The organism is Nocardia sp. NPDC055053, from assembly GCF_053608285.1.
The window spans coordinates 151014-207224 of the sequence record NZ_JBSGVD010000007.1; the positions used below are offsets into that span (position 1 = coordinate 151014).

General features: G+C 67.5%; 57 protein-coding genes (1 of these 57 cut by a window edge). 25 read left to right on the plus strand and 32 right to left on the minus strand.

Going from position 1 to position 56211, the window contains the following annotated elements:
- Positions 1-56: 56 nt before the first annotated feature.
- The gene (gene ptsP / locus ACWF82_RS10115) at positions 57-2093 is read left to right on the plus strand and encodes a phosphoenolpyruvate--protein phosphotransferase (protein ID WP_452499865.1); all 2037 of its coding nucleotides are present in this window, start codon (positions 57-59) and stop codon (positions 2091-2093) included.
- A 149-nt stretch (positions 2094-2242) separates the two neighbouring features.
- Here the strand turns inward: ptsP and ACWF82_RS10120 are convergent, their stop codons facing one another.
- Positions 2243-2416: a hypothetical protein gene (locus ACWF82_RS10120; RefSeq protein WP_452500060.1), complete on the minus strand. Its 174-nt coding sequence runs from the start codon at positions 2414-2416 to the stop codon at positions 2243-2245.
- An 84-nt stretch (positions 2417-2500) separates the two neighbouring features.
- Here ACWF82_RS10120 and rnhA point away from each other — a divergent pair, with 84 nt between their 5' ends.
- Together rnhA and ACWF82_RS10130 are read left to right on the plus strand one after the other, a co-directional pair.
- Positions 2501-3388 (plus strand): ribonuclease HI, encoded by an 888-nt coding sequence (gene rnhA / locus ACWF82_RS10125; protein WP_452500054.1) that lies wholly within the window; start codon positions 2501-2503, stop codon positions 3386-3388.
- 133 nt (positions 3389-3521) lie between these two features.
- Positions 3522-3827, plus strand: coding sequence for a replication-relaxation family protein (locus tag ACWF82_RS10130; RefSeq protein WP_452499867.1), 306 nt, complete (start codon positions 3522-3524; stop codon positions 3825-3827).
- Here ACWF82_RS10130 and ACWF82_RS10135 read toward each other — a convergent pair.
- Complete coding sequence (locus tag ACWF82_RS10135) at positions 3766-4056, minus strand: hypothetical protein (RefSeq protein WP_452499869.1); 291 nt, start codon at positions 4054-4056, stop codon at positions 3766-3768. The genes ACWF82_RS10130 and ACWF82_RS10135 overlap by 62 nt on opposite strands.
- A gap of 893 nt (positions 4057-4949) precedes the next feature.
- On the opposite strand from ACWF82_RS10135, the gene ACWF82_RS10140 reads away from it, so the two are divergent.
- The 3 genes from ACWF82_RS10140 to ACWF82_RS10150 are packed head-to-tail and all read left to right on the plus strand — an operon-like array spanning position 4950 to position 8598.
- Positions 4950-5222: a hypothetical protein gene (locus tag ACWF82_RS10140; protein WP_452499871.1), complete on the plus strand. Its 273-nt coding sequence runs from the start codon at positions 4950-4952 to the stop codon at positions 5220-5222.
- Complete coding sequence (locus ACWF82_RS10145; RefSeq protein ID WP_452499873.1) at positions 5219-5566, plus strand: hypothetical protein; 348 nt, start codon at positions 5219-5221, stop codon at positions 5564-5566. The genes ACWF82_RS10140 and ACWF82_RS10145 overlap by 4 nt, the downstream gene beginning before the upstream one ends.
- A 50-nt stretch (positions 5567-5616) precedes the next feature.
- Positions 5617-8598: an NACHT domain-containing protein gene (locus tag ACWF82_RS10150; protein ID WP_452499875.1), complete on the plus strand. Its 2982-nt coding sequence runs from the start codon at positions 5617-5619 to the stop codon at positions 8596-8598.
- A gap of 57 nt (positions 8599-8655) precedes the next feature.
- Here the strand turns inward: ACWF82_RS10150 and ACWF82_RS10155 are convergent, their stop codons facing one another.
- The 4 genes from ACWF82_RS10155 to ACWF82_RS10170 all read right to left on the minus strand — a co-directional run bounded on the left by ACWF82_RS10155 (position 8656) and on the right by ACWF82_RS10170 (position 10327).
- On the minus strand, positions 8656-8910 hold the full coding sequence (locus ACWF82_RS10155; RefSeq protein ID WP_452499877.1) for a hypothetical protein: 255 nt from the start codon (positions 8908-8910) through the stop codon (positions 8656-8658).
- 143 nt (positions 8911-9053) lie between these two features.
- On the minus strand, positions 9054-9419 hold the full coding sequence (locus ACWF82_RS10160) for a hypothetical protein (RefSeq protein WP_452499879.1): 366 nt from the start codon (positions 9417-9419) through the stop codon (positions 9054-9056).
- Positions 9404-10042 carry a hypothetical protein gene (locus ACWF82_RS10165; RefSeq protein WP_452499881.1) on the minus strand — a complete coding sequence of 213 codons (639 nt, stop codon included), beginning with the start codon at positions 10040-10042 and terminating at the stop codon, positions 9404-9406. Before ACWF82_RS10165 ends, ACWF82_RS10160 begins: the two co-directional genes overlap by 16 nt.
- 6 nt (positions 10043-10048) lie before the next feature.
- Positions 10049-10327 carry a hypothetical protein gene (locus ACWF82_RS10170; protein WP_452499882.1) on the minus strand — a complete coding sequence of 93 codons (279 nt, stop codon included), beginning with the start codon at positions 10325-10327 and terminating at the stop codon, positions 10049-10051.
- A gap of 259 nt (positions 10328-10586) precedes the next feature.
- On the opposite strand from ACWF82_RS10170, the gene ACWF82_RS10175 reads away from it, so the two are divergent.
- Entirely contained in the window at positions 10587-11792 is a 1206-nt protein-coding gene (locus ACWF82_RS10175) for a helix-turn-helix domain-containing protein (RefSeq protein ID WP_452499884.1), read from the plus strand.
- Between the two features lie 3 nt (positions 11793-11795).
- Here the strand turns inward: ACWF82_RS10175 and ACWF82_RS10180 are convergent, their stop codons facing one another.
- The gene (locus ACWF82_RS10180; protein ID WP_452499886.1) at positions 11796-12188 is read right to left on the minus strand and encodes a YunG family protein; all 393 of its coding nucleotides are present in this window, start codon (positions 12186-12188) and stop codon (positions 11796-11798) included.
- Between the two features lie 392 nt (positions 12189-12580).
- Between ACWF82_RS10180 and ACWF82_RS10185 the strand changes: the two genes are divergently transcribed.
- Together ACWF82_RS10185 and ACWF82_RS10190 are read left to right on the plus strand one after the other, a co-directional pair.
- Positions 12581-13267: a recombinase family protein gene (locus ACWF82_RS10185; RefSeq protein WP_452499887.1), complete on the plus strand. Its 687-nt coding sequence runs from the start codon at positions 12581-12583 to the stop codon at positions 13265-13267.
- A 13-nt stretch (positions 13268-13280) separates the two neighbouring features.
- The gene (locus tag ACWF82_RS10190) at positions 13281-14006 is read left to right on the plus strand and encodes a recombinase family protein (RefSeq protein ID WP_452499889.1); all 726 of its coding nucleotides are present in this window, start codon (positions 13281-13283) and stop codon (positions 14004-14006) included.
- A gap of 635 nt (positions 14007-14641) precedes the next feature.
- Here ACWF82_RS10190 and ACWF82_RS10195 read toward each other — a convergent pair.
- The 7 genes from ACWF82_RS10195 to ACWF82_RS10225 all read right to left on the minus strand — a co-directional run bounded on the left by ACWF82_RS10195 (position 14642) and on the right by ACWF82_RS10225 (position 22524).
- On the minus strand, positions 14642-16024 hold the full coding sequence (locus tag ACWF82_RS10195) for a hypothetical protein (RefSeq protein ID WP_452499890.1): 1383 nt from the start codon (positions 16022-16024) through the stop codon (positions 14642-14644).
- A gap of 10 nt (positions 16025-16034) precedes the next feature.
- On the minus strand, positions 16035-16859 hold the full coding sequence (locus tag ACWF82_RS10200; protein WP_452499892.1) for an ABC transporter permease: 825 nt from the start codon (positions 16857-16859) through the stop codon (positions 16035-16037).
- Positions 16860-16888: 29 nt separating this feature from the next.
- The gene (locus tag ACWF82_RS10205; RefSeq protein ID WP_452499894.1) at positions 16889-17854 is read right to left on the minus strand and encodes an ATP-binding cassette domain-containing protein; all 966 of its coding nucleotides are present in this window, start codon (positions 17852-17854) and stop codon (positions 16889-16891) included.
- Complete coding sequence (locus ACWF82_RS10210) at positions 17851-19107, minus strand: glycosyltransferase (protein ID WP_452499895.1); 1257 nt, start codon at positions 19105-19107, stop codon at positions 17851-17853. Before ACWF82_RS10210 ends, ACWF82_RS10205 begins: the two co-directional genes overlap by 4 nt.
- Positions 19108-19109: 2 nt before the next feature.
- The gene (locus ACWF82_RS10215; RefSeq protein ID WP_452499896.1) at positions 19110-20537 is read right to left on the minus strand and encodes a condensation domain-containing protein; all 1428 of its coding nucleotides are present in this window, start codon (positions 20535-20537) and stop codon (positions 19110-19112) included.
- 302 nt (positions 20538-20839) lie between these two features.
- Entirely contained in the window at positions 20840-21784 is a 945-nt protein-coding gene (locus ACWF82_RS10220) for a hypothetical protein (protein ID WP_452499898.1), read from the minus strand.
- Positions 21785-21834: 50 nt separating this feature from the next.
- Positions 21835-22524 (minus strand): TVP38/TMEM64 family protein, encoded by a 690-nt coding sequence (locus ACWF82_RS10225; RefSeq protein WP_452499900.1) that lies wholly within the window; start codon positions 22522-22524, stop codon positions 21835-21837.
- Positions 22525-22702: 178 nt separating this feature from the next.
- Between ACWF82_RS10225 and ACWF82_RS10230 the strand changes: the two genes are divergently transcribed.
- From ACWF82_RS10230 to ACWF82_RS10250, 5 genes are read left to right on the plus strand one after another with little or no spacing between them, the layout of a single operon-like run.
- The gene (locus ACWF82_RS10230; RefSeq protein ID WP_452499902.1) at positions 22703-24574 is read left to right on the plus strand and encodes a methylmalonyl-CoA mutase family protein; all 1872 of its coding nucleotides are present in this window, start codon (positions 22703-22705) and stop codon (positions 24572-24574) included.
- Entirely contained in the window at positions 24574-26838 is a 2265-nt protein-coding gene (scpA, locus tag ACWF82_RS10235; protein WP_452499903.1) for a methylmalonyl-CoA mutase, read from the plus strand. Before ACWF82_RS10230 ends, scpA begins: the two co-directional genes overlap by 1 nt.
- On the plus strand, positions 26835-27929 hold the full coding sequence (gene meaB / locus ACWF82_RS10240; protein ID WP_452499905.1) for a methylmalonyl Co-A mutase-associated GTPase MeaB: 1095 nt from the start codon (positions 26835-26837) through the stop codon (positions 27927-27929). The genes scpA and meaB overlap by 4 nt, the downstream gene beginning before the upstream one ends.
- A gap of 58 nt (positions 27930-27987) precedes the next feature.
- Positions 27988-28353 carry an ArsR/SmtB family transcription factor gene (locus ACWF82_RS10245; protein WP_452499907.1) on the plus strand — a complete coding sequence of 122 codons (366 nt, stop codon included), beginning with the start codon at positions 27988-27990 and terminating at the stop codon, positions 28351-28353.
- Positions 28350-28823: an SRPBCC domain-containing protein gene (locus tag ACWF82_RS10250; protein WP_452499909.1), complete on the plus strand. Its 474-nt coding sequence runs from the start codon at positions 28350-28352 to the stop codon at positions 28821-28823. The genes ACWF82_RS10245 and ACWF82_RS10250 overlap by 4 nt, the downstream gene beginning before the upstream one ends.
- Positions 28824-28829: 6 nt before the next feature.
- Here ACWF82_RS10250 and ACWF82_RS10255 read toward each other — a convergent pair whose 3' ends face one another.
- Positions 28830-30314 carry a multicopper oxidase family protein gene (locus ACWF82_RS10255; protein WP_452499910.1) on the minus strand — a complete coding sequence of 495 codons (1485 nt, stop codon included), beginning with the start codon at positions 30312-30314 and terminating at the stop codon, positions 28830-28832.
- Positions 30315-30471: 157 nt separating this feature from the next.
- On the opposite strand from ACWF82_RS10255, the gene ACWF82_RS10260 reads away from it, so the two are divergent.
- The 4 genes from ACWF82_RS10260 (at position 30472) to ACWF82_RS10275 (ending at position 34146) form a co-directional block, all read left to right on the plus strand.
- On the plus strand, positions 30472-31617 hold the full coding sequence (locus ACWF82_RS10260; RefSeq protein ID WP_452499912.1) for a sensor histidine kinase: 1146 nt from the start codon (positions 30472-30474) through the stop codon (positions 31615-31617).
- Positions 31614-32252 carry a response regulator gene (locus ACWF82_RS10265; protein ID WP_452499913.1) on the plus strand — a complete coding sequence of 213 codons (639 nt, stop codon included), beginning with the start codon at positions 31614-31616 and terminating at the stop codon, positions 32250-32252. Before ACWF82_RS10260 ends, ACWF82_RS10265 begins: the two co-directional genes overlap by 4 nt.
- A gap of 95 nt (positions 32253-32347) precedes the next feature.
- Complete coding sequence (locus ACWF82_RS10270) at positions 32348-32977, plus strand: NAD(P)-dependent oxidoreductase (protein ID WP_452499915.1); 630 nt, start codon at positions 32348-32350, stop codon at positions 32975-32977.
- 122 nt (positions 32978-33099) lie between these two features.
- Entirely contained in the window at positions 33100-34146 is a 1047-nt protein-coding gene (locus tag ACWF82_RS10275; RefSeq protein ID WP_452499916.1) for an alpha/beta hydrolase, read from the plus strand.
- Here the strand turns inward: ACWF82_RS10275 and ACWF82_RS10280 are convergent, their stop codons facing one another.
- From ACWF82_RS10280 to ACWF82_RS10290, 3 genes are read right to left on the minus strand one after another with little or no spacing between them, the layout of a single operon-like run.
- Positions 34147-35028: an amidohydrolase family protein gene (locus ACWF82_RS10280; protein ID WP_452499918.1), complete on the minus strand. Its 882-nt coding sequence runs from the start codon at positions 35026-35028 to the stop codon at positions 34147-34149. It lies immediately after the preceding gene.
- Positions 35025-36068 (minus strand): nucleoside hydrolase, encoded by a 1044-nt coding sequence (locus ACWF82_RS10285; protein ID WP_452499920.1) that lies wholly within the window; start codon positions 36066-36068, stop codon positions 35025-35027. Before ACWF82_RS10285 ends, ACWF82_RS10280 begins: the two co-directional genes overlap by 4 nt.
- A gap of 58 nt (positions 36069-36126) precedes the next feature.
- Positions 36127-37341 carry an FAD-dependent monooxygenase gene (locus tag ACWF82_RS10290; RefSeq protein WP_452499921.1) on the minus strand — a complete coding sequence of 405 codons (1215 nt, stop codon included), beginning with the start codon at positions 37339-37341 and terminating at the stop codon, positions 36127-36129.
- A gap of 103 nt (positions 37342-37444) precedes the next feature.
- Here ACWF82_RS10290 and ACWF82_RS10295 point away from each other — a divergent pair, with 103 nt between their 5' ends.
- Positions 37445-38014, plus strand: a complete 570-nt coding sequence (locus ACWF82_RS10295) for a TetR family transcriptional regulator (protein WP_452499923.1) — start codon at positions 37445-37447, stop codon at positions 38012-38014.
- Positions 38015-38048: 34 nt separating this feature from the next.
- On the opposite strand, the gene ACWF82_RS10300 is transcribed toward ACWF82_RS10295, so the two are convergent.
- On the minus strand, positions 38049-39446 hold the full coding sequence (locus ACWF82_RS10300) for a CoA transferase (protein ID WP_452499925.1): 1398 nt from the start codon (positions 39444-39446) through the stop codon (positions 38049-38051).
- A 16-nt stretch (positions 39447-39462) separates the two neighbouring features.
- Here ACWF82_RS10300 and ACWF82_RS10305 point away from each other — a divergent pair, with 16 nt between their 5' ends.
- On the plus strand, positions 39463-40215 hold the full coding sequence (locus ACWF82_RS10305; protein WP_452499927.1) for a thioesterase II family protein: 753 nt from the start codon (positions 39463-39465) through the stop codon (positions 40213-40215).
- On the opposite strand, the gene ACWF82_RS10310 is transcribed toward ACWF82_RS10305, so the two are convergent.
- Together ACWF82_RS10310 and ACWF82_RS10315 are read right to left on the minus strand one after the other, a co-directional pair.
- Complete coding sequence (locus tag ACWF82_RS10310) at positions 40196-40579, minus strand: DUF2784 domain-containing protein (protein ID WP_452499929.1); 384 nt, start codon at positions 40577-40579, stop codon at positions 40196-40198. The two genes, ACWF82_RS10305 and ACWF82_RS10310, sit on opposite strands and share 20 nt — an antisense overlap.
- A gap of 74 nt (positions 40580-40653) precedes the next feature.
- Positions 40654-42084, minus strand: a complete 1431-nt coding sequence (locus tag ACWF82_RS10315; RefSeq protein WP_452499930.1) for an SDR family NAD(P)-dependent oxidoreductase — start codon at positions 42082-42084, stop codon at positions 40654-40656.
- A 46-nt stretch (positions 42085-42130) separates the two neighbouring features.
- Between ACWF82_RS10315 and ACWF82_RS10320 the strand changes: the two genes are divergently transcribed.
- Positions 42131-42871: a TetR/AcrR family transcriptional regulator gene (locus ACWF82_RS10320; RefSeq protein ID WP_452499932.1), complete on the plus strand. Its 741-nt coding sequence runs from the start codon at positions 42131-42133 to the stop codon at positions 42869-42871.
- Here ACWF82_RS10320 and ACWF82_RS10325 read toward each other — a convergent pair.
- Positions 42822-43226 (minus strand): hypothetical protein, encoded by a 405-nt coding sequence (locus tag ACWF82_RS10325; RefSeq protein WP_452499934.1) that lies wholly within the window; start codon positions 43224-43226, stop codon positions 42822-42824. The genes ACWF82_RS10320 and ACWF82_RS10325 overlap by 50 nt on opposite strands.
- Before the next feature lie 256 nt (positions 43227-43482).
- Here ACWF82_RS10325 and ACWF82_RS10330 point away from each other — a divergent pair, with 256 nt between their 5' ends.
- Positions 43483-44187 carry a hypothetical protein gene (locus tag ACWF82_RS10330; RefSeq protein ID WP_452499936.1) on the plus strand — a complete coding sequence of 235 codons (705 nt, stop codon included), beginning with the start codon at positions 43483-43485 and terminating at the stop codon, positions 44185-44187.
- A 3-nt stretch (positions 44188-44190) separates the two neighbouring features.
- Here the strand turns inward: ACWF82_RS10330 and ligD are convergent, their stop codons facing one another.
- The 3 genes from ligD to ACWF82_RS10345 form a co-directional block, all read right to left on the minus strand.
- Entirely contained in the window at positions 44191-45192 is a 1002-nt protein-coding gene (gene ligD, locus ACWF82_RS10335) for a non-homologous end-joining DNA ligase (protein WP_452499938.1), read from the minus strand.
- Positions 45189-46262: an ATP-dependent DNA ligase gene (locus ACWF82_RS10340; RefSeq protein WP_452499939.1), complete on the minus strand. Its 1074-nt coding sequence runs from the start codon at positions 46260-46262 to the stop codon at positions 45189-45191. Before ACWF82_RS10340 ends, ligD begins: the two co-directional genes overlap by 4 nt.
- A gap of 125 nt (positions 46263-46387) precedes the next feature.
- Positions 46388-46780, minus strand: coding sequence for a cold shock domain-containing protein (locus tag ACWF82_RS10345; protein WP_452499941.1), 393 nt, complete (start codon positions 46778-46780; stop codon positions 46388-46390).
- A 219-nt stretch (positions 46781-46999) separates the two neighbouring features.
- On the opposite strand from ACWF82_RS10345, the gene ACWF82_RS10350 reads away from it, so the two are divergent.
- Entirely contained in the window at positions 47000-48523 is a 1524-nt protein-coding gene (locus tag ACWF82_RS10350) for a condensation domain-containing protein (protein WP_452499943.1), read from the plus strand.
- Here the strand turns inward: ACWF82_RS10350 and ACWF82_RS10355 are convergent, their stop codons facing one another.
- The 6 genes from ACWF82_RS10355 to ACWF82_RS10380 form a co-directional block, all read right to left on the minus strand.
- The gene (locus tag ACWF82_RS10355; protein WP_452499945.1) at positions 48524-49843 is read right to left on the minus strand and encodes a pyridoxal-phosphate dependent enzyme; all 1320 of its coding nucleotides are present in this window, start codon (positions 49841-49843) and stop codon (positions 48524-48526) included.
- Positions 49843-51255, minus strand: coding sequence for a decarboxylase (locus ACWF82_RS10360; protein WP_452499947.1), 1413 nt, complete (start codon positions 51253-51255; stop codon positions 49843-49845). The genes ACWF82_RS10355 and ACWF82_RS10360 overlap by 1 nt, the downstream gene beginning before the upstream one ends.
- Positions 51252-52505, minus strand: coding sequence for a heavy-metal-associated domain-containing protein (locus ACWF82_RS10365; RefSeq protein ID WP_452499949.1), 1254 nt, complete (start codon positions 52503-52505; stop codon positions 51252-51254). Before ACWF82_RS10365 ends, ACWF82_RS10360 begins: the two co-directional genes overlap by 4 nt.
- A 31-nt stretch (positions 52506-52536) precedes the next feature.
- Entirely contained in the window at positions 52537-53814 is a 1278-nt protein-coding gene (locus ACWF82_RS10370; RefSeq protein WP_452499950.1) for an aminotransferase class V-fold PLP-dependent enzyme, read from the minus strand.
- Positions 53815-53887: 73 nt separating this feature from the next.
- Positions 53888-54322, minus strand: a complete 435-nt coding sequence (locus ACWF82_RS10375; protein ID WP_452499952.1) for a CBS domain-containing protein — start codon at positions 54320-54322, stop codon at positions 53888-53890.
- 87 nt (positions 54323-54409) lie between these two features.
- Positions 54410-54643: a hypothetical protein gene (locus tag ACWF82_RS10380; protein ID WP_452499954.1), complete on the minus strand. Its 234-nt coding sequence runs from the start codon at positions 54641-54643 to the stop codon at positions 54410-54412.
- 364 nt (positions 54644-55007) lie between these two features.
- On the opposite strand from ACWF82_RS10380, the gene ACWF82_RS10385 reads away from it, so the two are divergent.
- Both ACWF82_RS10385 and ACWF82_RS10390 read left to right on the plus strand, forming a co-directional pair.
- Positions 55008-55232, plus strand: coding sequence for a DUF397 domain-containing protein (locus ACWF82_RS10385; RefSeq protein WP_452500056.1), 225 nt, complete (start codon positions 55008-55010; stop codon positions 55230-55232).
- Between the two features lie 18 nt (positions 55233-55250).
- Positions 55251-56135, plus strand: a complete 885-nt coding sequence (locus ACWF82_RS10390; RefSeq protein ID WP_452499956.1) for a helix-turn-helix domain-containing protein — start codon at positions 55251-55253, stop codon at positions 56133-56135.
- A gap of 12 nt (positions 56136-56147) precedes the next feature.
- Here ACWF82_RS10390 and ACWF82_RS10395 read toward each other — a convergent pair whose 3' ends face one another.
- Positions 56148-56211: the 3' end of a hypothetical protein gene (locus ACWF82_RS10395; protein WP_189028143.1), read on the minus strand. 194 nt of this gene lie beyond the right edge of the window; 64 of the gene's 258 nt are visible here — the last part of the coding sequence; its start codon lies beyond the right edge, outside the window; it ends in the stop codon at positions 56148-56150.

Genomic DNA, 56211 nt, shown 5'->3' on the forward strand with positions numbered 1-56211 from the left:
CCGGTCCTGGTGATGGTGCTGGGAGTGCCCCGCCCCGGACTTCGGAGAGCGAAAAGGTGCAGCGAGCCACCGAAATCGCCCGCGAGATCGAGTGGAACGGCCGGGGGTTCGCAGTCACCGAGTCCGGCCCGGTGTCACGGGCCGAGTTCATAGTCGACAATCCGCACGGGCTGCATGCCAGGCCCGCCGCCCGGCTGGTCGGTGTGGTGCGCGGACTCGACAGTTCCGTGCTGCTGGGCAATCTCACCACCGGCGCCGGTCCGGCGCCCGCCTCGAGTCTGAGCCGCATCGCCGCGCTGGGTGCACTCGCCGGTCATCGCCTCGAAGTCGCGGCGACCGGCGCCGATGCGGCGGAGGCCGTGGACCGGGTACTCGCCCTCGCCGCACGGCATTTCGACGAAAAGCCCGGCATCGTCGCCGAGGTCGCGCCCGTAGCGCGCGGGACCGGCCCGCTGCCCGCCTCACCTGGCATCGGAATCGGACCGAGCTGGCAGTTCGCCGCCGCGCGGTTCGACACCACCAACCTCGACGATCCCGGCCGAGCCGAGTCGCCGGCGGGCGAGCGGCGCAGGCTCGATGCCGCCATCGATAGGGTGCGCGCCGAAATCGACCGGCTACGGATCACCGCCGGGACGGACGCGGGCATCTTCGCGGCGCATCAGGTGCTGCTGGACGACACGGAAGTGCTCGACACCGTCCATTCCCGGATCGCCGCGGGGACGGGCGCGGCCCTCGCCTGGGCGAGCGTCCTCGATGCTGGTGCGGCGGAACTGGATCGGCTGCCCGACGAGTACCAGCGAGCGCGGGCCGGTGATCTGCGGGCCGTCCGTGACCAGGTACTCGCCGAACTGACGGGGCGTGCGACGCGAGTGGTCAGCCGCGCAGGCGTTCTCGTCGCCGCGGATCTCACCCCAGCCCAGGCCGCCGCGCTGGATCCGGCACAGGTCACCGGTATCGTGCTGGCCAACGGCAGCCCGACCGCGCACAGCACGATTCTGGTCCGCGCACACGGCATTCCGGCGGTTGTCGGCGCAGGCCCGCGCGTGCTGGAGACCGCGGCGGGGACCACCGTCGCGCTGGACGGGCAAACCGGTGCACTGGTCATCGATCCGGACCCTGAGGTCCAGGCCGAGTTTACCGAACGTGCTGTGAAGCAACAGCATCAGCGCGACGCTGCCCTCGTAGCCGCAGGCAAGCCCGCCGTCACCCGCGACGGCGTGACCGTGCACGTCGCGGCGAATATCAGCGACCTCGCGGACGCGGCCGCGGCCGTGCGCAACGGCGCCGACCTCGCCGGGCTGGTCCGCACCGAATTGCTGTTCCTCGGTCGGGCGGACGCGCCATCGATCGACGAACAGGAACAGGCCTACCGCGCCCTGGCCGAAGCTCTCGACGGCCGCAAACTGATCCTGCGCACCCTCGACGTCGGCGGCGACAAACCGCTGCCCTACATCGAGCAGGCACCCGAAGCGAATCCGTTTCTGGGCATGCGCGGTATCCGCCTCACCCTCGCACGGCCCGAACTACTGCGCGATCAGCTGACCGCGATCGGCCGGGTCGCCGCCGACCATCCCGTCGGGGTGATGTTCCCGATGGTGACCCAGCTGGCGGAACTCCTGGAGGCCCGCCGCATTCTGAGTGATGTTGTCCCACCGAACATTCCGCTGGACATCGGCATCATGGTGGAGGTCCCCGCGACCGCGGCCAAGACCGCCGCTTTCGCCGGCCACGTCGACTTCCTCAGCATCGGCACCAACGACCTCACCCAATACGCCATGGCCGCCGAACGAGGCAACGAATCCCTCGGCTCTCTCGCCGACCCCCTCGACCCCGGCGTCCTGCATCTGATCGACACCGTGAGCCGGGCAGCCACGGGCCGGGCCCGAGTCGCGGTCTGCGGCGAGGCGGCCGCCGACCCGGCCGCGGCCCCTGTCCTGCTCGGTCTCGGCGTCCACGAACTCAGCGTCGGCCCGCCATCGATCCCACTGGTGAAAGCCGCCGTCCGGGCACTGGATTCGACCTCCTGTCGCGCCCTCGCCACCCGCGCGCTGACCTGCTCGTCAGCGGAGGAGGTCAGAGCACTGATTCCCTGAACGACGGCCGCCTGGACCTTGCACACGGGCAGCCGCGTGATTCACTTTCGCCGAGCGAATCGCGCTCGGGCCGGCAACCAGTCCGGCGGCGTAGCGGGCCGAGGCGGGCACTCCGGCCACCACGGTCGAGGCAGTGTCGACCGGCAAGGTCAACGGTCGTCTGACTCCCGCGGCGGGACCGGCAACGGGCCGGGACCCGACAGGCGGACCACGCCCGCGTCGAGGTCGATCGCCAGCGCGGGGTGGTGGTCCTGGCCGTCGCTGTCACCGCTGCCCTCGTTCTGCAGCTTCTTACCCGGAAACAGTTCGCCCATGATGCCCACGACTCCACGATAGCGAGTCGCGAGCGGTTGAGATGTCACCAGAAGCGCGAGATCGGCCTCCGGCCCGACGCGTACCGTTGTGTCATGGCGGAAAGTGGGGAACGCATCGTCGAGATCTATACCGACGGTGCATGTTTGGGGAATCCCGGACCGGGTGGATGGGGCGCGATCCTTCGATACGGTGATCGAGAGAAACAGCTCTACGGGGGCATACCGGCGACGACCAACAACAGGATGGAATTGATGGCGGCGATTCGAGCCCTCGAAGCGCTCACCCGTCCATCTACCGTACGGTTGTATTCGGACAGTCAGTACGTGGTGCTGGGCGTGACGAACTCGCTGCGTCGATGGCAGGCCAATGGATGGCTCACCAAGAGCAAGCGAGCCGTCAAGAACATCGACCTGTGGGAACAGCTGGCCGAGGTGCTGGGGCGGCATACCGTCGAATGGGTGTGGGTTCGCGGTCACGCCGGTCACGTCGACAATGAGCGCGCAGATCGGTTGGCGGTGAAGGGTGCGGAGGAAGCGCGTAGCATGGCGTCGGCCGAACCGGCGCCGGGTCTGTTGCCTTACCACCCGTCGGATCTGTTCGGTACCGCAGACTCTGCGGCCGCCGCGGTCGTCGGCAGCGCGTCGACACCCGAGCAGGTGCTGGAGGAGGAACTGTGCCGACATGAACTCGGCCCGGGGCAGTGCGACTACTGCCGTGCGCTCCCGCCTGGAGTGTTGGCCCGTGGCTACCGGACGGCGGGCGGACGGGCCTATCACAACGACCGGCGATGCCAGTGGCTCCACGAGGGGCAGCTGAGGTCCGCGCGCAGTGGTCGCGAGGTCCACGATATCGTCGCGGTGTCCTGGTACGCGGTCGGTCCAGCCGAACTGGCGCCCTGCGAGTGGTGTTGTACTCCGCAGTGGATCGCCCGGAACCGGCATCTCCACGCCCAAGCTCTGCCAACAGTACGACCTGTCTAAATGGAGAATCCTCAAGATCCTCGACGACCATAACGTCCCTACGCGGCAGCCACGGCACCTGACCGAGGTTCAGATCGACCAGGCCGTCGAGCAGTACGAAGCCGGAGACTCTCTCTCCACCATCGCCAAACAGATGGGTAGCGCCGCGGGTGATGGCCGAACCTACATCGGTACCGGCGGCGCTCGGCTAACCCTCAAACCGGATCTGTATGCCGAAACCGCTTCGCCACCAGGTAGCGAGTATGTCGACGGAGCGTTCATCGAGATCGACATGGGTACTGAGAGCATTCCCACCCTGATCCGGAAGTGCCGCGAGTACGAGTCATACCGCAGACAAGGCATCGAACAGGATCGCAGCGACGGAGCGTTTCCGGTTGTCATCTGGAGCAGTGCGGGCAGCCGTGGTGCGGGCTGGACAGATCGGGCATGCTGTCGATGACGCTGGCGGGGTTGGTGTTCCAACCAACGACCCGGTAATCCATCGGAGCCTCCGTGCTGATGCCCGACGACAGCACATGAATGTCCGCGTTCGGGATCTGCGCTGCCCGATCGAGTAGCGGCAACACGTTCAGGCCCGGCGTGGTGGAAGTGGCCTCACTCAGCGTGACGCCGAGCTTGTCGATGGCGGCGTTGATCTGACGATCGGCGTCGGCCGTGGCGTGCTGCACCTGACCGTTCGGGCGTACTGGGGTGAGGTCGGTCGTGATGACCTCGCCGCTGGTGGATGTGATCAGGCGTACGGTGGCGTCACCCTTGCGCTTCGAGTGCTAGGCCATGTTGGTCAGGTCGGTCGCGAGCGAATCCGGCAGGGCCGGGCGGGGTTCCGCACTGGTGGCCGTAAGTACCAAGGTGGCGGAACGAGCAGACAACGACCGGGTTGAAGAACCACACGCGGTCACCAAGCCGGTTATGAGGATGAAGAATACGAGGAACAGGACGAGGCGGGGTGAGACATTCGGAGAAAGCGGGTGGCAGAACCACCGCGGGGATTGCGCTTTCGGGAGGTGGCGCATGTGAGCCTCCTTGCTGTGGGTGGATAAGGAGCAGAATCGAAGGGTTGGTTGGGAATAAGTCGTTTCGGCACCAGCCGGACTGGTGCCGAAACGCCTGCGAGAGTTAGGTATCACCACCGTTCAGGCCGTGACCGCAGCCGGGGCACAGGTTGCCCGTTGGTCGCCTATGTCGCCCGTGTCGTGGCTGTGAAAGTCGCACCTTGATGGTCGCTTCCAGCGACACAAGCAAATACGAGACCATGAACAGAACCCACGCAGTGAGGGTGGATTGCATTGAATTCCTTTGGATGGGTTTGCGGATCAATCAGGGATTGTCCCGGCTTCCGGGATGGAAGCAATTCGACTGTGGCATGTGGAATCGGGGAGCGGAACCGAAGTTGGCCGCAAGTTGGGTGTGACCTGCGACGACGCCCAACTTGCGGCCAAGTTGTCAGTGAACTCCCTTGACAGCGGGATGGCATCCAAGTATTGGCCCAGAAATGGATCATCGATGGCAGGTCTCGTAATTTTGCGCCTTATATGCTTATATATTTATAGAAGAATTAAATATGACAGACCCCAACCGTTACTCCTCGTCGCAACCTCAACCTGAACGGAAGTACCCGGAATTTCCGGCGGACCCTCTTCCGCTTGGACAATTTGATCCGGCTGCCATCGCATATCTGTTTGAGCTGACTGGAAAGCATTGGCTTACCGGTCGATATAGAGACGAAGGCAATGAGGCGACCGATGCGGGTGGCGTCTATTCCGCCGTGGAACAAGGCGTGCGCCAACTGGTAGAACAGAACACCGGTTTTGAAGGGATGTCCTGTATCTCATGACCAATAGCGATGACTGGCAAAAGGAGTTGTCGGCAACAATGCTGGGCTCGCTATTGCGACGCGAGCATGAAACTAACGATATAGATCATATGGTGACGACTGCGGCGCATTTAGTGCGACTCATGCATGAGGAAGAAGCGGGTCAATTATCTGGCGAGGTTCTATCGGAGCAGACGCCGTTGAGCTTCTTTGCTGCCGCAACTACTGCGATGAAAGATTTGGTCAGAAATCACGATCTGTCCCCGGACGATCCTTCTTCAACAAGCTGGCTCCGGCCGGATTTTCATAAATGGTTTGAGGCGGAGCTGCTGAATTACCTCGAGCCCGAGGAAATTCATGGCTGATTGAGGCCTAATGGGATCATGATACCTTCGTGTAAGCTATAATGTTGGCCGTGACAGATAGGGATGCGGGCCGTTCCAAGGCGATGGTGCATGAACTGGCGGCGCTGTACCTATACAGGGTCCGGGTAGAAGCTGGGCTACGAGCCGGTTCTTATCGGGATAGCGAGCCGGTCAAGCTAGGCGACCGGAAGTACAGTCATGCGAAATATCACGTAGACTTGTATTATATTGCGCGCCTTGTCGAAAGGCTCTGTCCGGAACTGTTGGCGCTCGACCCTGTGGTGGCATTGGAGAATCTCTTCGGCCATGCCATGCAGGACAAGAGATTTGATCGGTCAATAGATCAGCAAAGTAAAATCACAAAGCGTGGCCTACTAAGAACCATGTACATCCTAGGTGACATGGAACGCGAGGCAGACGAGGGGAAGTTCGCATCGGAGTTGATGAAGCAAATTTTTGCTTCTGAACCAGACCGGGCCAGTAAAATCTGGGCGGGTCGACGAAGGCGCTGGATCGACGACGCCCGAGAAAGATTGGTGGATGCACTCCTCAAGTTGGAAGAGGAATTCGAAGCCAAATCTGCCCCACAGGAACCCGCGCTCGATAGCACGCAGTCGGTTGACCAATTTGCAGGGAATAGATCGACCGAATTCGTGTTGGATGCTGCTCGCATGGCCTCCAGTCAAACCGAAACCAGCGAAGAGGATGCGGGTACGAAATCAACCGGCGCCCCCGCTGTTTCAAGTGCCTTCGTTGGTAGCCCGCTGGTTCACATAGACACTGTCAATGTGAACCCTCCGCAATCGCGGCGTCTACTTGATCCTACTAATGCACAGTTCGAAGCCGCCAAAATGCTCACGCAGACTGTGCTTAAGCGCTGTAAAGAAGAGCGAAGGGCGCTCCGGCTCGAATCAACCCACCCCATGCCCGTCCGATGGTCATTGACCAAGCAACAGCGGGCAGATCGTCGCGTCAACGCTTTCGGCGGCTCGGGGCCGTTTGCGTTCGACGCAACCTCCAAAGACCACCTCGATGCTGCTGCCCAGTTTCGGAAGCTTGCGCGAAGTCGTCTAGTAATACTAGGCGAGTCCGGGGCTGGTAAGACGGTTTTTGCTGAGACGCTCCAATGGGGCCTACTTGAGCAGAAAGAATGGGAGATCGTTCCGATCTTTCTCCGCGCCAATAGCTGGAATGTCGCCGAGCAGAAGTCGCTGAGAGACTGGATTGTCCATCGTTTGACAATCGACTATCCCGAAGTGTGGGGAAGAAGTCAGAAAACCTTGCCCGGCGAGTTGTATGACGCCCACCTGATACTCCCTGTCATTGACGGCCTCGATGAAGTCGTCAGCGGTATCCGATCGGATATCGTGAAGGCTCTCAATCAACACCTTACCCAGCACGATGGACTGGTGGTGAGTTGCAGGACCGAAACGTACAGAGAAATTGTCGAAGAGTCCGGCATAATTGCTCGTGCCGCTGTCATTGAGGCACATCCGCTGAAAGGCGAGGAAGCGGCGAAGTACCTGGTCGACCTTGCGCCGGAGGGAGACCCGACATGGCTGGAAATGAAGAATGCTCTTGTGAGCGAGCGGTCGCAGCCATTGTCCAAGGTCTGTTCCAGCCCGCTCGGCCTCTGGCTTGTGCGAACAATTTATATAGACAAGGATTACCAGCGCGATCAAGGGGCTGTCGCAACAACTCCGCTAGAACTGCTCGACACAGACCGTTTTGGTGACCCTGAAACAATCCAAAACTATCTCTTCGACTGCCTGGTACCGGCAGTGCTTGATCGGCGCACTGTATCGGAGGAAGATAAAGCAGACCTGCGGCGTCCTCGAACGAAATGGAGGATCCGGGAGTCCGAACAGTGGCTGTCACATGTTGCACGCACGGTTGATCCTGGCGGCACTATCGAATGGTGGCATCTCTCTGGCAAACCACAAGTAAAATGGCGAACTGTAAATCAGCTTATTGATTGGCTATTTGAGGGCCGCCAATCGCGAATTACATTTTCGATTATCGCCTTGGTAGTTGCGCTAGGTTTCCTCGCCTATGAGGAAGTGTGGTACCTGCATATTCTGGTATCCGCCGTCATGTTGCTGTCTCCATTCGCTGCTGTGCCAATCGTCCTGGTGTGGCGAATACGCCGGATTGAGGAACCTCCGATGCCGACCGGATCGAAGAGTCTGAAAGACTTTGTCGGATACGAAATTCGGCACGAGGCTAAAGGTTTCCTTTGGGCTCCGCTCGTTGGCGGTGCCTTCCTAGGATTCTTCGCTTGGTACGGAAACCTGCCCTTCTCGAAGATGGATATGCTATGCGGTTGGATGGTCGACATGTTGCCCGCCGGTCTGTCTATGTCGGCAGTGGCGGCGATTTGGGCAGTGATTGGTGTACTGGTCGCGCCCGTGCTCGTTTTTCTGGCGAGCGTCCAGCACGGAATTTCCCGATGGCTTCGCCCCAAGGAGCACGATTCGGGATGTCCCAAACACAGTCCGCGGCTCAAACATGACGCCTATCAGCGGGAGCAGTGGGACAGCGTGGAACAATGCTGCATTACTTGCGGTTGGAGTTGCAACTGTCCGAATTGCGAGAGTATTCGTGGTGCATGGCGAAACCCGGAGTCGACCTACCGAGTTAGTAGGATTCGGGCGCTGGCTGGTATTCCCGTCAATATTCTGTACATGGTGGTCGTAGTTGGATTCATCATTTGGTTCTATTCGATGCCGGATGGCTCGACGCCGTCGGATTCATCTCATTGGGTTGCGATGGCTCCGCTTATGCTGATTATCGCGATCCCGTTCGCTATTCCTATCGGGGTGGCTTTGACTATCGCGCGGGAGCCTTCGTGGTACTCCTACTTTTTCGTATCACGCTGGTCCGCCCGCCGAGGGAAGCTCCCCAAGAAGACCATCGATTTCCTGGAGGACATGCACCGCGTTGGCCTATTCCGGATCGACGGTGCAGCTTATCGCTTCCGCCACATTGAGCTACAACGCCACATGTTGAACAAGATGTCAGATGGCGGGTAGCGATGTCACTCCGGCAGCGTGCACCTGAGGCCGGATTCTGAATCCTTCACCGTGCGTTCAATCCCAGGCTATAGCTAACAGCTTGGCCGCCGCTTGCAAGTGCACCCAGCAGTCATCCGGTCGGTGCATCCCGTGACTCTCGCGCAATTGGCTTGCCCGGCTGACCGTCAATTCCATCAGGTATGCGTCACACAGGATCTCGGCCAACGGTCCGTCCGCGTGCACGAAGGTCTGATCTGGCAGATCTCGATACCGCCGCGGCATTGGCTGCGGCAGATCACCTCTCGCGTCCTGTGGATCTTCGATCGTCACGACGGTGCCTGTCCACGTACGTCACCCATCCGCGTGCCGCTTCTGCGCCGGGACTGCTCATCACTTTGTGCCGAGGCTTCTTCGGTCATATGAGTTCGCTTTCTGCATCGAGATTTTGTCTGTGGATGTTGCACAGTGCCAGTTCAATACGGCTGGCGCGAGGAATCCGGTGTCACCCGTCCGGCGTCGATGAGCGTCCGGAAGGCGACAGCCTTCCGGACGCACCCATCCAGGCGGCAGTTGCGATGCACCTGCATCTCGCGGTGGGCTTCGTCGGCGGTAAAGGGCCGATCGGGTGCATCGTGCGTCCACGAGTACGGCCAGATGCTCAATGCGGCACCGCTTGTCGATGGCGTTGACCCAGCATCACCGCCCGATGCCGGCTTGGCGGCGCTCGAACCACTTTGATCGTCGGGCCGCCTCAGGGCCATAGCGACCACGGAGGCGAGCAGTGCGATTGCTGCGATGCCTGCGACTGCGGCAAAGAGAAGGTTCATCCAGATCGGCATGGGTCACAGCCCGCTGGAATACGTCGTCCGGTTTCAATCTCGGCTGCCAAGGCGTCGTATCCGTCGCACAGTTCCATCAGCAACACCGCTTCGGGGCGATCGCTGACATTGGGTGCATAGGCGTTGAGCAGTTCCCACAGCTGTGCCATCCGGGCGGCGATATCCCCGACAGATTCGGTATGCGCCACCACGTCGAGTTGCGTGTTGTCCGGGGCGAAGGGCAGAACCGGCACGCTCTGGTCGTGGCGACGACGCATCTTCAGCCGATCACGGACGGCATCGTCGATGATCGTGACCAACATGACGATGTCCGTCCGGGCTGAAACAAGGGTTCTACCAGCTGTTCTCAGCTCTTCAAGAGAGGCGGTTTCGTCGGTGAGGATTTCCTCCGCCAACCGTTCTTCGCGCTGGCAGGCCACCAGGTCGAAGGAAGGTTCGAGGATGTCACGACCAGCGACCGGCCGGAGCCTCGCGAACGAGGCAAGGAACATCTCCGATGACGGCAGCGGTTCGAGCAGTGCTTGGCCGCGAGCCGCATCGACCGGGTCCAGGTCGTTGGCGCGATGCGAATGATCGTGCGGTAGGCCGGGTTCGGGTGGATCGCTATGCGAGATGGCAGTCACCACCGATCACCGCGGCTTGCTGGCTGAGGGCACCACGCGTCCGGCCTCGACAAGCGCATCGAGCTCGGCTGCTTTCCTCAAGCAGCGGGTAGCGCGGCAGGCCACATGGACCTGCATCACCAAGTGGGACTGTTCGATGGTGAACGGCAGCCTCGGGGCAGCGTGGGCGGCAGCATCGTAAAGGGCAGCCAGTTGGTAGATGGCAAGCGAATTGGTAACGGCCATGAGCGGCATCTCCGGTTTCCGAACGGGCGAACAGGCCAGCAGGCGGTTGGTGCCCGGCACCGGGGGCTTTCGCCACCGGTCTGCCACCCACGGGTAAACCGGTGCGCCGCTGAAGGGTACGGCGTCGGCCCGGTGCCGGGTACCGCGTTGGACCGTAAGCCCGGAAAACCGCCGCTTTCGCCCAGAAATAGCTAGTCCGTGCGCCGTTATACGGAAATCGGTATATGGTGCGGACGGGGCCGCAACCGTACGGCGAAGGCGGCCTACCCGGCACAACCCAAGTAGGCTCGGCCACGCAAGGGGGTATCCGAGAATGTCTATGACAACGGGCGAGACCATCCGGCGGATTCGGCAGTCCAGCGGGATGACTCAGGCGGATCTGGGTGCGCTCCTTCATTTCACTCAACCGGCAATTTCACAGCTGGAGCACGACGGCCCCGCCAGCTACGATCTCCGCGTGTTGCGCCGTGTGGCCATCGCACTCCAAGTGCCATTGGCCATACTGGCGGCCGAGTCGGACGAGGAGGCGGACGTGCGGCGTCGCCAGTTCTTCAAGACGGGTGCGGTTGGGGTTGCTACGACTGTCGGTGGGAACAAGCGCCAGGAGATCGCTCCGTCGGCAGCTTCTGGACCGAAGGTTGGTGCCACGGATGTCGAGCGAATCACCAAGAGCATCGACAAAATTCACGAATTGCAGCTGATGGCTGGCGGTGATCGGCTGTGTGAGATCGCCTCCAATGAAGTTCGCTACGTTGAGCAACTCCTCGATGGTGGCAGCTACACCGACAGGGTCGGCAAAGCTCTGACCAGCGCCGGTGCCGAGATGATGACCGCCGCCGGTTGGGTGCATTACGACGCCGGCCGTTGGAAGGACGCCAAGCGCTACTACGCGGATGCGGCCCAGGCGGCCACCGTGAGTGGCGACGGCATCGCCGCCGCACATACCTGGATCAACGCCTGCCTGCTGTCGTACCGCGAAGGTTCACGGCCGAAAGAGGGCGTGCAGCTCGCCCAAGCAGCGCAACTCGCCGCTAGGCGAGAGGGAGGCCCAAAGCTGCGGGCACTAGCCGCGATTCGCGAGGCCGAGGCGCTCAGCGTGATCGGTGATCGTTCCGCGATGGTTGGTGCGGTCAATCGGGCGCACCGGGCCTATGAATCGACCAGAGGTCACGATCCGGCTTACCTTGCCCATCTGCCGGAAGCACAGCTCAGCGGATTGACCGGCCTGGCATTCATGCGCTTGGGCGACCACAGCGAAGCGGCCACATATCTGCGATCTGCTATCGACGGCACCGCGGCCTACCCGCGCGAGCAGACTGCCTGGCAGGTTCGCCTGGCTGAGAACTATGTTCAGGCCGGGGCGATTGCCGATGGCTGCGGGGTACTCATTGAGAACTTCGCGGGGATCAGCAAGGTGGCCTCGACCCGCCTGCAAACAACGCTCACCGAGATCGCAGATGAGCTGCGTCGGCATACGGCGGTGGCGGAAGTACGCGAGTTTTTCGGGCTCTGGACTGCCCGATGATCCCTAGCCACTGAGGCATTCGGCGACCCGCGTACGCAGTAGTTCGTAGCGCTGTTTGGTGTGCTCGTACGAGAGACAGAACTCGCGCGTTGAGGCGAAGCCCTTGGTTTTCGGTGCCGGTTCGGAGAACTGAGTGTGTTCCGGGAACTGCTCGGAGGTGAGATCAACCGGCCTGCCGTCGATGAGATTGAAGTAGTGGGAGACGGTGTCCCCGTTGGGCAAGGTGGCGGTCGTGTGGAGGATATCGCCGCCTAGATGATCGTTGACGACGCAGGCGGTAACGGCGCACTGGCCCTTGGAGGGGTTGCCGTCGGACCAGGCCACCGCAGCGCTCGTGTCGGCCGACCAGGCAGATCGGATCGCTTGGCGGAGTGCTTCGAGCGGGACGGCAACCATGAGGGCGAGGGTATCAGCGCTAGCTGAACAGGATGTGGGCCAACCGAATAGGCGTTTATCAGGTCGAGAGATGCAAATGCATACTCATGAGTCAGCTAACGGGATCAGATTGTGCCGTTTACCGCAATAATTCGGCCATTTCACACTGCACCTGCTTGGCTCGGTAGGGCGATACGCCAAATAGCCGAAAAAGCCGAACTGCCTTGAGAATAGCCACTTTGGGGGTACAGTTAACTTATGGCGACCGCGCATTTGAGACGTTGGTGATCTTATATCACGCATCCACGAGGGACGTCATTTGTGGCGTCCCTCGTGCTGTTTACGGGCAACAAGATCCTGACCCCTCGTTGCTGTGGCCACGTCACTGTAGTCACAGCAAAAGGAGGCAGCTTATGGACGAAAGCAATTCTCGCAACATTCCGGCATACATTGAGGATCTGGTCACAGCCAGGCATGGTCGCGCGAACCGGGGCGAGGCCGACCCCCTGGGAACCACTCCGCTTCTCGCTCCGTCAGCGCCGACCCTGATCTACCTTCGAGTGTCCACGAAAGGGCAGCTCGACACCGCCCTCGACATCGACCCCAACGGGCTGTCCATCGCCACTCAGCAGGATGAATGCGTCACCAAGGTCAATGCCGTCGGCGGCGAACTGGTGCATCCGCCGTTCATCGAGGGCGGCGTCTCCGCCAAGGACGTCGAGCACCGACCGGCGTTCAAGGAGATGCTCGCCTACATCCACGCCCACCCCGGCATCAAGTACGTCATCACCTACAACCGGGCGCGCGCCTTCCGCAATCATTTTGACGCCGCTATCCACATCGCCCAGCTCCAGAAACTCGGCATCCGCCTGATCACCGTCAAGGACGACTTCGGCGAAGGCCCCGCGGCGACCGCGATGGAAGGCATGCTCGACGTCATGAACGGCCTCATGAACACCATGAACGGCCTCGACGTCGCCGCCAAGATGGCTTACAAAGCCCACCCACGGCGGCACCATCGGCCGCGCCAAACTCGGCTACCTCAACACCAAAACCGACATCGGCGGCAAGAAGATCGCCACCGTCATCCTCGACTCTGACCGCTCCGATCTCGTGCGTAAAGCCTGGGAACTGTACGCCACCGGCGAGTACAGCATCGAACGCCTCGAAGCCACCATGGCCGACTTCGGCCTGACCGCGCGCCCAGCCGCCCGCAACCCCCACATCCATCCCGTGTCCGCCAACAAGCTGGACCAGATGCTCGGTGACTCGTACTACCTGGGATACGTCATCTACAAGGGCGACATCTATCCCGGCAACCACGAACCCCTCGTCGATGAAGAACTGTTCCAGAAAGTCCAGGAAGTCCGTGACCTCAGAAGCGCCAGAGGCCAACGCGATCGCGTCCACCAGCACTACCTCAAAGGAGGCATCTTCTGCCAGCGTTGCCACACCCAGGGGCGCACCTCGCGCCTGATCTTTACGCAGCCCACCGGCAGGGCAGGCAAGAAGTACGGCTACTTCGTTTGCCGGGGCCGTCAAGAGGGCTTGTGCGATCTGCCGCACCTTCGGATCGAGGATGTCGAAGACGCAGTAGTCGAGCATTACCGCAGCTTCGCGCTGCCGATTGGGTTCATCACCGACGTGCGCCGTGTCCTCGATCACACCCTGAGCAACGAGCACGCCGCCACCAAAGAACTTCACGCAAGCCTGACCCGGCGCATCCGCGACCTCGATACCCAGGAAACCGGCTCGTTGACGCCCTCGCCGATGGCACCCTGCCCGGTGACAAGATCCGCGCCAAGCTACGAGACATCACGATCAAGAAAGACCGCCTAAAACTCGGCTTGGCCGACGCCAGTGCAGAACTCGCCACTGGAGCCGACGTCCTGCGCCGCAGCCTCGACCTCCTGTTGGACCCGTACGCGATGTACCAGGGCGGTGCCGACAAAACATCCGCCGCCTGCTCAACCAAACCTTCTTCGAGCGCCTCTATGTCGATGAAACCACCGCCACCGTCGTCCCGGCCGATGAGAAGACGCCGCTGTTTGCGGAGCTGCACGAGGCCAACTGGATTCACCAACGCCGAACGGCGGGGCAGGGCATCACTGCGGTCTCCCGCGCCGCCCACGGCCGGATAGACGGCATAACCAGCCAGCAGGGCACGCAAACCGACGCCAACGCTCAGCGGACCGCACACGGCCAAGACTCCAGATACGACAAGAGCCCCCGCGATGCGGAGGCTCTGCCGAGCATGGGAACGAACAATTTGTCTTCTTCTGGTGTCCCGCTTGAACCATCGCTTGCCGACGTTTTGTCGGTCGGTGATTCGAGTACGGCACTTATGGTGGTGAACAGGGGACTCGAATCTCGGCGTTCGGGTCATGGACAGGCGGATGACGCCGGCATCCAGATCGACCAGCTCAGTTGCAGAGCCGCCTCCACGATAGCGAGTCCCGGGCCTGCCGGGTCCGCTACCAGAAGCGCGGGGTCAGCCCCCACCCCGCGAATTCGGCCGCGAGGAGTTCCTGGAGGGCGGTGCGGGTGGGGAAGCGGTCGGGGTCGCCGCCGGTGACGACGAGGGTGACGGTGTCGTCGTCGCAGGAGAATGCCAGGTTGACGCCGACTTCGACCTGCCGGAACAGGTCGACCGGGCCGGGGTTGACGACGGGGCGCATGATGACGTCGCGGGCTCGGTGGGGGCCGAGGACGGCGATGTTCTGGGCGGTGCGGCCCATGTTGGTGCACAGGCATTCGGGGGCCTTGGCGGTGCGGGCGAACTTGTGCAGCACCACCTTCGGCAGCAGCATCTGCACCGGTTGCAGGTGCTGGATCGGGGGGATGGTCTCGGGGTCGCGGTAGGCCAGGCCCGCTGCTTTGAGTGCGGCGCGGACCGCGGGGAGGTCGGCGCGTTGGCCTGACCGGTAGGTGACGCTGATCGGCAGGCCGGTGGTGGCGTTGGCGCGGGGATCGTCGGGGACGCGCATCGAATGGGGGATATCGACGCGGACGTCGGCGCCGTCGGCGATGCGGCCGCTGCGTCCGAGCAGACCCACGGCGACGCCGATCAGCAGGCCGTTGGTGGTGCCGCCGTTGGCGGCGGCGACCGCGTCCCAGTCGGCGAGGTCGACCTGGACGATCGTCTCGGCGGCCTGCCAGGTCTCGGCGTGCGGCAGGCGGGGCTCGGCCGGGCGCGGATTGCGGGCCGGCTCGCTGACCCCGCGGGCGCGGCGCGCGGCGCGCACGCCGCGGGCGACGGCGCGCAACTGTCCCCTGGCATCGGCGAGGTCGGCGGCGAAGCGGCCCGAGCCCGCCACCGGGCCGACCAGACTGCCCGCACTGGCGGCGCGGTCGGGGGTTTCGCCGCGATTGAGCCGGTCGAGGGAATCGACGATCGCGTGCATCATGCCGCCACCGTCACAGGCGACATGCGAGGCGACCAGGGTGACGACGGTGCCACCGGACTCCGTGTGCGCGCCCGCGAGTTGCCAGACCAGGCCGCGCTCGGGGTCGAACTCCACCGCGGCCTGCTCGAGGAACCACTCCAGCACCGCGTCGTCGGGCAGCGGCGTGGCCGACCAGACCAGGGGCAGGGACTCCTCGGCGGGCTCCCAGTGGGCCCGCGCGATCGGGAACCGGGTGGTGCGGACCCGGCGGGCGATGAACCCGGTCGCCAGATGCGCGTGCCAGCGCCGCAGCAACTCGGGGTCGAGGCGCTCGTCGAACCGGTAGGCCAGCTGGTTGACCAGGGCGTTCGGGTAGAGGCTGTGCAGTTTGAAGAACAGGTCGTCGTCGGCGGTGATCCGGTTGAGGCCTGCCGGTGCGGTGGCGAGGGCCGCGGGGGAGGTGACGGTCATCGGAAACTCCTCATCGGGAACGGAGAGTGCGCACGGTCAGCGGCGCGAAGACGGCGACAACGACCACCGAGGCCACCAGTGACCAGCAGGCGTCGGCGCCGACGGTGCCGTGGGCGGCCAGCTCGCGCACCGCGGAGACCAGGTAGGACACCGGATTCACATTCGACACGTGTTGCATCCAGGTCGGCATGGATTCCTCGGGCACGAGGGCATTGGAGGCGAAGCCGAGGAAGGTGAGCACGAGCATGCACATGCCCTGCACCGCGGCGGGCCGGGCGACGGTGGCGCCGATGAACGCGAACAGCCAGCTGATCGCGGTCGTGGCGAAGACGACCAGGACGGCGCCCGCCAGGAAGCCTGCGGTGTGCTCGGGCCGGTAGCCCATGCAGAAGCCGACGATCACCACCGTCGTCGCGGCGATGAGATAGCGCACCGTGCCAGCCAGCAACGCCCCGGCAACCGGTGCGGAGCGGGCGATCGGCATGGCGACGAACCGGTCGAACACGCCCGAATGGATGTCCTCGGACAGCTGCACACCGGTGGCGACCGAGGAAGTCAGCACGATCTGCACCAGCACGCCGGGAATCATGATCGGCAGATACGCCTCCATGCTGCCTGCGATGGCGGTGCCGAAGATGCTGCCGAACAACACCGGTCCCACGATAGGCAGCAGGATGGCGTCGTAGAGCAACTGCGGACTGTGCCGGAAGGTGAGCAACCCGCGCCAGGCCATCATCAGCGAATGCTGCAGGGCGGCAGACGCACTGACACGGGTGACCCGCGGAGCGCGCACAACCTGGGTGGGCTCGGCGGCGGTCTCGGTGGTGAGAGTCATGGCGGTTCTCGAACTTTCCCGGAGGGTGGTCACGTCACGCCGACGTTGTCGGTGGCCTTCGCGTGCCCGGTCAGCGACAGGAACACCTCGTTGAGGTCGGGCCGGTCGACCGCGAAACCACGCAGGGTGATGTCGGCGGCGCGGCAGGCGGCGACGATGTCGGCGCCGAGCGCGACATCACGCAGGGCGACGGTCAGCATGCCCGTCGAGGAACCTTCGGGGATGTCGCCGGTGAGGTCCTGGATCAGCGTCTCGGCGCGGCGCAGGTCCGCGGTGTCGGGGATGTCCAGGCGCAGAACCTGTTCTCCGATGGACGCTTTCAGCTCGGCGGCGGTGCCCTCGGCGACCAGCGTTCCTCGATCGATCACCGCGATCCGGTCGGCGAGCGCGTCGGCTTCCTCGAGGTACTGGGTGGTCAGCAGCACGGTCGCGCCGCGTTCGACGAGGCCGCGCACGATGCCCCACATGCGATCACGGGTGTGCGGGTCCAGGCCGGTGGTCGGCTCGTCGAGGAAGATCAGCGGTGGCACCGTGATCAGCGTCGCGGCCAGATCGAGGCGGCGGCGCATGCCGCCCGAGAACGCGGACACACTGCGGCGAGCGACGGCGGAGAGTTCGAACTCCTCGAGAAGTTCGTCGCTGCGCTGCGCGGCTTCGCGCCGCGACAGTCCCAGCAGCCGTCCGAAAAGGCGCAGATTCTCACCGGCGGTGAGGGTTTCGTCGACCGAGGCGTACTGGCCGGTGAGCCCGATCATCGAGCGGACCGCGGTCGCGTCGCGCACCACGTCGAAGCCGAACACCTCGGCGCTGCCACGATCCGGGCGCAGCAGGGTCGCCAGCATGCGGACCGTGGTCGTCTTGCCCGCCCCGTTGGGGCCGAGCATCGCGAACACCGAACCGGCGGGAATGCTCAGATCGATGCCGCCGACCGCGGTGAAGTCACCGTAGGACTTGCCGAGTCCGCTGGTACGCACGGCGATTTCGGTGCTACTCACTGCAGCCTCCCGGCATGATTCAGTACCGGTGCCGGGAATGACACGGGGACAAGGGCTTCCACCTCGTCGGCGGCGAGGGTGACGCCGCTGGCTGGGAATCGGCCCGCGTAGGCGGCGGCACGGGCGACCACATTCGGGTCGGCGACCCGGTCCAGCATGGCGGTGAGCGCGTCCGCGTCGAGATCGGCGGCGCGCAGGGTGTCGGCAAGGCCGAGCCGCGACAGCGCTCGCCCCCAATACGGTTGGTCGGCCTGGATCGAGCAGATCACCTGCGGCACACCGGCACGCAGCGCGGCGGCCGTCGTGCCCGCCCCGCCGTGATGCACCGCGGCGACGCAGCGCGGGAACACCGCGGCGTGGTCGACCTGGTCGACGATCGCGACCTCGGCGGACAGTTCGGGCTCGATGCCCGCCCAGCCCGCGGCGAGCAGCAGCCGCCTGCCGCGCCGGGCGCAGACCGTGCGCAGCATCGTCACCAGCGCCGCCGGATCGTCGACCGCCATCGAGCCGAAGCCGACATAGATCGGCGCCGCGCCCGAGTCCAGCCAGGCGGCCAGCGCGGAATCGACCGGGCCGCCGAGGGAACCGTCGGTGTCGACGGCGAATCCGGTGATCGGATGCCGATCCGGCAGCTCCGCCGCCAACCCGGGAAACAGGTCGACGTCGTAGGCCTGGATCGACACCCGGTCCGGCAGCGGATGTTCGACGATCCCGAACTCGGCGAGCGGTTCGGCCAGCGCGGCGTCGCGCGCCCACCGCAGCCCGGACCAGATCCACCGGTTGAGCGCACCGGGAATCCGCTCACCCCACGCGGTCGGCACCACCGGCACCGAGCGATTCGGATGGATCGGGAAGAAATGCACTGCGGCCAACGGCAATCCGACGCGCCGCGCGGCCTTCTCGGCCGCTTCCTCGCCCGCCATCCCGGTCACCAGCACGTCGTGGCCCGGAGCCAGGACGAGCAGGTCACGCACCGCCTCGGCTACACCGCGCCGCTGTAGATCCAGCACCGCACGCAGCCGCTGGCGCGGGCTGAGGCTGCGGAACCGGCGATCGGCGTGCTGGGTGGCCAGCAGTTCGGCACTGTCGCGACCGAAACCGACGGCGGGAACACCGTGTCCGGTCGCGAACTCGACGAGATTGGGGGAGAGGGCGAGCGTCACCGAGTGCCCGCGAGCCCGCAGTTCGCGGGCAAGCAGGATGCCGGGCTGGGCATCGCCCCGGCTCCCGGTGAAGGCCAGCAGTGCACGCATCGTCAGCCCGCGCTCAGCGCTGCCGACGCGGCGTCGGCGACCGGTGCGGCCGCGGCGGGCGCGGCGAGGGTGGTGACCGCGTAGATGGCCCTGGCGAATTCGGTGAGGAAGCGGTCCATCACCTCGGCGGGCAGTCCGGCGGGGTAGCGGGTGGAGACGTAGAGACCCTCGGGGCCGCGCACGACCCAGAAGTACACCTCGTCGGTGGAGTACGAGACGGCGCGCAGGGTGCGTCCGCGCAGGTCCGCGACCAGTTCGTAGTCCGGGAGCATGCGGATGTCGAGGAAGGAGGCGCCGAAGGTCGGGCCTTCGAGCGCGCCCGCCATCGCCAGGGAGCGGCCCCACGAGGCGTCGTTGCAGACATGGGCGCGCTTGAGCGCGGCCCGGGTGACATCCAGCGCGACCGACATGTCGGCGCCCGCGGGCAAGGTGATGTCGACCGGGACGACATTGACGAACCAGCCCATCGACTCGAGCCAGCTCAGATCGGGCCGGGTCGCGATCGGCATGATCGTGCGGAAACGGTCGTCGCCGAACACTTCCCGGGACGCGGCGGCGAGCGCGGCGAAGACGGTGACCGAGAGCCGGTGCTTGATCCGGCCGAGCGAGGCCTCCACCTCTTCGAGTTGCTCGAGGGTCAGCAGTGTGCGCGAGACACTGGGCTGGGCGTGCTCGCCGTCGAGCGCGGCGACCATGTCCTCGGCGAAACGTGGCATGGGCGAGCCGGGTTCACCGACGAAATCGCGCCACACCGCGACGGCGGGGGAGTCGGGGGTGAGTTCCTCGGCCGCGGACCGCTCGATGGCGGCGTAGTCGGCGGCGCTGCCGAAGGTGGCCGAATCGCGGATCTCGCCGCCGGTGCGCACGGCGGTGTAGAGGGTGCGCAGTTCGAGGATGAGCACGGCCTGCGAGTAGGCGTCGAGCACCGAGTGGTCGGCGGCGACCAGGACGGTGAAGTCGTCGGTGTCGTGGGCGACGGTGGCCACCAGCAGGTGCGGCCACACCAGCGGGGAAAGGCGCAGTTCCAGTGTGCCGCAGAGGAAGTCGTTGATCTGGTCGCCGTCGGTGAGATCGGCGACCGGAACGCCGGTGACCCGAACGGTGCCGGGGGCGGTGGTCACCCGGTGGTAGTCGCCGTCACCGGTGGGGGCGACGGTGGTGCGGAACCCTTCGTGGCGGTCGTGCCAGAGCTCCAGCGTCGTGGCCCACACCTGCGCGTCGAGCGGGGCGTCCATCTCGAAGATGGTGCCGATCCAGCGCCCGCGTCCCGGGCTGGGATCCTCGGGATCGAGGAAGCCGAGGTACTGGGAGTGGACGCTGGCGAGCGGGCGCTCGTCGTCGTACCAGGAACCGGGAGAGGCGAGTTCGGGCGTCCAGATCGACAGTGCGCCGGAGCGAATCCGGAATTCGGACAGGTGGGTGTATTCCATGCGGGGGTCACCTCGGGTGCGATGCAAGCCGAAATCGGCGCGAACGGGGAATGTCGGTGAGCGCGGCCGCGTCACCGGGTGTTGCTCTGGATCCCGCATCGGATGTAGCTGGCGAACCCTGGGCTATCCCGAGTCTATAACTCTGAGAGTTTTCTGAAATACGCGTTAGTCACAACTGGTCTATGTGAAGAAGCTCACTTTCGAATTGTGTCGGATCGCCAGCGTAACCCGGTGCCCCTGAAGTAAGGGGGTTTCTGTTCAGAAATCTGCGCGAAGGTGTCCGGCAGTGCTGTGATCTGCGGTTATGGCGCTGACGGAGTGCCGTACTCGGCGAGCACGGTGCCGTGCCGGACCACACCGGACAGTCCTGGCAGCTCTGCCGGGGGCGACCAGGACCGGAATCCGTCATAGCTGTCGCTGAAGAAATAGCGACCATCGAGATAGGCGTCGAGGTAGATCCGGTGCCCACCGTCGGGCAGCCGGACCACCGACTGACCCTCGCGCGGACCGCCCCATCCGGCCCAATCGCCGGTTGCCACGAACGTGTAGGGCCCGATCGGCCGATCGGCCACGGCGAGTTCGATCAGTTTGGAATCCTCGTTCTTGACGAACGCGAACACCCGGCCTGCCAGACGCACCAGCGTGGTGTCGATATAGCCGAGGGAACCGGGCTTGCCGGGGCCGAGTCCGAGCAGGGGGACCGGCGGAGCCCAGGTCGTGAGCCCGGCGTCGAGGGGGATCAGCAGGTGCGGGGTGAATCCGCGTCCCCAGGTGAGCGAGACGATGATGCCGACCCGGCCCTCGGCGTCGGCGTACCACTCCGGCGCCCAGGCCCCCTCGAGCCTGCCTGGCACGAGCATCGAGACATTGCCGAGGGCGGTCCAGGTGATCCGGTCCCGGCTGCGGGCCAGGCCGATCGCGGTGGCGTCCCCGGCGATCGTGTAGGTGAGGTAGTAGATGCCGTCGCTGTGCAGCAGGATGCTCGGATCGCGGACCAGGCCTGACGGCGGCGTGAACGCGTGCTCGCTGACGGCGGTGAAGTCGGTGCCGTCCGTCGATTCGTAGACGGCGAGGGTGGTGTCGCTGTCGGCGCGGAACGCGGTCATCGTGTACCGGGTCGGCGCGCCGGCCGGGTCGGCCCCGACGCCGGGCCCGAGTGCGGACTGCGCACGGGCTGTGCCCGCGGCCAGCAGCGGCAGCCCGGCCAGCAGTGCGAGGGCGGATCTGCGGCCCACGGTCATCGTCATGACGTGGGATTATCCGGCCGCATCTGCGCCGGGTACGGCAGGCGCGCCGGTCAGCCGCGGACGTCCACCGGTTCCACGTCCGGGGTGGATGCCGCAGCGGGCGCCACCGGCATCCGCGCGTCCAGGACCAGGCCCAGCAGGCCGATGGACAGGCAGACGGCCGAGACGGTGATGGCGATCGGATCGGTGTCGCCCGCCAGGGAGCCGGCGAGGATCACCGTCGCGATCGTGCCGGGCGCCGAACCGGCGAGCGTGGCGATCAGATACGGCAGCGTGCGGACCGAGGACAGGCCGCAGCAGTAGTTGACGATCGAGAACGGTGCCATCGGGATCATCCGCAGGGCGGCGACCGCCAGCCAGCCGCGCTGGGCCAGCCGGGCATCGATCGCCCGGACCGCGGGGTGGTTCAGGTGGTCGGCGACCCTGGCCCGCCCCACCGCGCGGACCCCGAGCAAGGCCAGCGTCGCGCTGACCCCGGTCGCGCCCAGCGCGATGACCGAACCGAGGACCGGCCCGAACAACACCCCGCTGGTCACCGTCAGGACGGTGCGCGGCACCGGCGCCACCGCGACGAGCGCATAGAAGAGGAAGAACAACACCGGCAGCAGCGGTCCCGCGCCACCCGCCCACTCCCTGATCTGCTGCGGCCCTGGCAGCGGAACCAGCATCGCCACCACGAACAGCACGGCGATCCCGGCCAGGGCCATGAGCAGGCGCGGGGATCGGATCAGTCGAGACACCGCGCCAGCGTACCGGCCGGTAGGGGATGGCCCCAGTGAGTGGACAGGGTGTCACAGTTAGCATCATGGATGAACCGGACACATCCTGGTTCGCCGCAGTATCCGCTGCTGGGCTGATGCTGCCGGATCGGCAGTACACCGCCGGTGCGGTCGTCGAATGGAAGAGAGAACAGCAGCTATGCCGATTGGTTCAGAGTCCGGGGCGGGGCTCGCACCGGATCCGGTGCCCGAATACGCCGCATGGCGCAAGGGCGTGGCGGGCGTGCTGGCCAAAGCGCGACGGGTCGAGGCCGCGGAGCTTCCCGCGGAGCCCGAGCATCTGCTCGACGAGACCACCTATGACGGGCTCACCATCGCCCCGCTCTACACCCGCCGCGACGAGCTGCCCGAGCAGCCGCTGCCCGGCGCGTTCCCGTACGTGCGTGGTGGCAGCGCCACCCGCGACCCGCAGCGCGGCTGGTTCGTCGCCGCCTTCGCCGGCTCGGCCGACGCCGCGGCCACCAACCGGACGATCCTGTCCTGGCTGGAGAACGGCGTCAGCGCCGTCTCGCTCGGCGTCGGCGCCGACGGCGTCGCGATCGCCGACATCCCCACCGCGCTGAGCGGCCTGCTCTTCGAACTGGCCCCGCTGACCCTGGTCGCGGGCGCCGACGTCGACGCCGCCGCCGACCAGGTCTTCTCGCTGCTCGACGGCTACCAGCTCGCCGACCGCGCCGGAATTCAGGTCGGACTCGGCGCGGCCCCGCTGACGAGCGGGTTCGCCGGCACCGCCGACATCGACACCGAACAGGCCGTCGCGCTGGCGACCCGCGCGATCGCCCGACCGGAGACGGTGCGCGCGATCACGGTCGACGGCACCGCCTTCCACAACGCCGGCGCCGCCGACGCCCAGGAACTCGGCGCGTCCGTCGCCGCGGGCCTGGCGTACCTGTGGGCGCTGACCGCTGCGGGTGTCGACATCGCCGACGCGTTCGGCCAGCTCGAGTTCCGCTTCGCGGCCACCGACGATCAGTTCGCCACCATCGCGAAATTCCGTGCCGCCCGGCGACTCTGGGCCCGCGTGGCCAACGTGTGTGGTGCGCCCGCCTTCGGCGCGGCGCCACAGCACGCGGTCACCTCGGCCGCGATGATGACCCAGCGCGATCCGTGGGTGAACCTGCTGCGCACCACCCTGGCCGCCTTCGGCGCCGGTGTCGGTGGTGCCGACTCGGTCACCGTGCTGCCCTTCGACTCCGCGCTGCCCACCGGCGAACTCGGTGTGTCGCAGTCGTTCTCGGAGCGCATGGCCCGCAATATCCAGCTGCTGCTGCTCGAGGAGTCCCGCCTCGGTCACGTGCAGGACCCGGCCGCGGGCTCCTGGTACGTCGACTCGCTGACCGACGAACTGGCCGCCAAGGCCTGGGAGTTCATGCAGGAGATCGAGGCCGCCGGCGGTTACCCCGCCGCGCTCGCCGCCGGTCTGGTCGCCGAGCGTATCGCCGAGACGGCCGCCACCCGCGCCGCCGACATCGCGCACCGCAAGACCGCGGTCACCGGTGTCAACGAATTCCCCAACCTCGCCGAGACACCGCTGTCGGAGCAGGCGCGCGCCGATGTCTCGGTCGCCCGCTACGGCGCCGCGTTCGAGTCGCTGCGCAACCGGTCCGACGCGTACCTCGCGGCCAACGGCGGCCGCCCGAAGGCGCTGATCGTGCCGCTCGGCCTGGTCGCCGAACACAACGCGCGCACCATCTTCACCGCGAATGTGCTGGCCTCCGGCGGCATCGAGTCGGTCAACCCCGGCCCGCTGACTGTCGACGGTATCGCCGCCGCCGCTGCCGATTCCGGCGCGCGGATCGCGGTCCTGTGTGGTGCGGACAAGCGCTACGGCGAGGAAGCGGGCGCCGCGGTCGACGCGTTGCGCGCCGCGGGCATCGACACGGTACTGCTGGCCGGGCCGGAGAAGTCGGTCGCGCAGTACAGCGGTACACAGCGTCCCGACGGGTACCTGACCCTGCGCATCGACGCGGTCGCGGTCCTGTCGCAGCTGCTGGAGAAGGTGGGAGCCTGATGACCACATCCGATATCGAGCACCTGATCGGTAGTTTCGCCGAGGTGCCGCTCACCGAGCGCGCGCCCGAGGCCGCCGACGTGGACGACGCGCAGGTGAAGGAGTTCGTGGCCGAGGCCGCAGCGGCCAACCACACCACCGCCGACCAGCTCACCTGGGCCACACCCGAGGGCATCGACGTGCCGCCGGTCTTCACCAAGGCCGACCGGGATGCCGTTGTCGCGCAGGGCTATCCGCTCGACACCGTGCCGGGCGTCGCGCCGTTCCTGCGTGGTCCCTACCCGACCATGTACGTCAACCAGCCGTGGACCATCCGCCAGTACGCGGGTTTCTCCACCGCCGCCGACTCCAACGCCTTCTACCGCCGCAACCTGCAGGCCGGTCAGAAGGGCCTCTCGGTGGCCTTCGACCTCGCCACCCACCGTGGTTACGACTCCGATCACCCGCGCGTGCAGGGTGACGTCGGTATGGCGGGCGTCGCGATCGACTCCATCCTGGACATGCGCCAGCTCTTCGACCAGATCCCCCTGGATCAGGTGTCGGTGTCGATGACCATGAACGGCGCGGTGCTGCCGATCCTGGCGCTCTACGTCGTCGCCGCCGAGGAGCAGGGCGTCACGCCCGAGCAGCTGGCCGGAACCATTCAGAACGACATTCTGAAAGAGTTCATGGTCCGCAACACCTACATCTACCCGCCCAAGCCGTCGATGCGGATCATCTCCGACATCTTCGCCTTCACCAGCGCGAAGATGCCGAAGTTCAACTCGATCTCCATCTCGGGCTACCACATCCAAGAGGCAGGTGCGACAGCCGATCTGGAGCTGGCCTACACCCTGGCCGACGGTGTGGAGTACATCCGCGCCGGTATCGCGGCGGGCATGGATGTCGACAAGTTCGCCCCGCGCCTGTCGTTCTTCTGGGCCATCGGCATGAACTTCTTCATGGAGGTCGCCAAGCTGCGCGCGGGCCGCCTGCTGTGGAGCGAGCTGGTCTCCAAGTTCGAGCCCAAGAGCGCGAAATCGCTGTCGCTGCGCACCCATTCGCAGACCTCCGGCTGGTCGCTCACCGCGCAGGACGCCTACAACAATGTGGCGCGCACCTGTATCGAGGCGATGGCCGCGACCCAGGGCCACACCCAGTCGCTGCACACCAACGCCCTCGACGAGGCACTGGCGCTGCCGACGGACTTCTCCGCCCGCATCGCCCGCAACACCCAGCTGCTGATCCAGCAGGAGTCCAACACCACGCGCCCGATCGATCCGTGGGGTGGCTCGTACTACGTCGAGTGGCTCACCCACCAGCTGGCCGAGCGCGCCCGCGCGCACATCGCCGAGGTGGAGGCGCACGGCGGTATGGCACAGGCGATCTCGGAAGGCATTCCGAAGCTGCGCATCGAAGAGGCCGCCGCCCGCACCCAGGCGCGCATCGACACCGGGCAGCAGCCGGTGATCGGCGTCAACAAGTACCAGGTCGAAGAGGACCACGAGGTCGAGGTCCTCAAGGTCGAGAACTCGCGCGTGCGCGCCGAGCAGATCGAGAAGCTGGAACGCCTTCGCGCCGAACGGGATTCGGTCGCCGTCGAGGCCGCGCTGGCGAACCTGACCCGCGCTGCCGCCGCCACCGAGGGCGGGATGGAGAACAACCTCCTGGCGCTGGCCATCGACGCCGCCCGCGCCAAGGCCACCGTCGGTGAGATCTCCGACGCACTGGAGAAGGTCTACGGCCGCCATCAGGCCGAAATCCGTACGCTCTCCGGTGTGTACCGTGACGAAGCAGGCAAGGCATCCAACATCGGCGCGGCCATCGCGCTCGTCGAGGAGTTCGCCGAAGCCGAGGGCCGTCGTCCCCGCATCCTGGTCGCCAAGATGGGCCAGGACGGCCACGACCGCGGCCAGAAGGTGATCGCGACCGCGTTCGCCGACCTCGGTATGGACGTCGACGTCGGCCCGCTGTTCCAGACCCCCGAAGAGGTGGCGCGCCAGGCGGCCGACAACGACGTGCACATCGTCGGTGTCTCCTCGCTGGCCGCGGGTCATCTCACGCTGGTGCCCGCCCTGCGGCAGGCACTGGCCGATGTCGGTCGCCCCGACATCATGGTCATCGTCGGCGGTGTCATCCCGCCCGGTGACTTCGACGAGCTCTACGAGGCAGGCGCGGCGGCGATCTTCCCGCCCGGCACCGTGATCGCCGATGCCGCCATCGACCTGCTGAAGAAGCTGGCCGCCTCCCTCGGCCACGAGATCGGCGGCGGCGCAGCCGAATGAGCGATGCCGCACACACGGCCGGGGGTGGCCAGGCCCACCCCCGGCTCGGCACCACCGCGGGTGTCGGTGCCCCGCGCAACGGCGACCGGACCGTCACCGGCGTCCGCCGCACGATCGACGTCGACGCGCTCGCCGACGAGGTGAAGGCCGGACAGCGCTCGGCCCTGGCCCGCGCGATCACCCTGGTGGAATCCACCCGCGCCGACCACCGCGAACTGGCCCAGCAGTTGCTGCTGCGGCTGGGCACCGAGCCGGGCACCGTGGTGTCCAACCGGGTCGGTATCACCGGTGTCCCCGGCGTCGGCAAGTCGACGTTCATCGACGCGCTCGGCATGTACCTGCTCGGCAAGGGGCATCGGGTCGCGGTCCTGGCCGTCGACCCGTCCTCGACCCGCACCGGCGGTTCGATTCTCGGCGACAAGACGCGCATGGCCCGGCTGTCGCTGGAAGCCGACGCGTTCATCCGGCCCTCGCCCACCGCGGGCACCCTCGGCGGCGTCGCCAAGGCCACCCGCGAGACCATCGTGCTGCTCGAGGCCGCAGGCTACGACGTGATCCTGGTCGAGACCGTCGGCGTCGGCCAGTCCGAGGTCACCGTCGCCAACATGGTCGACGTCTTCTGCTTCCTCACCCTCGCCCGCACCGGCGATCAGCTACAGGGCATCAAGAAGGGTGTGCTGGAGCTGGCCGAGCTGGTCGCGGTGAACAAGGCCGACGGCAAGCACGAGATGGAAGCCAAGAGCGCGGCCCGTGAGCTCCAAGGTGCCCTGCGGCTGATCCACCCGCACGACGCCCTGTGGCGCCCGCCCGTGCTCACCATGAGCGGTCTGGAAGGCCAGGGCCTGGACAAGTTCTGGGACACCGTCCTCGAACATCGCCGCGTCCTCACCGAGGCGGGGGAGTTCGCCGAGAAGCGCCGCCGCCAGCAGGTCGACTGGACCTGGACCATGGTTCACGACCAGATCCTGCGCCGCCTCGCCGACAACCCGGCCGTGAGATCCGTTCGCGCCCACATCGAATCCGCCGTCCGCGACGGCACCCTCACCCCGGCACTCGCCGCCGAACAAATCCTCAGCGCCTTCGACGCCTGACCAGAATTTTCGCGACCAAGGGTTGCGCGAACTCTTGTCGGTGTGAATACTTAGGTATGTGCCTAAGTATTCATCGGGTGAGCCGGACGGAGGACTCGACAGTGTCTTCCGGGCGCTGGCGGATCCGACTCGGCGGGCGATCGTCGAGCGGCTCGCTCGCGGCCCCGCGTCGGTGTCGGACCTCGCGGCGCCGTTCGAGGTCGCGCTGCCGACCATCGTGCAGCACCTGAAGGCGCTGGAAGCAGGGCAGCTCGTCAGCTCGGCCAAGATCGGGCGCGTGCGCACCTACCAACTCGTGCCCGGGGCCTTCGGGCTCGCGATCGACTGGTTGCGGCAGCAGCGGCCACCGGCCGAACGGCAGCTGGACCGGCTCACGGCACTACTCACCGAATCAGCGAACAACACAGAGGGAGAACAACAATGACCGACACCGCTACCCGCTCCATCGCCCACGCTCAGTTCACCATCGAGCGCGAGGTGCCCGTCGCGCCTGCCGTCGCGTTCCAGGCATTCGCCGATCCCACCGTCAAGAGCAAGTGGTTCGGCGGCGAAGAAGGCTGGGAACAGGGTGAGGTCTCCGTCGACTTCCGCGTCGGCGGCCTCGAGATCAACGAGGGCACCTTCCAGGAGACGACGACCTCCCGTTTCGTCGCCACCTACACCGACATCGTCGACAACGAACGCCTCGTCTACACCTACGACATGTGGCTCGACGGCGCCCACATCTCCACCTCGGTCGCCACCTGGGAATTCGAGCCGACCGCCACCGGCACCAAGCTCACCCTCGTCGAATTCGGCGCGCACCTCGACGGGCACGACACCGGCGCCCAGCGCGAGGAGGGCACCCGCGAACTCGTCGAGGCCCTGGCGACGTATCTGGAATCGATCGCCTGACGCGGCTCACCCGTGCCCCATCGCCCCCATGTCCATCGGCGGCTGCTGTCCCGGCGCCAGGACCAGGAACTGGCCCATCATGCCCTGGTCCTCGTGATGCAGCAGATGGCAGTGGTACATGTACGGGAACGTCGGGTCGGTGTGATCGGCGAAATGCATGGCCAGGGTATAGGTGGCGCCCGGCGCGGTATAGACCGTGTCCTTCCAGCCGGAAAGGGCAGGGGGAGGCGGGTTTCCGTCGATCGCCAGGATCTGGAACTGGACATCGTGGACGTGGAAGTTGTGCGGCCAGTTGTCCTTGTTGCGCACCGACCAGACCTCGGTGGTGTCGACGGGAATCGTCATATCGATGCGGTTCATGTCCATCCGGCGGTTGTTGATCATGAACCACCGCAACGCGAAGGTCCGGGTCGGCGCCGTGTTCGCCGCGGTGAGTGGGCGCATCGGCACGAGGGCGGCGGGGAGGGCCGCCGATTGCCGCAGGGTGTCGGCGGCGCGGAGGTCCAGGATGTCGAAGGAGTCGTCGAAGCCGAATTCGGCGGCCCGATCGATGCCGTCGCGGTCACCGATCGGCAGGGACCGTACCGTGATGTTCTCGCCCGCGCGGACGGTGACCACGATCTCGGCCCGCTCACCCGGGCTGAGCGGGAGCTGGCTCAGGGCAACGGGTTCCGGCAGCAGACCGCCGTCGGTACCGATCAGCTGGAACTGTCTGCCGTCGGCGAGCGCGAGGTTGTAGAGGCGGCCCGACGACCCGTTGAGGATGCGGAGCCGGACGCGTTCGGTCGTGACGGTGAAGTGGGCGCCCGCGATGCCGTTGGTCACGATGGTGTCGCCCAGCAGGCCGACATCGGTGGCGTCGGATTCGTCGAGTGTGCCGTCGGCGGTGAATCGGCGATCCTGGATCACCAGCGGAATATCGTCTACGCCATAGTCTTTCGGTAGCTCCAGGCGATCGGTGGCATCGTCGTCGATCAGGAAGAAGCCGGCCAGCCCGCGCTGGACATGCTTTTCGGTCGCGCCGTGCGGATGCGGGTGATACCAGAGCGTCGCGGCCTGCTGATCCACCCGCCAGCGCGGCATCCACTCCGCGCCGGGGGCGATCATCTGATGCGGTCCACCGTCGAAGGCCGCGGGCAGATGCATCCCGTGCCAATGCACCGAGGTCGGTTCCGGGAGATCGTTGACGACCGTGACGGCGACCTCCTCACCTCGCCGCGCGCGGATCGTGGGGCCGAGAACGGATCCGCTGTAGCCCCAGGTCGGTGTGCGGGAGCCCGGCAGCATCTCGGTGCTCCCGGTCTGCACGCGCAAGGCGAATCGGTGGACACCGTCGGCGCCGACGGTCGACGGGGCCTGTGGCGGGATCGGCAGCGGACGCGTTGCCGTCCCGGCCGCCGCACCCGGCGCCGAGGGCCGGATCGAACACCCGGCCGCGTAGGCGACCGGGACGAGGGCGAGGCCGGTGAGGAATCCTCGTCGCGAGACCACATGTGCTCCTTGTCTGTGCGGGAAACTCCAGCTTCGATCGGCCGCGACCTCGACAACTCCGCCCAGCGGCCGGACCCGCCGGACCGAATCCGGCCGCGCGGCCCTTGCGGACGCGCCGATCGCGTGCTAGCCGCGCTCCGTCACCTACCGTGGGTGCGTGATCGACATCAGCGCACACCGGGACCTGCGGCCGCTCCTGCGCCAGCTGCCGCTGGTGCTGATCCCGGTGTTGCTGCTGGCCAGCACCTACCCGGGGCAGTACCGGGTGCCTGCGCACTACTGGGTGCTCGCCGTCACCGCGGGCGTGGTGTTCCTCGCCGGAGCGCGGTGGCCGCTGGCTGTGTCGATCGTGCTGTCGGCGCTCGCCGTGCCGATGCTGCGCACACCGGCCTGGGGCGTGTCGGGCCTGGTGCCCTCTCTCGGTGCGGTGGCACTGGTCGATGTCGTCGCGCGCACGCATCGGCGCGACACAGTGTGGGTGGCGACAGCGTGCTGGGCGGCGGCCGTCGTCCTCGGGCGGGTCGGACTGCACGACACCTCCATCGGCCGGGCGTCCACCGTCGTCGAGGCCGTGGCGTATGTGGGACTGCCGCTGCTGCTCGGGCTGTACCTGCGTGGTCAGCGAGACCTCGCGGAGAACCTGCGGATGCGCGCGGCCGAGGCCGAAGCACGGACCCGCATCGACGAACGCGCGGCCATGGCGCGGGAACTGCACGATGTGGTCGCCCACCACATGGCCTCGATCATCCTGCGCATCTCCGTCGCCGGACGTGTTGTGCGGGAAGCGGATCCGCGCATCTTCGCCGTTCTCGACGATGTCCGCGGCACCGCGGCCGACGCGCTGGCCGACATTCGCCGGTTTCTCGCGGCGCTGCGTGATCCCGCGCTCGGGACGGTCTCGCTGGTCGAAGCCGACGCGGTCGTCACCGAGGTCACCGCCGCGCTCACCCGGGCCCGCGCCGCCGGATTCACCGTCGAGGCCGACCTCGAGACCGAACTCGGCACGCTCGACGCGATGAGCAGACTCACCCTGTTGCGCCTGGTCCAGGAATCGCTGACCAATGTCATGAAGCACGCGGATCGCGGTGTGCCCGTGCGATTCCGGATCGGCAAGCGCGACGACGGCATCGGCGTCGAGGTGGTCAGCGGCGGCCGTGACACCCCGGCAGCGCCGGGACACGGCATCGTCGGGATGCGTGAACGGGTCGCCCTCGCCGGCGGCACCCTGTCCGTCGGCGCCGACGCCGACCACTGGGTGGTGCGGGCCTGGCTGCCCGATGCCGTACAGGGAGTCGACGCGTGATCACGGTGCTGCTGGTGGACGACCAGCGCCTGGTGCGGGCAGGCGTGCGCATGCTCATCGAGGACACCACCGACCTCGCCGTCGTCGGTGAGGCCGCCGACGGCGTCGAGGCGGTGCGGCAGTTCGCCGAACTCGTGCCCGATCTCGTCGTCATGGACCTGCGCATGCCCGGCCTCGACGGCGTCGCGGCCACCCGGCAGATCCTCGCCCTGTCGCCGCGCGCGAAGGTGCTGGTGCTCACCACCTTCGACGACGACGATCACCTGTTCCCAGCCCTCGCCGCCGGAGCCGCAGGGTATTTCGTCAAGGACACCGACCCCGAGGTTCTCCTCGACGCCATCCGGCGCACAGTCGACGGCGACCTGCTGTTCTCGCCCACTCTCCTGCGCCGCCTGGTGAACCGGGCTCTCGACGCCCAATCGGCTCCCAGCCCGGCCCCCGCACCCGATCTGACACCCCGCGAACTCGATGTCTTGCGCCTGGTCGGCGACGGATACGGCAACCAGGAGATCGCCGACCGGCTCCATCTCGGCGTGAGCACCGTCAAGAGTCACATCGCGAACCTGCTCGAGAAGACCGGTACCGACAACCGCGTCCGCCTCGCCGTCTACGCCTCCAAGCTCACCGGCGACTGATATCTCAATGGTGAGATACATCATGATTAACTAACTCAATATTAAGATATATTCGACCTGTCAGTGAGTCGGGTTGTCGCACAGGAGGATTGATCATGCGGATCGCGGTGTTCGGAGCGGGTGGAGCCGTCGGCAGCAGGGTGGTGGCCGAAGCGGTGGCGCGCGGGCACGAGGTGACCGCGGTGGTGCGGCGGGCCGTGGTGATGCCGGACGGGGTGCGGGTGCGGATCGGTGACGCGGCCTCTGCCGACGACGTCGAAAAGCTGAGTGCCGGTCACGATCTCGTGATCGCGGCGACGCGCCCCGCGGTTGGGCGCGAGTCCGAACTGCCGGTGGTCGCGGCGGCGATGCTCGACGGCGTGGCCCGCGGCGGCGTGCGGTTGCTCGTCGTCGGCGGCGCGGCGACGCTGGTGGTGCCAGGCGCCGGGGCATTGCTGCACGAAACCCCGGATTTCCCCGCCGAACTCGCCGCGATCGCGCGGGCGTGCGCCGAACAGCTCGCCGCGTGCCGAGCCGATGCGGAGGCCGACTGGACCTATCTGAGTCCGCCTGCCGAGCTCGTTGCGGGTGAACGTACCGGGAGCTACCGGGTCGGTGCCGACGAACTGCTGGTCGACGTCGACGGAGTGTCGACCATCTCGATGGAGGACTTCGCGGTCGCCCTGCTCGACGAGGCGGAACACCCGGTCCACCGACGCGCCCGCTTCACGGTGGCGGCGGCCTAATTCGGCCAGGGGGCATTGTTTCTGGTGACGAATCGGTAAGGAACCGGTAACGGTGATGTGATCTTTGCCGATACTGTGATCGACCGCACTGAGCGGTCGGTTTTCAGTAGGAGGCTCGATCGATGAGGTGCCGCGGCGCGGTCTCGGCGTTGGTGGCGGTGCTCGTCGCCGTGGGTTCGACAGTGGTCGGCGCGGGCGGCGTCGGCGCGGAGGCGCCGGAATCCGGTGCCGTGGTGACGCATCGGGCGGTGGCGGTCGACGGGTCGCGGGCCGAGGTGACCTCGGTCGACGGGCGCCAGGTGACGGTGCGGATCTATTCGGCGGCCATGGCGCGCGAGGTCTCGGTGAAGGTGCAGCGGCCCGCGGACACCTCGGTGCCGCGGCCGTCGCTGTATCTGGTGAACGGCGCCGGTGGCGGTGAGGACACCGCGACCTGGGAGCAGAACACCGATGTCGTGGATTTTCTGGCGGGCAAGGACGTCAATGTCGTCATGCCGGTGGGCGGTGCGTGGAGCTACTACACCGACTGGCGCGAGCCGGATCCCATGCTGGGCGTGAACAAGTGGCGCACCTTCTTCCTCGACGAGCTGCCCGCGCTCGTCGACACGATGTTCGAGACGACCGGCCGGAACGCGATCGCCGCGAACTCCATGACCGTCACCTCGGTGCTGCAGCTCGCGATCGCGAAACCCGGCCTGTTCCGGTCGGTCGCGGCCTACAGCGGCTGCGCGCAGATCAGCGACCCGGTGGGCAGGCAGTTCGTGAACGTCGTCGTCGGCACCGGTGGCGGCGACGCGTCGAACATGTACGGCCCGCCCGGTGACCCGGAGTGGGTCGCCAACGATCCCGTCGTCAATGCCGAGGGCCTGCGCGGCACCAAGCTCTACATCTCCAACGGCAACGGCCTGCCCGGCGAGCACGACAAGCTCGGCGACCCGCACCTGGTCACCTGGGGGCCGGTCGGCCTGGCCAATCAGATCGTGGTCGGCGGCGTGATCGAGGCCGCGACCGGCTGGTGCACCAAGAACCTGCAGGACCGGCTCGCCGAGCTAGACATTCCCGCCACCTTCGATGTGTCGACCCAGGGCACCCATTCGTGGGGCTACTGGCAGAAGGCGTTCAAGAACTCCTGGCCGCTGCTGGCCGAAGGGATGGCGATCCCCGCCTGATCAGCGCAGGTCGAACAGCGTGACCGCGTTGTCGTGGCACACCTTGCGCAGCCAGTCCGGCCCGAGGTCCAGCCGCTCGAGCGCCTGGACGGCCTCGGCGTACGGGTAGGGGATGTTGGGGAAGTCGCTGCCGAACAGGATGCGATCGGCGAAGCGGCGCAGCCGTTCCCGCTCGGTGGGCGGGAACGGCGCGCCGCCTTCGCTGAAGTCGGTCCACACCATCGTCGTGTCCAGGTACAGCCGCGGGTACCGCTCGGCCAGGTCGAGGAACTCGCTGTACTCGGGGGTGCCCATGTGCGCGATGATCAGCCGCAGCGCCGGAAAGCGGCGCAGCAGTTCGGCGATGGGCGCCGGGCCGGTGAATTCGCCGGGGGCGGGCCCGGATCCGCAGTGGATGAGCACGGGCACGCCGGTCTCGGCGAGGATCGCCCACACGGGGTCGAGCAGTGGGTCCAGCGGTGAGAAGGCGCCGACCTGGATGTGCACCTTGAAGACTCGCGCGCCACCGGAGATCGCGGCGCGGACGTACTCGGGTGCCTCCGGTTCGGGATAGAAGGTGGCGGTGTGCAGGCAGTCGGGTGTGCGGGCGGCGAACTCGGCGGTCCACTCGTTGAGCCAGGCGGCCATCTGCGGCTTGTGCGGGTACACCAGCGAGGTGAACGCGCGGACGCCGAAGTCGCGCAGGGTCTTCAGCCGCACCTGTTCGTCGTCGCGGTAGGTGATCGGCCACGGACGGCCGGTCAGCGGGCCTGCCTGGTCGAAGTACGCCCACACCTTCCGCATCACCTGGTCGGGCATGAAGTGGGTGTGCACGTCGACGATCGCGGGCAGCTCGAGGCGTCGGCGGAAGTCGGCGAGATAGGCGGCGGTATCGACGGTCACGAGGGCGGCTCCGGGTACAGGCGACGGGCGAAGGCGCCGACGCGGGTGACGAGACGTTCGAAGAAGACGGCGGGGTCGGTGCCGATCACGATGTCGGCGTTGGGCTCCCTGCCCCACATGCCCGCCCAGTCGGCGACGGTGGCCGCCCGGGTGATGGTGCCCGCCAGTTCGACGTCGACGGTGGCGGGGCGGGTCAGCACCAGAGCCGGGTCCAGCGCGACCGCCGCCGCGAACGGATCGTGCATGTGCGCGAGATAGCCCAGGTCGTACAGATCGTGGAAGTCGAAGTAGAACCGCACCGCGTCGACGAGATACCGGATGATCGGATTGCTCGCCGCCGAACGCCATTCGGGGGCAACGCCCGCGGCGACCCGTTCGATCGGCGTGCTGTGCGCGGCCTCGGCCAGCCGGGCCAGGTGCTCGGGCCGCATCTCGATGGACTCGGTGATGTCGAGCGCGCACACCAGCGGCCTGCGATCCGGCGCCGCCGCCGAGAACGCGTCGAACACCTCCTTGGCCGCCTCGGGGTCGACGTGGATGTTCCACTCGTTGGTCGGGGTGGTGTTGCCCGGATGGTTGAACGCGCCGCCCATGATCACCAGGCGCCGCAACAGCCGGGGCAGTTCGGGTTCGATGCGCAGGGCCAGCGCGAGATTGGTCAGCGGGCCGGTGCACAGGCCGATCGCCGAGCCGGGATTCGCGCGGGCCAGGTCCACCCACATCTGCGCCGCCGACCGGTCCGACAGCGGGCGAGACGAGACGGGCAGTTCGGCATACCCGAGGCCCTGCGGGCCGTGCGTGTCCTCGGTGGTGCGCAGCGGCACGGCCAGCGGTCCGTCCGTGCCTGCGGCCACCTCGATCTCGTCGGCCTGGGCAAGATCGAGCAGGGCGAGGGTGCTCACCGCCACCTGTGCAGTCGGCACATTGCCCGCGGTCGCGGCGATCCCGATGATCCGCGCCTCCGGTGACGCCAGCAGATAGAGCAGCGCCAGCGAATCATCGATTCCGGTGTCCACGTCGAGGATGATCTGCTGTGCCACAGGTCGAGGGTAGCCGCGGCGGGAGGCCCGGATCCCGCGGGAGGTCCGGGCCGGGCGATCAGTAGGTCGGCAGGCTGAACTTCTCGGTGTGGCCGAAGAAGATCTTCTTGGTGATCGGCCGCATCGGACGCGACATCATCATCCGCACATTCACCTTCGCCAGGTTGGTCATCAGCTTGGTGCGCGGGAGCATCATCGCGATGCCGCCGCCGGGAATCTCCTTGGCTTCGGCCAGGAACGGCGTGATCGTGTCCTGATAGCGCCGCAGGGCGCCGGGCAGATCCGCCGGCGTTGCGGCGATCTCGGCGGCCAGGACATAGGCGCCGACCACGGCCATCGCGGTGCCCATGCCGGTCATGGGGGAGCCGCAGTAGCCCGCGTCGCCGACCAGCGTGACGCGGCCGACGGCCAGGTCCGGCACGTCGACGCGGGCGAGTTCGTCGAAGTAGAAATCGGGGGTGGTCTCCATCGCGGCGAGCACCGCGGGCGCGTGCCACCCGGCCTCACCGATGGCACGGCGGATCAGGGCGCGCTGGGCGTCGGGGTCGCGCCGCAGGGCGGGGTCGACGTCGGTGCGGATGGTAATGATCGCCTTCGCGGTAGCCGGGTCGCCGTCGGGGCGGATACCGAGCATGGCGCCGGGAACCAGGCGCATGCCGAACCAGCCGGGCTCGACCCGCGGCGGGGTCGGCATCGTGAAGAACGCGCCGTAACCGCCGAGATTGGTGCTGAACCGCTCCTCCGGACCGAAGACGAGCCTGCGTGTCGCCGAGTGCACGCCGTCGGCGCCGATCACCAGGTCGAAACGTTCGGTGCGGCCCGAGGCGAAGGTGACCACGACGCCGGTGTCGTCCTGCTCGACCTGTTCGATCCACTCGCCGTAGCGGTAGTCGAGGTGGCCGTTGTCGGCGATCGCCAGCGCGTCGAGCAGGACCTGGTTGAGGTCGCCGCGGGTGATCTCGATCTCGGCGACCGCACCCTGACCGTCGAAATCCTCCATCGCCATGCGGGCGTAGACGCGGCCGTCGCCGTCGATGTAGGACATGCCGCGCTCGTCGAGCTGGTACTTGCGGATGCCTTCCATCAGGCCCATCCGCTCGGCCGCTTCCCGGCTCGGTCCACGCAGATCCACGGCCTGGCCGCCGGGGCGGGGAACCGCGGCACGCTCGACGACGGTGGTGCGAATGCCGCTGCGCAGCAACTGGAGTGCGACCGCGTTGCCCGCGATACCGCCGCCGGAGACCAGAACGTGCAGGGGGCTGGTGGTGGTCATGGTGTGTCCCGTCTGGAGAACGAATGTCTTAGACATATGTCTAACATCTGGGTTGCACGTATGTCTAGTACAAATGTCTAAGACGGTCGGGTAGTCTCGCGGCATGGGTAATCGAGAAGACCTGCTGGCGGGGGCGCGCAAGGTCATCCTGGAACGCGGCGTGGCCAAGGCGACCGCGCGCGATATCGCCGCGGCCGCCGGGGTGAGTCTGGCCGCGATCGGCTATCACTTCGGGTCCAAGGAACGGCTGGTCACCGAGGCGCTGAGCGAGGCTCTCGGTAACTCGATCGGTGACGCGATGGAGGAGCTGATCGACACGGGCGCCGGTACATCGCCGCTGGCCGGGCTCACCCGGCTGTGGAACGGGATGCCCGCCGTGTTCGCCGGCAATCACGAGGCGATGCTGGCCAGCCTGGAGAACATCGTGCGGATCGTGCGCTCCGACGAGGCCCGTGCCCAGCTCGGTGACCAGCTCTCGGGTGCCTATACCGATCTCGCGGCGAATCTGCGCGCGGCGCATCCGGAACTCGACGAGACACAGGCCGACGCGATCAGCCGGTTGTACTTCGTCCTCGCGCAGGGCCTCGGTGTGCTGTGGTTGCTGAATCCGGGTGAAGTGGTGGCCGACGGTGATCAGCTGGCGGAGGCGGTGCGCGCGCTCGCGGGTCGCTGAGACCGTCTGCCAGGTCAGGGATCTGCGTGACAGGTCAGGTGCGTTGGTCCGGTAGCTCCAGCCAGAACGGCTGCGCGGACCCGTAGGGCGGTGCGGGCCAGCGGAAGTCGGCGTACTCGGCGAATGCCGGCGCGGCGGTGACGAGTTCGCCGTGGGTGACGGTCGCCGCCGGATCGGGCGCCGCCGCGGCGGGGTGCGTAGCGGCGCGATCACCTGCCAGGAGCCAGGAAGCGGTGCGGGCCAACGAGACTCGCACGTCGCGACCTGCTCCGTCGTCGGCTCGCGCCAGCAGTGCGTCCAGGATGCCCGCGGCGAGGAGATACCCGGAGCCGTGGTCGAGCGCTTGCGCAGGCAGCGCACCGGGGCGATCCGGTGAGCCTTCGATCAGCGAAATACCTGATGTCGCCTGGACGATGCTGTCGAAACCACGTCGGGTGGCCCACGCTCCGGCTGTGCCCCATGCCGAGACGGACGCGTCGATGAGATCGGGCCTCGTTGCCCGAACGCCCGCCGCGGCGAGCGCACCCGGCCGGTAGCCCGTCACCAGCACATCGGCGGCGGACAGGAGATTTTCGAATGTCGTGAGGTCGGTGCGCAGGTCGAGCAGGGTCGACCGTTTGCCCTGGCAGGTGTCGGCGAACTGCCAGTCGATTTCGGGCAGCTGCGGCGGATCGACGCGGAGCACATCGGCGCCGAGCAGCGCGAGGGTGCGGGTCGCGACGGGCCCGGCCAGGACCCTGGTCAGGTCGAGAACCCGGATGCCACGCAACGGGTGTTCGGCGGTCGGACGCCACGTAGACGGGTTGGAATGCGCCGAATTCGGCAGTGTGACGGTGTCGGCGCGCCGGTCGACTGTCACCAGCGGACCGGCTGCGGCCGCCCGGCCCATGGGACTGCCTGCCCATTCGGACTCGGTGCGCACGCGCACGGCGATCGCACCAGCGGCGGCCGCCAGATCCTCGACTTCGACCGCGGGCATGGCGGCCACCCTGGCGGCGAACTGCGCGGCGTCGGCCGACGGAGACAGGCCGAGGGCGTGGGTCAGGCGGTCGCGATGGTGCGGATAGTTGGCATGGGTGCGTACCCACCCGTCGGCGGTGTGAAAGAAGCCGGACAGCTCGGCGAAAATAGACGGCGCGCTGCCACCGCGGCGAAACAGCCGCTCACTGGAGAACGCCGCGCCGACCCGGGCCGGATCGAGGGCAGACGGCCTGGTCGCCAGCCCGTGCGCTGCGCGGATCCGGTTCGCGGCCGCGCCGACAGCCGTCACCGACCCCGCGGCCAGTGCCCAGACCGGTAGCGTGGCCGCGAGCCGGTCACCCGGATCCGGCTCGTCGGCCCCGGCCGATACCGCGAGTCCCAGACCGGTCTCGTAGGCGTGCACGAGTTGCTGCGCGGTGGTCACCTCGACCAGCCTAACCGCGGCGATCATGGTGAAGGAGGGTGAGGTGGGCGTGAATACGGCTGCGACGGAATGGGTTCGGGTACTCCGACCGGATCAGGCGCCGCGCGGGCAACTGGTCTGCCTGCCGCCGGGCGGCGGCTCGGCCGCCTTCTACCGCGAACTGGCGCGACACATCGGACCAGGGGTCGACGTCGCCGCCGTGCAATACCCGGGCCGCCAGGATCGGCTCGGCGATCCGATGATCACCGACCTGCACGAGCTCGCCGACCGGATCGCCGCCGACCTGCTGCGGCAGCCGAGCCGCCCGCGCGCGCTGTTCGGGCACAGCATGGGCGCGACCGTGGCCTATGAGACCGCACGGCGGCTCGCCGCGGCGGGTCGGCCGGTTGATCAGCTCATCGTCTCCGGTCGTCCCGCACCGGAATTCGTCGAGACCCAGCGGCTGCACCAGGGCTCTGATGCCGCCCTCATCGACGACCTCGAGCGCCTGGCCACCGACCCCGCGCCCGTGCGGTTGCTGCGTACAGAGCCGGGCCTGGCCGACCTGGTGCTGCCCGCCGTCCGCGCCGACTATCAGGCTGTCGAGACCTACCGGCACCAGCCCGGATCCCCGCTGAGCTGCCCGGTCGTGGCGCTGGTGAGCACCGAGGACCCGACCACCACCGTCGAGCAGGCCGGACAATGGCGCACGGTGACCGACGGGGCGTTCACGCTGCGTACCTTCTCCGGTGGGCACTTCTACCTCGACGAGCAGCCCGCCGCGGTGGCGCAGGAGATCACGCGGCACCTGAGCTGAGCCCGCGGTGGCGCTGCTGATACAGACGCACATAGCCCGCCCACGACACGAGCACGGCGAGCGCGGCCACCAGCCGCACCACGCCGATCGCGCTGTCGGGATAGATGACTCCGGTCAGGTAGTAGTCGATGAAACCGCTCGCAGGCAGCGCGGCTTCGCCTGCCCGTCGGTGTGCCCAGTTCTCGGCGTGGGTCAGCGGGCAGTCGAAGCCGATCAGGATCGTGCCGAATCCCCACGACGCGGCCAGCAGATGCAGGCCGATGGTGCGGGGCCACCGCCACGCCAGGAAACCGCCGGCGACCACGTACGCGATGAACGCGACGTGGGTGACGGCGATGAGATCGGCCAACACCCGGAACGGCACCTATTCAGAATAGGTATCCGATCGGCGACCGGAATCATGATCAACATTCCGGTTCGGCATCGCTTGGATCGCGGTTACCAGGGGGAGGGCTGGTAGTCCTTGAGGAAGCAGCCGTACAGGTCGACGCCGTTCTCGCCCTGCACGATCGGGTCGTACACGCGGGCGGCGCCGTCGACCAGGTCCAGCGGCGCGTGGAAGCCTTCTTCGGCCAGGCGCACCTTCGTGTAGTGCGGGCGCTCGTCGGTGATCCAGCCGGTATCGACCGCGGTCATCAGGATCGAGTCGGCCTCGAACATCTCCAGGGCGCTGGTGCGGGTCAGCATGTTCAGCGCGGCCTTGGCCATATTCGTGTGCGGGTGGCCCGGGCCCTTGTAGCCGCGGCTGAACTGGCCTTCCATCGCCGAGACGTTCACCACGTACTTGCGGCGGCCCGCCGCGGCGGCCATCGCCGGACGCAACCGCGACACCAGGATGAACGGCGCGACCGAATTGCACAGCTGCACTTCCAGCAGCTCGGTGGCGTCCACCTCGGCCACGGTCTGCACCCAGCTGTTGGTGTGCGCGAGATCGGGGACGAGGCCGCCCGCGTCGATCGCCACGCCCGCGGCGATCCGCTCCGGGGTGGCCGAGCCGGCGACCAGCGCCAGCTCGGCGACATCGGCGGCCGACAGCGACGGCGTCAGCGAGGCGGTCAGCGCGGTGGGGTGAGCCTGCATCGTCTTGCCGAAGGTGACCATCTCCGGCAGCATGCCGGCGGGCAGCGGCGCGGTCTCGGCGTCGACCAGGGCGCTGTAGGCGCCTGCCGAGCGGCGCACGGTCTGGGCGGCGTTGTTGATCAGGATGTCGAGCGGGCCCTGCGCGGCGACGTCGTCGGCCAGTGCGACGACCTGCGCCGGATCACGCAGATCGATGCCGACGATGCGCAGTCGGTGCAGCCAGTCGGCGCTGTCCTCCATCGCGGCGAAGCGGCGGATCGCGTCGTTGGGGAAGCGGGTGGTGATCGTGGTGTGCGCGCCGTCGCGCAGCAGCCGCAGCGCGATGTACATGCCGATCTTGGCGCGGCCACCGGTCAGCAGGGCACGCTTGCCTGCCAGGTCGGTGCGGGCGTCCCGCTTGGCGTGGCTCGCGGCCGCGCAGTCGGGGCACAGCTGGTGGTAGAACGCGTCGACCTGGGTGTAGCGCTGCTTGCAGATGTAGCAGGGACGCGCACGCAGCAGCGTGCCCGCGCTCGCGCCGGTGGTGGCCGAGCTGATCTGGATGCCCGCGGTCTCGTCGTCGATGCGCTGCGGCGAGCCGGTGGCCGTTGCCGCGATGACCGCGCGGTCCGCGGTGGCGACCTGCTCCCTGGCCTCGATGCGACGGCGCTGCTTGAGCTTCTTGAACATGTGCCCGACGGCGCGCTGCACCGCGATCGAATCGGGGTGTTCCTTCTCCAGCTGCCCGGCTCGTTCCAATACTCGCAGACAGGTCGCCAACTCGTCCGGATCGATCATGTTCTCGGTCATCGGGGAGTGCGGCATTCCTTCGTGCGGGAGCGGGGGACGACACTTATTGTCGCATTGGCCGCTCGACGGACCCGCTGGGTATCGTGGTGCACCGCTGCCGCAACCGCGCGGCGGCCACCGAACCCGACGGAGCAGCCCGATTTCCCCGCTCGACACCGACACCGCAGACGCGCCGCGCAGGCGCAGGCTCGAACCCGACGAGCGACGCGCGCAGATCCTGGCCTGTGCCATCGACATGTTCGGTGAACGGCCCTACGCGGCGGTGTCGACCGCGGAACTGGCCCAGCGCGCCGGTGTCGCCCGCGGGCTGATCAACCACTATTTCGGCAACAAGCGCGACCTGTACCTGGCGGTCGTGCGCCGGATGGTGACGCTGCCGCGCCCGGACAAGGTGTCCATCCCCGAGGGCACCCCGGGCGAACGGGTCGACGCGATCGTCACCTGGCTGCTCGACACCATCGCCGAGCACGGCACCACCTGGGTGAAGGTCACCAGTCACGAGGGTGTCGGTGACGATCCCGAGGTGCAGCAGATCCTCGACCAGGCCGACGACGCCGCCGCCGAACGCATGCTGGTGATGATCGGGCGCCCCGATGTGGCAGACAGTGCACCGTTGCGCGCACTGGTCCTTGCCTACGCCGGATTGGTGAAGGTGGCCGGTCGTGAGTGGATCACCCGCAGCACGCTGACCAGGGATCAGGTGCACCGCCTGCTCGCCGACACCCTGCTCACCGTCATCACCGAGACGATGCCGAGCGTGGAACCGCGGTCGGGCGTGGCAGGCTAGGAACCGACCTGCGCTGGGCGGGATTGGGGACCGCGATCTCCCTGGCGCCGTAGCGCTGCGGGTCGATATGTCCCGGCGCGTGCCCGCTGCGCCCGTAGAGCTGCTCGATCCGCTCCTCCCGGTGATGCTCGAACAGCAGCGCCGCGGCGCCACCGAGGAGGAATACCGCCGTGGAGACGCCCGCGAGCACCGCGTACCCGACATACCCCGACCCCGCGGCGACGAGCGTGCAGGCGAGGCTGATGACGCCGATCGCGCACGCGATGATGCCGGGAACGTTGTAGTCGTCGGCGAGCAGATCGCCGGCTTGGGCATGCCAGCCGGGCTCGTCTGCCGAAGTGGTGCTGCCGGGCATCGGGTCCTCCTCGCGAGCTCGAAATGCGCGCACTGGTACCTGTGACCAGCATGGACCCGAAGCGGGTGACGTGGCAAAGGGTTTGCCGCTTCGTTACCGGTATCCATTCCCCTGGATCCGGTCCGGACAGTACGTGAGCGCATTTGCCGTTTGCGCTGACCAACCGGCCCCGGAGTCCCTATCCTCGTCGCGTAACCCGGCGTTGCAAGGTTGTTATGTTTCCGCGCCGGGGGGATTGGGAAGGGACCCGGGGTTGATGGCACGGTACGACGAATGGGACGACGACCCCGAGGAGGAAACCGAGGATCGGCGCTGGAACGGCCAGCGCTGGCCGCACGCGACACCGGCGGACGGTGGACAGGGCGGTCGCGGCGGTGACCAGCCGCGGATCAACCCCTACGCGATGGTCGCGCTCGCCGCCGCGCTGGTGCTGCTGTTCCCGATCGCGATCGTGTTCGGGCTGCTGTCGTTCGGGCATCCGCGGGGGCGGGGAATGGCGCTGTTCGCGCTGCTGCTGGGAATCGCGGAGGTGGCCGCCGTCGCGGCGGTCGGGCTCGTCGCGTTCGGCGGGCTGGAGATCGAGGTGCCCACGCTGGCCCAGACGACAACGACAGCGGCCTCGGTGACCACCACGACGGTGTCGTCCCATGGCGCGCCGACGGCGACCGGAACCGTTCCGGTGGTGAGCCCGTCGGGTGGCGTCGTCGAGAAGGGCACACCCTGTTCGGCGGACCGGGCGGGATTGCTCGGGGTAGCGGCGGACGGTGCGACCCTGCTGTGCCTGCGGGCCGACGGCAACTACACCTGGTCCGGCCCGTTCAAGGTGTCCGGGTCGTACTACACCCCGGGTGAGCGCTGCGATCCGTCGGTCGACAAGTCGGGGCGCACCTCCGACAACCACGCGCTGGTGTGCGAGGGCAAGGCAGGCACCGGCAGCTGGGTGCCCTGGACCGAGGAATAGGTCTCAGTCGCCCTTCTTGGCCCGGCTCGGCTGCACCCGCGGCGGCTCGTTCGGCATCTTCGGATACTGCGGCGGCCACGGCGCGTCCATCAGGCCGTCGGCCATGTCGCGTTCCGACATCGCCAGCAGCGGTTCGATCGATTGCGGCGTGCGATCGGCCCACGGGTCGCCCAGTTCGGCAAGCCGGCCAGGGACAGTGGCGAGGGTGAGCTCGTCGGGGACGACGGTGTCGAGTTCGGACCACATGATCGGAGTCGAGACCTGACCGCCGACCTTGGGTCGGACCGACCAGGCGCCGAACACCGTCTTGTGCGGCGCGTTCTGGTTGAAGTCGACGAACACGCGTGAGCCGCGTTCCTCCTTCCACCACTGCGCGGTGATCTCCTCGGGATGCCTGCGTTCGAGTTCCCTGGCCAGCGCGACGGCGGCCGCCCGCACCTGGTAACCGTCCCAGCGTGGCTCGAGCGTGGTGTAGATGTGCAGCCCGCGCGAACCCGAGGTCTTGATCCGGCAGTCGATGCCGAGTTCGCTCAGCAGGTCGCGGGTGAGCCCGGCCGCGTGACGCAGATCGTCGAACCCGATGCCCGGCGAGGGATCGAGGTCGATCCGCAGCTCGTCGGCGATCTTCAGGTCGGGCACGTGATTGGGCCAGACGTGGAAGCCGAGGCAGCCCTGGTTGACCGCCCACAGGATGTGCGCGAGATCGTGCGCGACCAGCGCGTCGCTGGTGGTCCCGTTCGGGGTGGACACTTCGACGGTCTGCAACCACTCCGGCGCCGACTTGGGAACCCGCTTCTGGAACCACGACTTGCCCGAAGCGCCGTCGGGATAGCGTTCCAGCAGCAGCGGCCTGCCCCCGATCACGCCGAGCAGCGGATCGGCCACGGCCTGGTAGTAGCGGACGAGATCGAGTTTCGTCTCGCCGCGCTTGCTGAAATAGACCTTGTCCGGGTTGCTGATCGACAGCGCGCGGCCGTCGGCTTCGACCTCGACCGCGGCGCTCATCGTTCGGCTCCGAAGATCGCGTCCAGTTCGGCCGGGGCGACCTCGTCGAGCTGGGCGTAGGTGCACGAGTCGGGGGTGCGGTCGGCGCGGAATCGGACCAGCCGCCCGCCGTGGCGGAAGCGTCCCGATTGGACGTGCTCGTAGCGCACCTCGGCGACCAGCTCCGGCCGCAACGGTTCCCATGAGAGGTCCTTGCCGCCGGTCCAGCGACTCACCCCGCCGGGCATCTTGCCGTTCGCGGTGGCCTGGGCGTCGGCCCACGTTCGCCACGGATGATCGTCGAGCGCGTTCTCCCGCAGCGGTGCCAGCTCGCCGAGCAGTTCGCGGCGCCGGGCCGCGGTGAAGCTGGAGGCGACCCCGACATGGTTGAGGTTGCCCTTGTCGTCGAACAGGCCGAGCAGCAGCGACCCGACCCCTTCGCCGTCCTTGTGCAGCCGGTACCCGGCGACCACGCAGTCGGCGGTGCGTTCGTGCTTGATCTTGAGCATCACCCGCTTGTCCCGCAGGTAGGGCAGATCGTCGGCCTTGGCCATCACCCCGTCGAAGCCCGCGCCCTCGAACCGGGTGAACCAGTCCTGCGCGACATCGGGATCGTGGGTGATCGGCGTCAGGTGGATCCGCCCCGGCGCGGCATCGAGCAGGGATTCGAGTTCGCGCCTGCGCTCGGTGAACGGCTCCTTCGTCAGGTCGCGCTCGCCGAGGGCGAGCAGATCGAACGCAACGAAGCTGGCCGGAGTCTCCACGGCAAGCTTGTTCACCCGCGACGCCGCCGGATGCAGCCGCTGCTGCAAGGTGTCGAAATCCAGGCCCTGCTCGGTGACGACCACGATCTCCCCGTCGACGACACAGCGCTGCGGCAGTGCGGCTTTCAGCAGCTCGGCCAGTTCGGGGAAGTACCGGGTGAGCGGGCGGTCGTTGCGGGAACCCAGTTCGATCTCGTCGCCGTCGCGGAACACGATGCAGCGGAATCCGTCCCACTTCGGTTCGTAGGCGAGCGCTGGTTCGCGGGGCAGCGACGGCGTCGACTTGGCCAGCATCGGGCGCACGGGCGGCATCACCGGTAGATCCATCCGATCCTCCTCGCGAGTGGGTTCACCCGTGTCGACGGCGCGAGCGCACCCGATTCATCGGTGCGAGTTCGATCGTAGGGCGGCCCACCGACAGCGCGCGGATATCGAGCGCGGCGGTGTCGCGGTCAGCTGTCGAGCCAGCCGTGCTCGTCGGCGAAGAGGGTGAAGCGGTCGCGGATGGTGATGATCTCGGCCGCGGTCAGGGCGGGCGAGGCTTCGAGCAGCAGTTCGGTGATCTGCCTGCGCAACTCGTCGGCGCCGAGCCGATCGCCGCCCGGGCGGTCCTTGCGCGATTTCGGCGGCGGCGCGGCGTGGCCCACCGCGGTCAGATTGATCGCCTTGGGGCCACGATCGCCCTCGGTGACGTCGAATTCGAACAGCCTGCCCTGGCGGAGCTCGTCCTCGTCGAGCCCGATGTCGTTGACGTGGACGAACACATCGGGCCCGCCGTCGTCGGGCCGGATGAACCCGAAACCCCGTGACCCGTCGAACGACACCAATTTCCCGATGGACACCAACCAGCTCCTCGCTCCGCTTCCCGAGGCCACTCTAACGCGGCTTTTGGGCGTTTTTCCCGGAAAGTGGACAGACCGCGACAACACGACGCGGGTCCGCGGCCGGACCGACCGGGCATGGTCACAATCCGGCAACTGTTCGTTCACATCGCCTCGTTAGCGTTCCGAATCTGTTCGGTACGGGTGTGGAGGTTGTGACGAGTGTTCGACCCCGGGTCGGGGATGAGGTCGGGGGGAAACGATGCCGGGCGCGGCGTCCTGACGGCACCGTCGCGTGCCGCGTCCGAGCCGGTGTGTTTCCGGCCGCCGGCGCCGCCGGTCGCAGTGCTGGCGCCGCGACCACGCCCGGCGCACGTGCCGCTGGCGCCCGCCCAGGAACGGATGTGGCATGCCGCCCGGCTCGGCCGGTCCGCGGACTGGAACGTCGCCCGCGCCATCCGGCTGCGCGGCGCCGCCGTCGATGTGCCCGCGCTGCGGTCCGCGCTCGACTGCCTGGTCGCCCGGCACGAACCGCTGCGGACCACCTACCCGGCGACCGACCGTGGCCCTGCCCAGCGGGTCATCGATCCCGCTGACGTCGAGCTCGACGTGACCGAATGCGCTGTCACCGCCGCCGAACTCGGCACCGCGGTGGCCGCATTGGCCGCACGCCCCTTCGATCTCACCCGCGACCTGCCGGTGCGGGCGCGGCTGTTCGTGCTCGGCCCCGACGATGTCGTGCTCGCGCTGGTCGTGCACCACATCTCGGTTGACGGCCGGTCGATGGGCCCGCTGATCCGTGACCTCGTCACCGCCTATCCGGCCTGCCGCGGCGGCAGGGCCCCGGAGTGGTCGCCGCTGCCGGTCAGCTACACCGACTACACGCTGTGGAAGCACGCCCAGCTGGGCGAGTTCACCGACGAGTGGAGCCGCGCGACCCATCAGCTGCGGTACTGGGCCAATGCGCTGGCCGGTCGTCCCGCACTGCTCGATCTGCCTGCGCGGGAACAACAGTCACCGCCGCTCGACCCTACGGCGGGCGCGCTGCTGCCGATCTCGTTCGACCCGCGGACCCACGCCGGTCTGCTGCGGCTGGCGCAGGACGGACGGGCCAGCCTGTTCATGGTCCTGCAGGCCGCTTTCGCGGTGACCGTCGGCGCGTTCGCGCGCAGCGCCGATGTCACGGTCGCCACCGCGGTGTCGGGCCGCGACCACCGCCTGCTCGACGACCTCGTCGGCAACTTCTCCGACGACGTGCTGATGCGGGTGCGCCTGGACCGCGCGGGCGATGTCGGCGAGTTGATCGACCAGGTGCGCCGCGTCGCGCTCGCCGCCTACGCCCACCCGGACACCCCCAACCCCCGCCTGAAGCGTTGCCTCCTCCAGGACGCCGCGCTGCCGCTGTTCCAGGCGACGCTGATCCTGCAGCGCGGCCCGGCCCCGCGCAGTACTCCCGAACCCGCTCCCGCACACGGCTTCTCGATCACCGAGGTGCCGACCGGCGTGGTCAGGGCCAAGCACGATCTCGAGTTCGGCCTGACCGACCACTACGATCCGCACGGCGCCCCCGCGGGAATCGACGGCTCGTTCCTCTACCCGATCGCCCGGTTCGACGAGCAGACCGCGCAACGGTTCGTCGCCCGGTTCCGGGCGGTCGCCTGCTTGCTCGCCGACGGCTATCGCGGCCCGCTGCCTGCCCTGCTGGCGACCGCGGGACGGCGCAGCCCGCTCTCGACCGCCCGCAGGGCAGCGCGCGTGCTGGTGTGATCAGCCGCCGCGTTCGAGTGGATAGCCCGCGTCGCGCCAGGCCACGATGCCACCAGCGAGGCTGAACGCGTCATAGCCCGCGCGGTGGGCCAGTGCGGCGAAGCGCAGCGAGGTCTCACCCACCGGGCACACGAACACGACCGGCCGTGATCGGGGAAACGGCACACCCTGGGCGAACATCTCGTCGAGCTGGTCGTCGCGGATATTGAGCGCGCCGGGCACGTGCCCGACCCGATAGGCCATGGCGCCACGGGTATCCACGACAGTGGGACGCCCGGAGCGGTCGAGCTCAGCCAGCGCGGCGGGGGTGAGCGTCGGGGCGGCTGCGGTGTCGTCGGGGCCGGGTGCGGCCGGTGCGGCGGACTTGCCGAACAGGTCGGGTCTGCGCTTGGCGAAGTAGGACAGGTACGGCTCCAGGCGGTCGCACACGATGAGGACCGCGACCAGCGGCCGGTCGGCCGGGCGGGGCGCGTCGGCCAGGGTGCGCAGGGCGGCGGCGTAGCCCGCGCCACTGGTCGGACCGGCCAGTACGCCGTAGCCACGGACCAGCTCGAGGGTGGCCTCGATGGCGGCCGCGGAGTCGACGGTGACGATGTCGTCGTAGAAATCAGGCCGGAACAGCCCGACATCCCACATCTCGCGTTCGGACCGGATGCCGGGGATGAAGTCGAACCGGTCCGACACCACCCCGATCGTGCGCAGCTCCGGATGACGATCGAGCAGCGCGGTGGCGGTGCCGCGGGTGGAGCCGCTGGTGCCGAGGCCGCCGACGAGATAGTCCAGGTGCGCGATCCCCGCCTCGGCGAGATCGGCGGCGATCTCGGTGCCGGTACCGTCGAGATGCGCCGCGACATTGCGGTCGTTGGTGTACTGCGACGGATGGAACCACCGGCCGGGCGCCTGACCCGTCGTCTGCGCGATGACCGCCGAGACATCGTCGGCCGCATGGGGATCGGGGCATTCGGACAGGCCGGGCAGTTCCACGATCTCGGTGCCGAGCAGCTGCAGCAGTTGCCTGACCTCGGTCACCCTGATCCGGTTGGTGACCGCGCGCAGCGGAATGCCGTGCAACGCGCCGAGCACCCGCAACGCCTTGGCTGTGTTGCCGCTGGAGGCCTCGATGAACGACTGCCCGTCCGCGGCGATCCGGTCCAGGTCGGCGCGGATCATCGCCCAGGCGACCCGGTCCTTGACCGAGCCGAACGGATTGTGCGACTCCAGTTTCGCGTACAGGTCGACATCGGCGAGCCCATGAACCGCCGGATCGAGGCGCAGCAGGGGAGTGTTGCCGATCAGCTCGGTGATGTGGGTGTAGACCATCACCGCACCCCGGGTCGATAGTCCGCGTCGGCACACAGGTCGTACGTGCCGTTCCGGTGCAGCACAGCGACTTTCGCCGGTGCCGGGTGCATGCTGGCCCGCGCCGCGGACAGGTCCATGTGATACGCGGCGGTATTGGCGAACACGACCGGATCTCCCGGTGCGGGCACTCCGGCGAGCCGCACCTGCCGTTGCGTGATCAGATCCCGCTCCAAGCACAGGTGACCGGCGAAATACACCCCGACGGCAGCGGATACCGCAGGTTCGGCCAGCACGATCGGATCGATGAGTACCTCCTGGTCGGCGGCGGTGACCGTGTCGCGGCTCAGGTCCAGATGCACCAGCGTCGCCCCGTTGCCCGCGCGTTTGACGAATTCGACCTGGGCGAGGGTGATCCCGGCCTGATCGACGAGCGCCTTGCCTGGTTCGAGCCACAGCTCGAGCAGATTGTCGGCGAGCACCCGGCTCAGCGCCCGCCCGCCGTGCCCCGGCAGCGGCGTGCCGAGCAGGTCGGCCAGGATCCCGGCGGCCGATTCGGTATTGGCGTACTTGTGGAACACCGGTCCGCCGTGGACCGCGCCGTCGGCCACGTGATAGCCGAACGTATTGCTGCCCCAATGCAGTGCGCGACCGTGGCCGAGGAGACCGGCGCGCAGCGCGTGATCGTAGGCGTCGTAACCAGCGGCGTCGGCGGTGAAGACCTGCCGCAGCCCGCCGCCGATATCGAGCACCGTCGGCGTCAGATCGTGCTCGTACGCGCGCTCGACCAGATCGAGGCACTCGGCCACCGCCTGGACGCGTTCGGCCGTGGCCGCGGTATCGAGGTGGAACGCGAAACCCAGCAGCCGCAGCCGATCCCGGTAGCGGGTCAGCAGGCCGAACGCTGCCCCGGCGTCGCCGAGGTCGATCCCGAACCGGCTCGGGGAGCTACCGGGGAAGCCCGAGATACGCAGCAGCACAGGAACACTGGTGCCCGGCTCGACCAGCCCTGCCAGGGTCTCGAGCTCCCACAGATTGTCGACATTGATCGTGACACCCGCCGCGAGGGCGGTCCGCAGCATCGCCGCGCCCTTGGGTCCGGTCACCTCGATCCGGTCGGGGGGAAACCCGGCGGTCTGCGCGGACAGCAGTTCCCGCGCGGAGGCCACGTCGACCGAGATACCCGACGCGGCGGCGGTGCCCGCGAGCGCCGCGGACCGATTCACCTTGTGCGCGTAGCAGATCCGGTACCTGGTGGCCGCTCCGTCGAGTACGCCGCGCAATGCGGCCAGATTCGCGGTGAACACCTGCGGGAACACCAGATGCACCGGCGACCCGAACCGGTGCAGGGCCGCGCGCACGGCAGCCCGGTCGTCGAGGAACGCCGCGACCAGTGGATGGAGCGCGGCGGGAACAGCCGGCGGCGGCGTCATCCCACCGCCGCGCCCGGCGCCTGCGCCTGCACGTCGTCGACCGGGTTGTAGCCGCCGTCACGTAGGGCCTCGAACACGCGGAACCGATTGCGCGGACTGCGGATTCGGGCGATCACCCGCTTGGACTCCAGGTCGATCTCGACGACCGGGATGTCCATCGATTCGAGCAGCGCGGTGATCGTGCGGACACAGTGCTTGCAGCTCATGTCGGGGACGTAGAAGATGCCGTCGTCCCCGGACGGCGCACCGTCGGGTTCCTGCTCGGCGGTGTCCTCGACAACCTCCACCGTGCCCGCCAGCGCGGCGAACGTCTCGACGAACCGATCGACCACCGTCGCCAGTACGTGCACCGCCACACCGTCTACCGTCTGCGGTGCCGCCGCCAGACAGGCGGGCCGGGATTCGGCGGGCAGCAGCGCGTACTGGCGCGAGATCAGATCCAGATCGTCGTGGTACCTGGCGACGGCCGCCTCGACATCGAGCCCCTCCTCGGTGGTGGCGCGGCGCATCACCGCGCGCGCGTCGCCAATGGTGGCGTCTTTCATCGCCCGCAGGATCGTGATCGAGTCGGCGGTGTAGCGCACGCTGCCGTCCGGCTGGGTGACCAGTCTCACCGGGATCATCCCGCGCCGGAACGTCGAGGCCTGCAACTCCCAGAACCAGCGGGTCGCCACCGCGGCGAAAATGCCGGAATCACGCATCCCCCTGGCGAATTCGCCGACATCCCGATAGGGCGTGTCGGCGGCGATGAGCCCGTGCTGGGTCAGTGCGCGGCCGGTGGCCTCCACCCCGACCCGGAAGATCTCGTGCGGATCGTGATCGGTGGTGGTGGCGGCCAGCACCGCGAGATCGGGTTCGGTCAGCGCGGCCGACCGCTCGACCACACCGGACGCGGCCAGCGAACGCCACAGTGCCAGAACGGTTTCCCTGGCCACCACCGCGAGCTCGGGACCCGCGCCGCCGGTGCGGAAGTACCCGGTGTTGGGTATGCCCGCGCTGTCGGTCCAGGTGATGCGATGGGTCGCGCTGGTCACCTGCTCCGGGCGGCACGGCCGCATGAAGCGTTCCAGGTACATCCGCTGGGACTGCGTCAGCGCGCTGCCCGGCTCGGGCCGTAACGCGGTGGCGCGAAATGTGATCCGGTGCGCTGACGGCGCTTCGGCGGCCGTGAAGAGCCCGGGGGCCGCCAGGCGGGCCAGAACCCGGGACGCGGCGCGGCGGTCGTAGTGCGGCGCTGCAGGCATGGCCATCGTTGCTCCTCGGCTCGGGGTCAGGAAGTGTTCATCGCCCCTGGCCGGCGATACCGGCCACGCAGGCGACGAACCGATCGATCTCGTCGAGGGTGTTGTAGAGGTGGGTGCTCACCCGCACCGACCCGGCGTCGGGATCGGCCGACGGCACACAATGCGCCCCGGTGCGGACCAGGAAACCGGACTCGGCCAGCACGAACCCGAGATCGGACGCGCCGATCCCGTCGAGGGTGAACGAGACGATTCCGTACCCCACCGCACAGCGCGCGTGCGCGGGTCCCGGCAGGAAGTCCAGTCCGGGAACCGGGCGCAGGCCCTCGATCAGCCGCAGTGTGAGCTCACGGTTGTGCGCGGCGACGGCCGTCGGATCGAGCTCGTCAAGCAGATCGAAAGCCGGTGCCAGGGAGAGGATTCCGGGAATGTTCTGGGTTCCGCCCTCGAGCAGCTGTGGCATCCCGGAACCGACGAGGCCGTCCGTGCCGACCTGGATACCGGAGTGTCCGCCGGGCAGGAACGGCCGCAGCCGGTCGTGTACGCGCCGCCGGCAGTACAGCAGGCCGATCCCGGGCGCCCCGAACATCTTGTGCCCCGCGAACACCGCGAAATCGGCGCCGAGGTCGATCACGTCGACCGGCAGGTGCCCACCGCTCTGCGAGCAGTCGAAGCACAGCAGGATCTCGGGATCGATGCGCCCGCGCAGTTCCTCGAGCGTGGTCAGCCCGCCGTACACGTGATGCAGGTGGCTGGTGGTGATCAACCGGGTGCGCGGCCCCACCTGGGCGAGGATGTCGTCGATATCGGCCTCGCCCGCCGCGGTGCTGCGATAGGGACGCAGCACGATGCGGCGCCCGAACCGGGCCATGGTGTCGCGCAGGTGATGCCAGGGCAGCACATTGGCGGCGTGATCGGCCGGGTTGTAGAGGATCTCGTCGCCGGAGTCCAAGGTGGCCAGGCCCCAGCTGTGCGCGATCGTCCCGAGCGCGGCGGTCGCCCCGCTGGTGAACACGATCTCGTCCGGGTACTGCGCGCCGAGAAACCCGGCGGCACGCGTGCGGATCGCCGTGATCCGCGCGGTCAGCGCCGTCGCCCAGCTGTAGGTGCCACGGCCCGCGTTCGCGGTGTGCTCGCGGTGATAGGCGGTGACGGCCGCGATGACGGTGTCGGGCTTCTGCGTCGTCGCCGCGCTGTCGAGGTATACCACCGCGGGGTCGGCCAGCGCGGGGAAGCGGTCGCGGATCGTCGTTGGCACCGGGGTCGGCGCGTGCCGGGTCACCGCGACGGCGGCAGGCTCGGGCCGGAGGGGGTGCACCCGGTCAACGATACGCACATTTCTGGTACGGCTGACGAAGATTTTTCGCGGACAACGCTTTTCGCGTCGCGGCTCAGTACTTGCCCTGCAGATAGTCGACGAGGTGGCTGCGTTCGGTGGCGAGCTCGGTGATCTCGCTCTTCACCACGTCACCGATGCTGACGATGCCGACCAGCCGACCCGCCTCGACCACCGGCATGTGCCGGATCCGGTGCTCGGTCATGTCCGCGCGCAGCGAGGAGGTGTGATCGTCGGGCCCGCAGGTACGCACCCGGTCGGTCATGATCTCGGTGACCGGCCGGTCGAGCAGCGGGGCGCCGTGCCGGTCGAGGTGGCGCACCACGTCGCGCTCGGAGACGATGCCGCTGATGGCCGCGCCGTCAGGGGAGACCACCACGGCACCGATGTTGCACTCGGCCAGCACCGTGAGCAGGGCGCGCACCGTCGTCTGCGGTGGCACCGTCGTGACTGCCGTTCCTTTGTTGCGCAGGATGTCCGCTATCCGCATATGCCGCTCACCCGTGTCCGCGCCGATGTTCACCTCCAGGATGCCCCGGTGACCTCGCCGTGACCAGCACGAAGACGTTACAACCGGCTATTCGTCGTCCAGGCCCGCCGACAGATAGGCCGCGGCGGCCAGCCATTGGCGGCATTGCGGCCCGTGGACGTCGTGCTGACGCAGCATCTCGCGGGCCTGGCGGTAGGTGAGCCCGTGTGGCTCGTCGCTACACGACCCGGACGGTGTTCCTGCCGCATCGAGGTATCGCGGGACCTCGAGACCGGCGGTTCCGGCCGAGACCCGGCGGGGTGTTCGAAACGGCGTGCTCATCCGAGGCCCCTCGCATCCTGCAGCGGAAGGCGGATCCGGCTGGTGCTGCCGACATCCCTTCCGGTGATCTTGCGGCCTGAGTCTACGGCTGCTTCGTTTGCAGATGCAAGAACATCTGCACAGTCGATCCGGGCGTGTCGGGCGGCTGAAGGGCTTGCGGCGCTTGCGAATTCAGGGGACTGGACGTCACTTGTCGAGACGCCGACCAGGTCGTGTCGTGGGGTAAGTACCGACCGGTGCGCTGGTATCCGGCGCGTGTTAATGTCCCGATCGCACAGTACATCTGCAAGAACGTTTGTGCGTGCATCTGCAACTTTCGCAGCGATGGGCATCATTCGAGAACGAGGAGTGTGGCGTGTCCGGAATGCATCATGATCAGCGGGAACGCCCGGCCGACGGCGCCTGGCGTAAGAGCACCTACAGCAACCCAAGCGGCAACTGTGTCGAGGTGGCCGAAGTGGCCGACGGTTCGGTCGCCGTGCGCAACTCGCGCGACCCGCACGGGTCGGTCATCTTCTATACCCGGCCCGAGATCGACGCGTTCATCCGCGGCGCGAAGGCCGGAGAGTTCGACTACTTGACCAAGTGATCGGTAATATCGGCAGCCATGACGGCTGAACCCGACGAGATCGGTCGCGTGCAACCGGTTGTCGACCGTGGCCCTACCGTGCTGCGTATCGCTCTCGGCGGCCAGCTACGCAAACTGCGCGAGAGCAAGGGCATCACCCGCGAAGCGGCCGGTGACGCGATTCGTGGTTCCCACGCGAAGATCAGCCGGCTCGAACTGGGACGCACCGGATTCAAGGAACGCGATATCCGGGACCTGCTGACGCTCTACGGTGTCCACGACACCGTGGAGCGCGAGTCCTTCTTCGAACTCGCGAGGCAGGCAAGTGAACCCGGTTGGTGGCATCGCTACAGCGATCTGCTGCCCTCGTGGTTCAGCACCTACCTCGGGCTCGAGCAGGCGGCCAGTCAGATCCGCACCTACGAGGCCCAGCTGGTGCCCGGCCTGTTGCAGACGCCGGAGTACACCAGGGCGATCGTCACCCTCGGGTTCGACGACGCCGATACCGAGCGTCGCGTGCAGGTCCGGCAGCGCCGCCAGGATGTCCTGCACCGGTCCGAGCCGCCGGTGGTGTGGGCGGTGATCGACGAGGCCGTGTTGCACCGCCCGATCGGCGGGCGCGAGGTACACCGCGCACAGCTGCGGTACCTGGCCCAGCTGTCGGCACTGCCGAATGTGATCGTGCAGGTGCTGCCGTACTCCGCGGGCGGGCATGCCGCCGCGGGCAGTTCCTTCAGCATTCTGCGGTTCGCCGAGCCCGAGCTGCCCGACATCGTCTATCTCGAGCAGCTCACCAGCGCGCTCTACCTCGAGCGCAGGCAGGACCTGGCGCTGTACAAGTCCGTGATGGACCAGCTCAGCGTCCAGGCCGAACAGCCCGACCGCTCGCGCGCGATCCTGCTGGAGTACGCCGACCGGGTCTGAGGCCGGAACTGCTCAGTATTTGATACAGCCCGCGGCGATGCGCCAGAAGGTGTCGGGGGTCAGCGTCTGCAGATCC

What these genes read in the sequence shown, in the direction of transcription:
- ACWF82_RS10350 (WP_452499943.1), top strand. Translation starts at nt 47,000, where the DNA reads ATGAGGTCGGGGGGAAACGATGCCGGGCGCGGCGTCCTGACGGCACCG.
- ligD (WP_452499938.1), bottom strand. Translation starts at nt 45,192, where the DNA reads ATGAGCGCCGCGGTCGAGGTCGAAGCCGACGGCCGCGCGCTGTCGATC.
- meaB (WP_452499905.1), top strand. Translation starts at nt 26,835, where the DNA reads ATGAGCGATGCCGCACACACGGCCGGGGGTGGCCAGGCCCACCCCCGG.
- ACWF82_RS10340 (WP_452499939.1), bottom strand. Translation starts at nt 46,262, where the DNA reads ATGGATCTACCGGTGATGCCGCCCGTGCGCCCGATGCTGGCCAAGTCG.
- ACWF82_RS10145 (WP_452499873.1), top strand. Translation starts at nt 5,219, where the DNA reads ATGACCAATAGCGATGACTGGCAAAAGGAGTTGTCGGCAACAATGCTG.
- ACWF82_RS10390 (WP_452499956.1), top strand. Translation starts at nt 55,251, where the DNA reads ATGACGGCTGAACCCGACGAGATCGGTCGCGTGCAACCGGTTGTCGAC.
- ACWF82_RS10380 (WP_452499954.1), bottom strand. Translation starts at nt 54,643, where the DNA reads ATGAGCACGCCGTTTCGAACACCCCGCCGGGTCTCGGCCGGAACCGCC.
- ACWF82_RS10300 (WP_452499925.1), bottom strand. Translation starts at nt 39,446, where the DNA reads ATGATCGCCGCGGTTAGGCTGGTCGAGGTGACCACCGCGCAGCAACTC.
- ACWF82_RS10180 (WP_452499886.1), bottom strand. Translation starts at nt 12,188, where the DNA reads ATGGTTGCCGTCCCGCTCGAAGCACTCCGCCAAGCGATCCGATCTGCC.
- ACWF82_RS10220 (WP_452499898.1), bottom strand. Translation starts at nt 21,784, where the DNA reads ATGACGATGACCGTGGGCCGCAGATCCGCCCTCGCACTGCTGGCCGGG.
- ACWF82_RS10355 (WP_452499945.1), bottom strand. Translation starts at nt 49,843, where the DNA reads ATGGTCTACACCCACATCACCGAGCTGATCGGCAACACTCCCCTGCTG.
- ACWF82_RS10270 (WP_452499915.1), top strand. Translation starts at nt 32,348, where the DNA reads ATGCGGATCGCGGTGTTCGGAGCGGGTGGAGCCGTCGGCAGCAGGGTG.
- ACWF82_RS10360 (WP_452499947.1), bottom strand. Translation starts at nt 51,255, where the DNA reads ATGACGCCGCCGCCGGCTGTTCCCGCCGCGCTCCATCCACTGGTCGCG.
- ACWF82_RS10325 (WP_452499934.1), bottom strand. Translation starts at nt 43,226, where the DNA reads ATGCCCGGCAGCACCACTTCGGCAGACGAGCCCGGCTGGCATGCCCAA.
- ACWF82_RS10250 (WP_452499909.1), top strand. Translation starts at nt 28,350, where the DNA reads ATGACCGACACCGCTACCCGCTCCATCGCCCACGCTCAGTTCACCATC.
- ACWF82_RS10210 (WP_452499895.1), bottom strand. Translation starts at nt 19,107, where the DNA reads ATGCGTGCACTGCTGGCCTTCACCGGGAGCCGGGGCGATGCCCAGCCC.
- ACWF82_RS10385 (WP_452500056.1), top strand. Translation starts at nt 55,008, where the DNA reads ATGCATCATGATCAGCGGGAACGCCCGGCCGACGGCGCCTGGCGTAAG.
- ACWF82_RS10215 (WP_452499896.1), bottom strand. Translation starts at nt 20,537, where the DNA reads ATGGAATACACCCACCTGTCCGAATTCCGGATTCGCTCCGGCGCACTG.
- ACWF82_RS10275 (WP_452499916.1), top strand. Translation starts at nt 33,100, where the DNA reads ATGAGGTGCCGCGGCGCGGTCTCGGCGTTGGTGGCGGTGCTCGTCGCC.
- rnhA (WP_452500054.1), top strand. Translation starts at nt 2,501, where the DNA reads ATGGCGGAAAGTGGGGAACGCATCGTCGAGATCTATACCGACGGTGCA.
- ACWF82_RS10185 (WP_452499887.1), top strand. Translation starts at nt 12,581, where the DNA reads ATGGACGAAAGCAATTCTCGCAACATTCCGGCATACATTGAGGATCTG.
- ACWF82_RS10160 (WP_452499879.1), bottom strand. Translation starts at nt 9,419, where the DNA reads ATGCCGATCTGGATGAACCTTCTCTTTGCCGCAGTCGCAGGCATCGCA.
- ACWF82_RS10200 (WP_452499892.1), bottom strand. Translation starts at nt 16,859, where the DNA reads ATGACTCTCACCACCGAGACCGCCGCCGAGCCCACCCAGGTTGTGCGC.
- ACWF82_RS10175 (WP_452499884.1), top strand. Translation starts at nt 10,587, where the DNA reads ATGACAACGGGCGAGACCATCCGGCGGATTCGGCAGTCCAGCGGGATG.
- ACWF82_RS10130 (WP_452499867.1), top strand. Translation starts at nt 3,522, where the DNA reads ATGGGTAGCGCCGCGGGTGATGGCCGAACCTACATCGGTACCGGCGGC.
- ACWF82_RS10195 (WP_452499890.1), bottom strand. Translation starts at nt 16,024, where the DNA reads ATGACCGTCACCTCCCCCGCGGCCCTCGCCACCGCACCGGCAGGCCTC.
- scpA (WP_452499903.1), top strand. Translation starts at nt 24,574, where the DNA reads ATGACCACATCCGATATCGAGCACCTGATCGGTAGTTTCGCCGAGGTG.
- ACWF82_RS10230 (WP_452499902.1), top strand. Translation starts at nt 22,703, where the DNA reads ATGCCGATTGGTTCAGAGTCCGGGGCGGGGCTCGCACCGGATCCGGTG.
- ACWF82_RS10290 (WP_452499921.1), bottom strand. Translation starts at nt 37,341, where the DNA reads ATGACCACCACCAGCCCCCTGCACGTTCTGGTCTCCGGCGGCGGTATC.
- ACWF82_RS10375 (WP_452499952.1), bottom strand. Translation starts at nt 54,322, where the DNA reads ATGCGGATAGCGGACATCCTGCGCAACAAAGGAACGGCAGTCACGACG.
- ACWF82_RS10330 (WP_452499936.1), top strand. Translation starts at nt 43,483, where the DNA reads ATGGCACGGTACGACGAATGGGACGACGACCCCGAGGAGGAAACCGAG.
- ACWF82_RS10295 (WP_452499923.1), top strand. Translation starts at nt 37,445, where the DNA reads ATGGGTAATCGAGAAGACCTGCTGGCGGGGGCGCGCAAGGTCATCCTG.
- ACWF82_RS10140 (WP_452499871.1), top strand. Translation starts at nt 4,950, where the DNA reads ATGACAGACCCCAACCGTTACTCCTCGTCGCAACCTCAACCTGAACGG.
- ACWF82_RS10365 (WP_452499949.1), bottom strand. Translation starts at nt 52,505, where the DNA reads ATGGCCATGCCTGCAGCGCCGCACTACGACCGCCGCGCCGCGTCCCGG.
- ACWF82_RS10315 (WP_452499930.1), bottom strand. Translation starts at nt 42,084, where the DNA reads ATGACCGAGAACATGATCGATCCGGACGAGTTGGCGACCTGTCTGCGA.